The sequence below is a fragment of the Micromonospora andamanensis genome (genome assembly GCF_016863495.1).
Classification (GTDB): Bacteria; Actinomycetota; Actinomycetes; order Mycobacteriales; family Micromonosporaceae; genus Micromonospora; species Micromonospora andamanensis.
Map to the genome: position 1 here is coordinate 1 of NZ_BOOZ01000035.1, position 57671 is coordinate 57671.

The following is a 57671-nucleotide window of genomic DNA, read 5'->3' on the forward strand; positions in this document are numbered from 1 at the left end:
CTCCCTCGGCCTACGACCAGGAGCGCAACCCTCACCGTAACGGTCGTGCCTGGGCGAAGAGCGCCGTCCGCGTGATCCTCACGAACCCCCGCTACACCGGCAGGCAGGTCTGGAACAAGCAGCGCACCGACGAGGTGCTCGTAGACGTGGATGATGTGGCACTGGGGCACATGCCGGTCATGCGGTGGAACCCGCGAGACAAGTGGATCACCTCACAGGAGGTCGTCCACGAACCTCTCGTCACTGACGAGGTCTTCAACGCCGCTCGCGAACTACTCGGGTCTCGAGCGCACAAGCCCGCCACCCACAAGCCACACCGCACACGGCATCCGTATGTCTTGAAGAGCCTCATCTACTGCTCGGTGTGCCAGCGCCGCATGCAGGGCCAGCACTCCCACGGCGTCGCCTACTACCGGTGCCGCTACCCCTCCGACTACGCCCTGGCCAACCGTGTCGATCACCCCAAGAACGTGATCATGCGCGAAGACCGGGTGATCGGCCCGATCGACCACTGGATCGCCTCCGCTTTCGACCCCTCACGACGCGATCAGACGATCGAGCTGCTGGCTCGCCAACTCGGCGCAGAGGTCCGGCCGGCGATTCCACGGCAACCGGCCGCTGGCGACATCACCGCGGAGTTCGACAAGAAGATCGCCCGCTACAGACAGGCTCTCGACGAGGGAGCCAGCCCGGCGGTCGTGGCGGGCTGGATCGCCGAAGCTGAACAGCAGCGCGACAAGGCGCTGACAAGCCGCCCCGCTGCACGCGAGTCCGACGCCATCGACTCGATGACCGCCGAGGACATCGCCTCGCTGATCGCCAAGCTGGGCAACATCGCTGCGGCGCTGAAGGAGGCAGACCCCGAAGACAACCTCGACCTGTACCGAAGCCTACGGCTGAGGCTGACATACTCCGCAGAAACACAAACGGTGCACGCTGAGATTGATCTCGGCGAACACCGTTGGGATTTGGATCGTGTCCGAGGGCTGATCGATACCGCGGCCCCACCGTCGGCGCCCGCGGACATTGATGTGATGGTCGATTAACGTCGGAAGCTGCCCGGCCTCACCGAGGTTGCTGGGTGCCGTATTCGATCGCGAATATGGCACCCGGCGGGACGCCCGATGCGTTCACTTGAACCATCGGTTGTGCTGGTAGGCGTAAGCCTCGGGCCCAGCGACCTCCTGCGTCGTGTTGTTGAGGCGTACGAGGAAGACCGCCCCCTTCATCCCGGTCTTCGTGCGAAGTGTGTACACCGGCTCCGAGGCGGGCGCGACATCGATCCGGGCGACCGTCCGGTCCTCGATGGTGCCGAACCTGACGGTCACGTTGGCCGTCGGGGCCTTGCCGAAGTCTTGGATGAGCAGATGAGTGAGCCACTGCTCCCAGGCGTCAGTGTTCTTCTTCGCGAAGATCGTCAGGTCTTCCTCCAAACCGATGACCTTTCCGTCGTCCTCAACGCCGACCAGCAGCGTCCCGCCGTGACCGTTCATGAAGCCGGCGATCGTCTTGGTGACCGCCCACTCGATCTCGCGGTCCTTCTGGCCGGTGGACAGGTTCTTCCGCCCGGTCGACTTGAACTCGACGATCTTGCTCTCGCCGGCCCTGATGAGCGCCTGGATGCTACGGGCCAGCGCGGCTCCGCCCTGATGCGTGGCGAAGGGACTGCCGTGACTGTCTCCTCGGTTCACCGGCCGGCCCGTCGCGTCCTCGATCTGTCGGATCAAGCGCTCGTAGCGGGCGTCGAAGACGGCACGGAAGTCGTCCTGCCGCAGTGCGACGGGGTCGATGTCGTGACTGGCGATGATCGCGTCCAGGTCCTGCGAGCTCACCGGCAGGTCACTTTCGATCGCGGCCAGGTACTGGCTTGGCGCGTTGTTGCTGATGTATCCCCCGGTCTGCCCGTCGATGGCTGTCTTGTTCACGATGCAGTTGGCGTAGTTGCTGTCGATGCCGTGCGCCGCGCACCATTTCTGCGGGAAGACGTGGCGGATGTCGATGGAGTCGGCCGCGTAGGCCTTGGCGTCGATTGTGTCGCCGGTTCGGAAATCTCGACCGCCACGCTTCATGGCGAGCGCGTACAGGCCCTTGTAGGCGGCACTGTTCCGGGTCCGGAGACCCAGCAGGCGTTCGGCCTGGAACTGAGACTCCCGGACGGTGCGGGGTTCCTCGCCGTCGTTCAGGATCCAGGCGAGCACGTCTTGCAGGTCGTTGGCGAACCGGGTGTCGGTGGTGCCGCCATACAGCTCTCCGAACACCCCGCACCAGTACCACCGACGCAGCTTCGCACGGGGCCCTGGCGTGAAGGCGTCCTCCCCGAGCAGCGTGAGAATCGCGGTCAACGGAACCAGTTGCGTGCTGTACGGGAGATCACGGCCTCGGAAGATCCGCTCGCCGTGCAGGAAACGCACCGCACGCTGCAGCGTGTCGGTAACAGCATCCGCCCAGCTCCGGTATCCGCTCAATGGCAGCGACAGCATCTCCCGCCGTTTGGCGGAGACCGCCGGGACACGGTCACCACGTACGCGTTCCCGCGTACGTTCCTCCCAGCGGCTTCGTGTCCAGAGCAGTGTCACGATCTGCTGGAAGGTCGTGGCGTCCAGCTCGGCGAGCAACGGCTCATCAGACCAGGTCGCCTTCCGACGTTCCCAGTCGTCACGCAATCGGAAGTTCTCCGCCGCGAACGTCGCCGTCAGCAGCTCGAAGACTGTCAGCTCGACGCCACCGGTGTTCACCTTCTCGAAGACCTGACAAACGGCCTCCTTGGAAGTCTTCTGGTCGAGGGCGATCCGAGGAACGCTGTAGTGCAGGAAGGGCGAGATCAGCGTCTCCTGAAACTGCTTCCAGATCTGGAGCTGCTGATCCATCGACGGGCCCGCCTGCAGGTAGGCGTATTGCCAGTCAAGGGTGGCATTCTGATCGAGGACGATGTCGAGCGGGAAGAGACCTGCCTTGCCGGCTCGCACCTGCGCCTCGGTCGTGGAGGCGTCGAGCAGCACCTCGCCTCGGGAGCTCAGCCGCCGCTTGTCAGCCGGGAGCGACAGGATGGCCTCGGTCCGGTCGGCGTCCGGGTCGATGCAGGCGTCGATGTCGGCGAAGTACCAACGCTCCACCTCCTTCTTCCTGGTGTCCCGGGTACGGACCGGTGCCCCAGAGCGGAGCGCCAGGTAGAGCGAGGTGGTCCGTTGCTGGCCATCGAGCAGCAGGTACTTCGGGTTGGTAGCCGCTGTGCCGCTCGGGACTCCCTCCAACGGTCGGGGCCGAAAGCGGACCTCAGCGTTGCCGGTCTCCAGCGTCATCACCGCACCGATGGGAAACGAACGGGAGACCGAGGCGAGCAGGCTCACGATGTGGTCGTCGTCCCACACCCATCCCCGTTGGAAGTCAGGAAGCTGCAGCACACCCTGGCGTGCCTGATTCAGCAGGTCTGCGAGCGGAACATCGCCGCTCTCAAACGTCTTTGCCATTCCAGTCCTCCAGACACGCCTTCGCGCCACAATTATGGGCGCTGGACTACCAAGAGCTCGTCGCGAGCACGGGTTGCGGCGACGTACACCAACGACCGGGCCCGCAGCTCAGCGTCGTGCCGCTCGACGGCATCCAGGTCGTTGAGTCTGGACCTCTCGGCGGCCGTTCGGAACCCGACGTCGGCGAGAACGACGTTGGCGAACTCCATGCCCTTCGCCCTGTGCATGGTCATCACCAGCACCCGGCCTTCCCCCGGGCGGTCACGGTCGACTGCACGCGCCGGTACGCCGCGCTCATTGAGCGCGTTGACGACCCGTTCGCGCTGGAACTTGTCGGGCACGAGGACGGCGATCGTCTCGGGGGTAGCCCCGGCCTCGCGCCAGGAGCGGATGCGGTCGGCGATCGTGTCGAGCTCAGACACGAGCGATTGCACCGTCTCCACCACTGGTGTCGGCCCGGACCGCGCCGATCGGTAGCCGGTGAACTCCGTCTGCTCTTCGAGGTCGACGTAGTCGCCGCCGTCGAGCACCGTCATCGCGTAGCGAAGATTCTGCGCGGTGGTGCGGTAGTTGAGGCTGAGTCGCTGCGACCGGCCGACAATCTTGATGCCGTACCGGCCCAAAACGATCCGGCTGCCGTAGATGCGTTGGTGGGAGTCCTCCGCGATGAACAGGTCGTCCTCGCCCTCGGCGACCAGGGCACGCAGCATCTGCCAGTGCGTCGGCGACAGATCCTGACCTTCGTCGACGAGTACGTGGTCGGCTTGGTCACCGCTGGCCGTCAGGTGGGCGGCGGCGACAGCGGCTGCCTCGACGAAGTCGAGCGTGCCATCGATGCGACACTGCGCCCGGTAGGCGGCGATCAGCGCCCAGACGCTGTCCCGCTTGGCGCGGTCGAGGGCTACCCCGCGGCCGGGCCGGCGTACTCGGCGGTACTCGTGTTCGTTCTTGACCTTGTTGGGCAGGACGATAAGCGCGTACTCCGCACTAAGGAAGGTCTCGTTGGCGATCTCCGGTGGCAGCGAGGTCGCCGACGCTTCGATGACGTCCCGCCAGCGGCCGGTCGGGGTCCGGCCGGTCGGGGTCGATCGGGCTTCGCCCAGGACGGTTTGGACGGCGTCGGCGACGCTGGCGCCGGCGGAGCGAATGACAGTGGCGGCCAGCGCGTCGACGCCCGTGACGTGCACGCCGGGCACGTTGAGCGCGGTGGCCTGCGGAACCGTCGGGTCGAGTTGCCCGAGACCGTCACGCAAAGCGTCTGCCAGGTTTGTGGTGAAGGTCGTCAGTACGATCCGCGCGTCGGGCCGTTCGCGAGCCAGCGCGCGAGCCCGGTGAAGAAGAACGACCGTCTTGCCGGTGCCGGCGCCCCCGGAGAGCCGGAAGGGACCCCGGTAACGGCGCACGGCGTAGTGACGCTGCTCGGGGTGCAGGAACACCCGCCACGAACCAAAGTCGCCGTTCTCGATGACCCGGCGGAGTTCCTCCTGGCCGTCGATGAAGGCGAATTGCGCCTGAGCGGCGGGTCGCTGCAGCGACCGCAGCAGGTCGACGTCGTCGTCACCTGTCTGTTCGGGCGCTTCGAGGTGTAGCCGACCGGCGATGATGTCGATCGAGTCCTGGGTGGCAAGGTCCACCAGGAGCAGTCCCAGCCAGCCTTCGTGGCGTTGGGCGAGTTCCAGGACGGCGTCCACGTCCGATGCGGCCAGCGCCCGGTCGGCGACGTCGGCGGGAACGCCGAGCCGGTCGACAAGATCCTCGCGGGTCCGTCCGAGCTGGACCAGGAGCGGCTCCGCCGGCACAGGATCAGATTCCGCTGGCCGGGACGGAGTGGGAGGGCCGCTGGGCGGCGGTGCGACGGGTTCGGCCTCCTCGATTTGGGGCAGGCCGTTGATCGGGTTGACCTTCAGGCGGACTCGGGCGGCGACGGCGATGGCGTCGTCATGGGGCCAGACGCCGTGGATGACGTAGTGGCACTCCCCCGCGCCGTCGAGCCGGAACATCACGGCCCGCCAGAACTGGTCGACGCGGCCGGTGCGGACGCGGGAGTCCGCCGCTCCGGCGATCGGTTCGACGTGCAGGCCGGGGTTGGTGTCATCGGCGGAGAGCTTCTGCAGGAAGGTCATGGCCTTGGCCTTGACCGAGCCGTCGATCTTGACGGGCCACTTGGTCATGATGATTGTCGGCATCAGCGCTCCCCGCGGTCAGTGGTATCGGTCAGTGCCGCGACGATGACTTCCGGGTCCGGTTGCACGACTCGCCAGCCGGCAGAGCTGAGGTCGGCGCGGTCCTCGTCGGGCATGTCATAGAGGTCCACGGCGAGGTGCCGATGCGGCCAGCTGATGTCCATGGGGATGCCCTGCGGGCCTTCCGCCCCGATCAGTGGGGCTTCGAGGCCGCCGCGGACGGCGAGAAGTCGGATCAGGTCGCGTTCGGCGCCCGGTGCGGCCGACTCGTACGCGGTCACCCAGCTCTCGTCCACGCCGTCGGGAAGCCGGTCGGAGCTGGCCGGTTCGGGCTTGGCAGTCGCGGTGGTGGGGCGGCTTACCCGGCTGGTGGTCGTGATGACGGTGGGCCAGTCGCGCAGGGACATCGCGTTGGACAGTTGCAGCCACAGCCGCCAGGCGTCGGCGTGTGCGGCATCGAGGGCCTGCTCCCGGTCGTCGAGCACGAGCGCGGCGTGCACTGCCGACTTCGTCGGTTCGACGACGACGGCCAGCGCCCCGAACTGCTGTACCAGGATGGTCCGCTCGCCGGGTGGCAGCTCCTCGGCGAGCAACGCGGCCCGTCCGACCGAGGCGAGGCTGACGCCGTCGCCGCAGGTGCGGCGGGACCGACCGTCGACGAGGAACATCGGTACGGCCCGCGCGACGATCCCCAGGTCCGCGGGTTTGGGCGCGGACACCCAGGCGAGCAGCCAGGAGATCGGGCCGGAACGCAGTCCTTCGTACGCGCTCGGCGCCGCCTGGAACGGGGCCTGCTTGATCAGTTTGGCCACCGTCGCCTCGGCGAACCAGGCAGGCGTGGTGCTGGTTTCCTGCTCGGCGGCGGCGAGGTCAGCTGCGGTGACGGCGAGGACGATCCGGCCGGTGTCGCGCAGGATCTGTCGTTTCTCGGCGTCCTCGGCGAGCCGGTTGCGGGACGCGACGGCGTGGTAGGCGTGGCCGTCGGTGAAGACGGCGACCGCCGGTACGGAGGTGTCGTTGGATTCCAGCAGGAAGTCGGGGCGGGAGTTCTCGACGTTGACCTGTGGGGTGAGGGTCCACTGCCGGTGGTCACCGGGCAGGGTGAAGCGCAGGGCGTTGCCCCAGGGTTTCGGCACCTCGGTGGTAGCGGCCCCGATCGCCTTCAACCGCCGCACGATCAGTTGGCGGAAGCGTTGTTCCAGGTGCGACTCGGGGCTGTCCTGCGGCGGGGTTTGCACGATCGTCCACGGCGGGCCGTCGGCGGTGTCGGCGTGCTCGCGCAGGCCCAGCAGGTGGGCGAGATGCCGTTCGGCGGCGGCACGGGACGTACGGCGCAGCGCGGCGGGCGGGGTGAACGGCAGCAGACAGCGATGGCAGGCGAGGCGTTCCTCGTGGCGGCATTCGCAGTCGTGGACTCGCTGCCAGGCTCGTGCCAGCAGGTCGCGCAGCTGCTGCGGATCGGCCAGGTCGGCCAGATATCCGGTGCCGCCGGGAACCACGTCGTGCAGTAGCAGCGCGTCGTGGTTGTCGGTGCCGTCGCTGAGGGTCGGATCGACGACGTGCTCGACCCGCAGGTGGTCGGGGTGCCCGCCGATCTGTTCGCGCAGCCCGAGCAGGACCGCCGCTGCCAAGCTCGGCACGGCGAAGTCGTCGCCGAGGGTGACCGCGTACGGCAGGCGCAGCAGTAGCCCCTGGGTACGCAGGGTGCGGGAGAGGGCAACAGCTGTAGTGTTCTCCACCGCTGATCTCCGGTACGGGCACCAGGCGCGGTGCTCGTGCGGGCGGTTGCGGCCGGAGTCGGTGTCGAGCTTGCCGCATCCGCTGCACACCCGGAACAACGCTCCCGTGCGTTCGTCGGCCGAGATGATCCGCGATGTGCCGTGACCAGGGACGCCGACGTTCAACCAGCGCAGGTCCATGGTGCGCAGGTAGGTGCAGCCCAACCCGGTGTTCTCGGCGAACCACTTCGCCGCGATACCGGCCGGGTCGATGTCGGCGGCCGTGATGAGCTGGAAGGGGATGCGCTCGCGCTGGTCGCGCCGGTCGGAGATCTTCACTTCATCCCGGCGCACCTCCGCGGAGACGTGGGACAGTTCGACGACGTCGAGGCGCTGGCCGGTGTCCGCGATGCCCGTGCTGCCGCACCTCGGACACTTCGCGACCTGCTGTTCCTGTCCGGTGGCGGCGATGTCGGCGGCGTAGCCGCAGGCCGGGCAGAACACCCAGGGGCGGATGGATTCGCCGTCGATGCCGAGGTCGATGGCGTCGACGGCGATCTCCCAGCCGCGGGCGTAGAAGGTGGCGCCGGGTGCGAACTCGCGGATCGCCTGTGCCGAACCGCGCTGGAACTGGGCGCTGTCACTTTCGAACTCGCCGGAGTCGGGGTTGGTCCAGCTGATCCCGACAGCGAGGGTGACAGTGTCGTCGAGCAGCGTGTAGTTGGGCAGCAGGCCGTGTTCCTCCAGCACGCTGATCCAGTATTCGCCGCGCAGGTGTCCGAGTTGCCCGCCGATCAGCTTGCGGGTGGTCCGGGCCGACCGTAGGGCACGCTTGTCGTCGTCGGTGACGGCTGGGGACGCGGCCTTCGCCTCAAGTTCCGGCAACACCTTGTTGATCTCGGCCTGGCGCCGTTTGAGGGTCTCCACGGTCTGCTGCCAACGCCGGCTGGCCGCGTGCACGTGCCCGGCGAACAGACTGGTGCCGACCCCGGCCACCGGGTTGACCCAGTCGGTGAGCGCAGCGACCGTGGCATCGGGCAGTGACCCGACGGTGTCGGTGAAACGACGCACTGCGTCGGCGCCGCCCGTCTCGGCCACGGCGATGAGTTCGCCGAGGAACGAGCCCGGATCGGTGGATCCGATGGCCTGCTGTGCGCTGTTCGGGTGGGTGTGCCGGTCGTCGCGGGCCATGCCGTCGACGAGGCAGGCGGTGAACTGCCGGCGCAGAATCTCCTCGGCGCTCAGGTAGGTGGCGGGCGGTCGGACCTCGCCGTTGATGACCGACAGCGGGTCACCCAGCTTGGGCAGTTGGTCGCCGCGCCCGGTCAGATAGGCCAGGTTGAGGGCGTTGCCGGTGACGCGCCCGGCTCGCCCGATCCGCTGCAGATAGGACGCCACGGTACGGGGCAGCGACGAGAGCAGAACCGTCGACAGGTCGCCGATGTCGATGCCCATTTCCAGGGTGGGAGTGGCGACCAGCACGTTTGGCGCGTTCGGCTCGGTCGAGGAGTTCTTGAAGCCGTCCTCGTAGCTCAACCGGGTGGCGTCGTCGAGCAGGCTGGTGTGTTCCCGGGCAACAATCCGGCGCATGTCCGGCGAGGCGTACAGCCGGCGATAGAAGTTGTCGGCCAGGGCCTCCCTGGCCAGCCGACCGTGACAGCGCACCAGCATGCACGGTGCCCCGTCGAGCTGATCGACGGTGGTGCGGCTGCCCGGCACCAGAGCCCGACAGGTGTCGCAGGCCAGCAGGTGACGTCCGGCGGTGAGGTCGTCGAGCCGGGCCGGTCCGACCGCCACGCCGGCTGGTGGGATCGCATAGACGGTGGCACCGCTCTTACTGGTGACGGTGGTGAGGACACCATCGCGGGCGAGCCGGTCGAGCAGCAGGCGAACGAGTCGCCCCCCGTCGGCAGGGCTGACCGACAATGCCCGCGAGGTCCAGCGTGCGTACCAGGACTGCGCCGCCGTGACGGCGTCCAGTTCACTGTCACGAACTGGGTTGGCGGAGCCACCGACACGGGGATAGCTCGGCGCCGGCCGGGTGTTGGGAAAGGCCGGCATTCCCTCACCCCGGGGCCGCCCGCCCCAGATGGACCAGCGGTTCCCGTCCTCCTGACGGAAGGTGACGAACCACGGATGGTCGATGGCGCCCTGCACCCGCATCCGGTCCAGGACGCCGCGCACCCACCGCACGAGCGTCTCGTCGGTCGGCTCGGCGTCGTCCGCGCCGAGTGGACTCTGGGCGGCGAACCCGGTCAGGACGGTTCGGGCGGCGGCGGCCATCCTGTTCGGTGGGCCGGCGTCCACCTCGACGGTGGTGGCACCGGTCAGTTCGAGGGTCCGGCCGGTGCGCGAGTTCAGCCCGAACTCCATGGCCACGTCGAGGGCGAGCCGTTTCCGGATTCGGGACATCACCCGGGCGGGTACACCGCGCAGCGTCTTCGACGTCCAGAACGGGGCGAACGACTCCCGGTCGACGCAGTCGGGGCCGAGCAGGCGGTAGCGCTGGAAGTTATCCTCGCCGGTGCGGCGGATCGCATCCTCGACGAGTGCGTCCAGGGTGAGGGTGCCGGGGGCGATCGCGGCGTTGAGCGCGGCCCGCAGGGTCAAGGTGTGCGAGCGGGCCTCCACGAAGCCCGCCCGGTGCGCGGCGTCCTGCACCGAGTCGGTGAAGACGAGGGCTTTCTTCTCCTGTACGTCCAGGGCCGCCGACCCGAACAGGGTGGACAGGGACACCGACAACAGGGTGGCGATGGCGCTGCCGAGGAACCGGATACCGTCCGGCTGGGCGCAGGAGGGGCAGGTGTCGTCGCGTGCGTGCTCGTCGGCGTCCCGGCCGGCGGTGGTGAGCACCGGCAGGATCCACCCGTCACGCAGGTCGGAGTCATCGTCGGGCGGGGGTGTGGCGAGCAGTTCCCGGCCGCGTACCGAGAACCAGGCCAACCCCTCGGGCTGCGGGGCCCCGTCGTAGGCGGCGTTGGCTTCGACCGGCGCGTACAACAGGGCCCGGAAGCGCCCTTCACGGGTGGCGTGGTCACGCCGGATGGCCTCGTCGTCGGCGGCGAGGCCGGTGCCGACCGGGGCGAGCGCGACACCCCAGCCGGACCTGCCGCAGAACCGGCAGTACACCGCCGGGAACGACGGCCGGGCGTCCTCGGAGTCGCCGCCGGCCATGGGCGGTCCGTCGTCGCCCCAGTGGAACCGGGCGCTGGTGTCGGCGGCCCGGTCGATGCGGGTGAGTTCACGCACCCACAGGTGCACGTCGACGGCGAGCGCGTCCCGTCCGGCGACCGCCCGGATGTGCCCGAGGGCCGCCACCACCGCCGATATCGCCTGGGACCAGTCGGTGTCGTAGCCGCCCGCCGCGAGGCGGGAGGTGCGCCGGTCGGCCTGTCCCGCGATTCGGCGTACCAGGTCGTCGACGCTGACCGCGTCGACGGTCTCATAGGTGAGTTCCTGCACCAGCGGGTGCGCCTTCGCCAGGGCGAGCAGCAACTCCGGCCCGGCCGCAGCGAGCCGGTCACGGTCGCCGGACCAGAGCAGACCCAGGATGGTACGGGCGAGAGCGGCGCCATCCGGGTCGGCGCCGAGCGCTTCGACGGCCGCGCGTACCTCATCGGCTCGGAACGCATCCGCGACGCCGAACCCGGCCTCGGCGACGACGGTCTCCGCGCCATCGACCCATTCGGCGAGGGCCTTGCGGGACTCGGTCACCACCGCGTCGGCGGGGAACGGCTCACCGAACACGGTCTCGGCGAAGCCGAGCATGGTGCCCGGATCTCCCTTGTCGCCCAGGGTCGCCGACGTCGCCACCGGGGTGATCAGCCCCAGCGGGCGGGACCGGGCGGCCTCGGTGACGGCCGGATCGTCGGCCCGCCAATGACTCTTCAGTGCCAGGCCGAGACGGCGCAGCAGCATGGCGACGTCGGTGCCCTGCGCGCCGTCGTAGGTGTGGAACTCGTCGAGCACCAGGTAGCGCAGGCTGGTCGCGGACTGCCGCCACAGGCTCTGGTCCTCGTGGCGCAGCAGCAACTGGTCGAGCATCTTGTAGTTGGTGAGCAGAATGTCGGGCGCGGTGTCCCGGATGATCCCCCGATCGGTGATCAGCCCGTCGGCGGTGACCATCGTCCGCGGGCGGCCCTTCTCGCCGGTGTAGAGCGCCGCCGTGATCGACGCCAGCTCCGGGTGGCCGGTCAGCAGCCCGGCGAGGCGGCCGGCCTGGTCGTTGGCGAGCGCGTTCATCGGGTACAAGATCAGCGCCTTGATCCCGGTGACGCCCTCCAGCCGAGCCCGGCGCGCATGATTCAGGATGGGGTACAGGAACGCCTCGGTCTTGCCCGAGCCGGTGCCGGTGGTGACAAGTGTCGGCTGCGGGCGCCGCCCACCCAGAGAACTCAGCCGGGCGAACGCGGCGGCCTGATGACCGTACGGGTCGGGGCCCGCGTACCAGTCGAGGTGCTGCCGCCAGCCCTGCTCCGCCGGCCGGAACGGCAACCGCAGGCGCACGTACGGACCCTTGAACATGCCGGTGACCGGGTCGGACAGGAACGTGTCGAGGCCATCGCGGGCATCCTCGTCGGTCAGTGCGAACGTCGTGGTCAGATAGTCGACGAGGCTGTCCCGGACGTTTGCCGCCTGGACGGTGGGCAGCAGCTCGGTCACGAACGCTCCCGCAGGCGCTGCTCGAAGACCGCGTACGCCTGGCGCATGTCCGCCTCCCGGTCCAGGGTGACGAACGGCAGCTCATAGGTGTAGGTGTTGCCGGCCTGGTTGGTGGCGGTGCGCTCCTCGGCGGTGATCCGGTCGTCGCCCTTCCGGCGCCAGACCGTGAGCACCGAGTTGGGCACCAGCCGACCGTTCGCGTCGTAGAAGTAGATGTTGCGGTCGTAGCCGCGCAGCACCGCGAACTGTGTCCGGTAGATCGAACACAACTCGTCGGCGGTCAGCCCGAGCGCCAGCGCGACAAGCGCGTCGATCTCCACAAGCGCCTGCCGCCGATCCGCGGCGATCCGCAACGGCGTCTCCGGCGTCCACTCCGCCCCGACGTCGCCGATAGGAGACCTTCGGTGACGGGTCCCGATCCCAACCGCCCAGGCGTCTTCGGCGAACTCATCCTGATAGCACTCCCGCCATACGTCGGCGTAGACCTCCACCACAGCATTGAGCCGCAACGTCCGCAATATCAGCTCCGAGCTCAGGGGTGAGTCGGCAAATGCTAAGCGTCGAAATGTCGATGACGAAATAGTCGACTTAGGAGCAACGCGAACGGAATAGTCGTGTGTGAGCGAGGATGCGAACCCCAGCAACTGAACCAGCTTATTGAGCCCATCCCCCGGCAGTCCGGCCGACGAGACGCCATGAATGTGTGCGCACCCAGGGGGAATCAACGCTGGGATGAATGTCCGCTCTCCCTGATTCGCGGCCATGTTTCGCCAGGCGATGCGGTAGTGGTCGCGGGCGGGGTCGGGGTGGTCCTCGTCGCCCCAGTCGGTGTAGGCACAGTCGTAGTCATAGCGGTCACCGCGGGGTTGGTAGGCAATGGCCGGGATCGCGTCGGCCGCCAACGCCTCGAAGTCCGTACCCGACCAGTCCTGGTTGTTGCGCAGCGACTCGTTCGGTTCCTTGTAGAGCGGCGTCGACACGAACAGGTGCGGTCCTTGAAGGATCACGTCGTCCCAGGAGTCCGGCACGCTCCACTCCGACTCGAAATACCCCTTGGTCCGGTCGTTCTTCTCATGCCAACCCGCCGAGAAGCGCAGGCCGAGGTCGCCGATTCGGCCGGCGCGGGACAGCTTTTCCAGTACCCCCGCGCTGGACTGGTTCACCGCGTACACCATCCGGGTCTGCCGGATGGGCACGTCGTTGCTCTCCATGGTGGCGTGCCAGGCGCGCAGCGTCTCCTCGGTGACCGTGGTGATCCGCGAGCGGTGCGGGCGCACGTCCCAGCGACCCTCGTCGTCCTTGAGCCCGGGTTCCGGGCCGGAGCCGTCGTGCACCAGGGAGCGGATCGCCGTGTCGGGGTGGTAGAGCCAACTCGCCTGGATGAAGGCCGGCAGGCTCTGCCGTGACCCGTGCACCGTGATGCCGTAGTGCTTGTGGTCCTCAATCTCGAAGAGCAGCAACTCGTTGACAAAGTGCCAGTGGCGGCGGAGGCGTAGGTACAGCTCGGAGCGGAGGATGCCTGCTTTCTCGTCGGTGAAGTGTGAGTTCAGGTGGATCATGCCGATGGTGCCGCGGGCCGACCCGTGCCGCCACATCACCTCCATGAAGCAGCGGTACAAATCTGGCTGAAGGCCCTGCAGATGTGGATACTGGCCGACCGAGCCGACGAACGCCGCGATCGAGAGCATTTCCGCCGTGCCGTCGACGACCAGCTCGGTCATGCCCGGCAATGACAGGGTCGCCTCCCGCCTGGCAGCGACCTGTGCCTGGGTCGGCTTCAGCGCCAACTGCCACCACGGATCGCCCTCGGCCAGCAGGGCGTCCACGTCCGAGCGGGGTCGCACCCAGGGCGGGTTGCCGACCTGGAGGTCGAAGCCGCCCCGGGCGAACACGGTGGCGAAGTCCAGTTGCCAGTGGAAAAAGCCCTGCCGCCCGGCGATACGCTCGCACACCACCAGCCACGGGTGCTCCCGCAACACCGTCCCGATGGGCTTCGCGCCAGCAAAGCCGATCTCCACCTGTTCGGCCTCGTTGAGTTCGCTCCAGCTCATCCCAGCGGTCAGGGTCGGCCCGGACGCCCTGCGTTTGCGCAACTCCGGGTTGCGACCCAGCAACGCCTGCAACCCGGCCACCCACTGCGCGACGCTCGGCGGGGCGATCACCTCGCCATCCACGGTGGCGGGCTCGTCGGTGAGCGGCCAGAACCACAGCGCCGTCCAGGCGTCCATCGCCCGGCGTAACCGCCGGTAGGCGCCGTCCTCGTCGTTGAGCGCCTTCTCGATCTCCTCGCGCTGCACCGCCCCACCGGCGGGCAGCTCACCCGCCTCCCACACCGGGATGCGTCGGCGGATCTGCTGCTCGGCGAGGTCCAGGCGGCGGTAGGCGATCTGCCACAGTGACTCGACCCGGTGCGCCAGTTCGGCGTACGCGTCGATGGTTTGTCTGGTGGGTTTGGTCTTGGTGCTTCCCCGCCAGGTCTTGAGCTGCTTCGCAGCGTCGGGGGCGAGCGCGGCGGCCTCCTTGGCGTCGGCGGCCGAACCCCAGCCGTCGGCGGGCAGCAGGAAGTGGTGGATACCGTCGGTGCCGACCCGGCCGGCGGCCATGTCGTCGACAAGCGAGGTCAGCGGCATCTCCGTCGGTACCGCGCCCAGCCACGACTTGTCGGCGACCTGGCTGCGGCGGTAGACGGCCCGGCGGGCACCGATCAAAGAGTTTCCGCGCTTGAGGTGCAGGCCGAACCAGGGCGCCGGCAGGCCCGGGACCATCGTGTCCAGCCACAGGGTGATCTCGGCGAGCTCGACGGCGGTGGCGTTCAGGTCGACGCCGTAGACGTTGTGCAGGGCGAGGTACGCCTTCACCTCTTGCAGGCGTTTCGGGTAGTCGTCCGGGTCGATGGTCTTGCCCTCGTCGGCCAGCTCCTCCTTGCGGCGCTTGAGATACTGCTCGGCGAGCTGCCGCACCGCCTCGATGGCGAACGCTCCCGAGCCGAGCGCCGGTTCGCAGATCGTCATGCCGAGGATGTCGGCGGCCGGTGTGCGTTCGCCGTTCTGGTCGAGCAGTTCCTCCAGGGCCTGCCCGACTGTGAACTTCGTCAGCACCTCGCGGGTGTAGTAGGACGCCGACTGCTGGCGTTCCCGACCGGCCAGCCGGAACACGAACGAGCCCTGGTGGTGCAGCACCGGTTGCAGCTCGCCGGTCGTCTGGTGGGCCTGCTTGACGAAGTCTCCGGCCGCGATGCCACCCGCCCGGTTCACCGGCACCACCCAGGAGCCCTTGCTGCCGTCACCACCCTTCGCGACCTCGTACAGGTCGGTGTCGGCGAAGAAACCGGTGTACGACATCAGCCCCTCGTAGACCGCGCCGAGCTGGTTGATGCCCAGCTCCGCGTACGAGATGAAGCCTCGGTCCCGGCCGCGCCGCTCCTTGCTCAGCAGCAGATGGGTGAGGACCTCCTGAAGTGCGGCGTTGCCGAGCCCTACCGCGTCGATGTGCGCGGTGGCGCTCGGCCGGAACAGGTCGGCGCGCAGCGGGTTGAACGTGAGCCCCGGCGCGGACAGCGATTCCTCGTCGTCCGGCTCGATGCTCTGGTGGCCCTTGTCGACGAGCCGGAACAGCACGCCCAGCGACTCGTAGAGGTGGGTGCCGGTTCGGGCGCGGGGGGTGGCCAGTTCGACCTGGACGAGTTCCCGCAGCCGGTCCAGGCTGTAACCCCGGTCGTACTCGGGGGCGCCGACCGGCAGGACGCCCAGCTCGGGCGACGCCTCCGCGTAGAGCAGGAAGAGGATGCGGTAGAGGAAGCGCAGCGCCTGCTTGGCCAGCGGCTGCGCCTCCGCCGCGGGCAGCGGGTCGAGGCCCTGGTCGCGGCGGCGGGCCACCACCTCGTTGGCGATGATCTCGATGGAGAGGCGTACGCCCTCGCGGAGGTCCTTGGAGACGCCGACGGTGTGTTTGATCGACTCGTCGAGGACGCCGCTCCACCACAGGTTGCCGTCCGCGTCCGGAGCGATCGAGGCGGCAGCCAGGCAGGTCAGGGCGCGGTCGATCTCACCGCCGCGTCTGGTGTCGTTGCGTTCGCAGATCAGCTGCAGGTCGACGGCGAGATAACGGCCTTCGGCCCAGCGTTCCCGCTCGGCCAGCACCGCCCAGCGACCCGCCAGGATGAGGATCAGATCCGGGGCGTCGTCCTCGCCGAACAGGGCGGAGGCAAGCCGCGCGGCCGAGGTGAGTTCGTCGCTGTCGTCGTGCAGGCGCACCGGCTCGGCCAGCGTCCGGCCGTCCTTGGCCAGCACATCCTCGACCGTGGCTACCGGCTGGGCGAACACGACGACCAGTGGTGCCCGTTCAGTGATGCCGGGTGCCGAGACGCGCAGGAACGGCCCGTCGCCGCCGACGACGAGACCGTGCTCGCGTAATTCCAGGATGCCGACGAGGCGCTGCTGGATCGACGCGACCGCGTCGGCGATGGTCTGCGGATCGGTGGCACCGAGGTCTGCCTCCACATCGGTCAGCTCGGCGAGCTTGGCAAGGTCGGCTTCCAGCTCCTGCCGGGCCTCGATGAACCGGCTGCGCGGGGTGGGCCGGCGCTCGTCGGCCTCTGCGTCCCATTCCTTGCGACGCTCCAGCACCCGGGCGCGGAACGACTCCTTTGTCGCGTCGGTGGTGAAGTAGTGCTCCGAGATCCAGCCCTCACCGACCAGGATCGCGTCCGACACGCTCATGCGGTGGCTCCGATCTCCGGCACGACGACCAGCAGTGGGCGGACCAGTTGCCGATCCGGGTTCATGTCGGCCACCAGCCGCTGCTCCTGCGCGATGCTGACCCGGCGCTGCTTCAGATCGCGGCGCTGGATGAGCGCGTCCGCCTCGTCCTGCCATTGGGCCAGCCGGTGCGACCACTGCTCGACCCGGTGCGCGACGTCTTTCTCGGCCGCCGCGAACAGGTCGCGCATCTGCGCGCGGGCGTGCTGAACGGCTGGGGCGATGAACCGGTCCAAGGCCTCGGCGTCCGGCACCGGACCGGGGTTGGCCCGCGCGGTGTCGAAGCCCAGCGCAGCCAGTGCCGCGGCGGCCGACGGGTGCGGGGTCACCGGGGCGAACGACAGGGTGTCGGGCATCGGGAACTCGACGGTCAACCACGCCGCCGAGACGACCTGCCCGCGCCGGTTGGTGAGCGTGCCCAGCAGCAGCACGGTCGGGTCGTGGACACCACCGCGGACCGCGAAGACCTGGTTGCGGCCGAGCCCGGCCAGAGCGCGGTCCGAGGCCCAGTCCAGCACCGGATGCAGTGGACCCAGATAGTGCGCGTCCGGCCAACTGGAGCCGGTCTCATCGCACAGCGCCTGCTCCATACGGTCCTTGCCCCGGGCGAGGGTGGTGGCCAGGACGAGCCGGTCGGTGACCCGCCGGTCGGCGAGATAGCTCTGCGGCAGGACCTCAAGGCGTTGCACCAGGTCCGGCGGCGGGGTCAGCTCGGCGGTGCCGAAGGCGGCGTCGCGGCGCCAGGCGACGCCGTTGTTGCTCGGCGGGCCGGTCGGGTCGACGAAGGCGGCGTGCAACGCCTCTTCGAGGTAGGAGACCTCGTCGGGGTAGAGCCCGGAGCCCGGGGTTACGGTCGTCTCGGGCAGCGGCGCAGTTTCCGCGTCGTCGTCGGCATCGACGATGCCGAAGAACATCGCCGACAGGTCATCACCGGCCAGCACCTCTTCCGGCGTACGCACCACGTCGTCCAGGTCGCGCTGCCCGGACAGGACGGCACGGATGGTGTCCTCCTCGCCCTTGACGTCGTACTGGCCCATCAGCGAGGCGACGTCGCCGAGCGCACGGTGCGCCTCGTTCTCCTTGTCGACGAGTTTCGCCAGGATGCGGATGTCGCCAGCGAACCGGCCACTGGCCGGGTCCAGCAGCAGGGCGATGATCCGGGGCGGGTGTCGCTGGCGGTAGCGGTCGATGCGGCCGTTGCGTTGCTCGATCCGGATGAGGCTCCATGGGATGTCGTAGTGGATCAGGTGGTGGCACTGGGCGTGCAGGTTGACTCCTTCGGAGGCGACGTCGCCGGTGACCAGGACGCGAATCGCGGCGTGTTCCTGCTTGAAGGCGTCGACGATCTGCTGCTGCTCGTCGTCGGGCAGACCACCGTGCATGATGGCGACGGCTCCGGCGGGCAGGCCGAGGTCGGCCGGCAGGTTCTTGTGCAGCCAGGTGAGGGTGGCTACCCGTTCGGCGAACACCACCGCCCGCGTCGGTGAGCCTGCCGCGACGCCGATCTCCTGGAGGCGGCGGACCAGCTCGGCGTACTTGGCCGAGCCCTGCGCCAGCGTTGCCGCGTTGAGGTCGGCCATCCGATCCAGCGCCGCGCGTTCCCTGTTCGCGGCGGCGTCGTGCCCGAGGCGACCCAGCCGCTGCCGGATGGTTTCCGCCAGCGCAGCCGGCGACGACAGGAATGCCTTGGCCAGCGTCCACGGGAACAGCGACGCGTTCTGCCCGGAGTAGGGGGTGCGTCGGTCCGGCGGCCACAACCAGACGTCCTCAAGTTCCCGGGCGACCGCATTCTCCGCCCGGCTCGCGGCGACGAGCACGTTCTCCGGCTCCTGTCGTTCCGCCCAGTCGGCGCCGACGGCGCTAGCCACCTCGTCGCTGTGCCGGTGGCGGCGGATCACCAGCCGTTCGATCTCGGCGGCCACCAGGTCGCCACCGGGTGGGATCGCGGACGGGTCGAGCAGCCGGACCAACTCGGCGAAGGACTCCTTGCGCCCGTTGTGCGGGGTCGCCGACGCCAGGATCAGGGTTTCGGTATTGCGGGCCAGCGTGCGGGCCAGCCGGTTGTTCTGCGTGGCCGCGTTGGCGAGGTTGTGCGACTCGTCAATGACCACCGCGTCCCAACGCTGCTTCTTCAGGCTGGCCGCGTACCGCTCCGACTTGAGGGTGTCTATCGAGATGATCGCCCGCCGGAAATACGTGAACGGGTTACGGTTCGCCGGGAGCTTCTGGCGGACCCGTTGGATGCCGGCCGAGTCGAGGCGGACGAACGGCAGCGCGAAGCGCGACCACAATTCCTGCTGCGTCTGTTCGAGCACGTGGCGCGGGGTCACGATGAGGATCCGCTCGCCACGGCCCCGGCGTACCAACTCCGACAGGATCATGCCGATTTCCAGGGTCTTGCCGAGCCCGACAGCGTCGGCCAGGAGGATCCGGGGACGCAGGTTGTCCGGGTCGAGCGCCTTGCGCACGGCGGTCTGTTGGTATCTCAGGGGTGTCGCGAGGGCCTGGGTGGCAACGGTGAGCGAGCGATCGGCGAGCGGAACGGCGGTCTTTCGGTAGGTGGATTCCAGCCAGAGGCGGGCCTTGCGGTAGCGCGGGCTGTCGTCCGCCACGACGCTCGCGGCCGCCGGGTCGAGCGGTGCGATGTGGTCGAGGGAGGCGTAGAAGCTGGCGGTCACGTCACGAACCAGTTCACCCAGTCCGCGGACGTGCACGAGGAGCCCGTCCGCGGTTTCTTCCGCGGTCTGCACCAGCCATTCCTCGTCGCGGATGACCACCACCGACCCTGGCGCCACGTCGAGTGCCGACTCAGAACGGACATCGTTCACTGTCGTCTCCCCTCCCCCATCGAGCCGCTGCGGTCCGAAGATCCTATGTAGAAACGCGGTGGCCGGAGACCCGTCATCCGTTCCTGCTAGCCGGATCAAAAGTGCTGGCGGTCGTACGAGCGGCGGATTTGCCGCAGGTGTATCGGTCAGGATGCGGTGGTGTTGCCGAGAACCTCGACGCGGGAAACCCGCTCGATTCGCCCACGTATCGCGATTCCCACGACCCGTACGTGTTGCCGGCGCCCGTGCGCGTCGACGAGCCGCTGGTAGAGCACATCCGGCAGGAACACCCGGACGGACCGTTCCGACGAGCCGTACACAGTGGAAATCGGGCCCCGCACAGTCGCCTGGCCGCCCTCGCCGATGTCCCGCCGCAGCCTGCTGACCTGGCCCTCGACCGTGACCTCGCCGTCCGGAACGGCCACCTTGAGCTGTTCCGCCGCCGTGTGCAGCACCTCGATTCGGCGGGTGCTGAAACGGAACGATCGAGCCGGCACGGAGGACGGGCGTTGCACAGCCCAGTTGAACCTGACGTCGTAGGGAACACCGTCGCGGCCGAGCTTGGCCAGTGCGTCACAGACGTTCGCCGACACGCCCTCACCGGTACGGCGGAGAAAGAGCTCAAGACTGAAGTCGCGCTGCGCCTCGCCCGAGGCGGCGAAGCATGCCCTCACCGCGCGGTGCATCTGTAGGGATACCTGCCGGGCGAGTGGTGGAGCGGCGTTAGCGTCGGCGCGTGGAATGGCGAGCTGCGCCGCGATCGCCCAGCTTCCGGCACGTGGCGTGCCCAGTCGAACGGTGCGCGCGAAGTCGAACACACTTTCCGGTCGCCGGCCTTGCACCAGCATCGGCTGCTCATTCATCAGGGCGTAGGTCGAGGAGACGACCAGCTCCCGTACTCCCGCCAACGCATCCACCGCGTTGAACAGGGGGATCGTCCCGGAGGGGCCGCTGGGTAGGAGCCGGAAGGAGAGCGTGTCCGCGCCGGTGGTGGCCAGATCGTCGAGGAGGAGCCGGATCGGGCGCTCCTCGACGGCCGCCACGGTGGTGAGGAGGTCGGTGACGCGACTCGGGTAGTCGCGCAGGTCCTGGTCACCGGGGACGAGCACCTGGAAGTCCCCGTCGGCCTCGTGCCGCGACCACAGGGTCGCCCGTTCGAGGCGCTGCTCTGGCGCCCAACCGGTCGACGACAGATAGCGGCTCAATGTTTCGGGTGTCAGGCTCGACGCGGTGTGCAGCTCGTCAGCGCTCAGGGCGACAGAGGGCATCATGACGCAGGCACCCGTTGCGCCGGACGGGGTTCGAGAAGCGATTGCAGGCCCTTGACGGTCAGCAGGTTGCGCTTCGGCACCGGCACCGTGACGTGGCGCTGCGCGGCGTGGTCGAGCAACGGCGACTTCCGCAGCGACGCCCAGTATCCGCAGTGACTGAGTCGTAGGGATGTCTCGTCCGCCTGGGCATACTGACCGACGTCCGAAGGAACGATGATCAGGAAGAGGTAGCGCGACACGGCGAACCCCTCACCTGCAAGATTGTTGTAGTGGCGCACATCCATGGGGTAGAGCCAGTCACTGTCTGTCCCTTTGGGACTGGACCAGGACTTGACCTGCGCCTCGATCTTCGGAAAGCGGACCGTGCCACGCGTGCCCGGGAAGTCGATGGAGAAGTCCACCCCGGTGTGGTCGACGTCCTGCTGACCGGCGATCAGGCCGGCGGCGCTGGCCAGGACACGCACGAAGCTCTCGCCAAAATAACCTTGATGGTTGTACTTCCCGTAACTCATCCACCTTGCCCCAGGCCCACACTGGACGCGCTCCGTGGGCGTAAACATACTTGCGGTCACCGTTGCTGAAAACCCCTCAGCTCGCCGAGATCGATCATCGTCCTCGCGGGTGACGTCACCACGCCGGGGTTTTGTCTTGCCGTTGTCGCCGGTCATTTGGGATGCTCGCTGCCGTAGGCATCGACACCTGGCGACGACAGGGACGTGATGGCGCGGTGACGCGGGCGGCATCGGGGGAACCGCCGATCCACTTCTTCGCGCATCAGGCACGGGCAGGAGCGACAGGTGCCCGCGAGGACTTCGAACAGATGATCGCGCTCCTGGTCGAGGCGGTACGCGGTGACGCCCGGCTCGTGTTCGCCAACGGTGGCGACTGGGGCATCGACGCGTTGGTCGGCGACCTCAACGGTCAGATCACGATCTGGCAGGCGAAGTACTTCCCGCACGGGGTCACACGGAACCATCGCCGGCAGATCGAGGATTCGTTCGCTTCGGCGGTACGCAACGCGCGTCAGCATGGTTACCAGATTCAGGAGTGGGTGCTCTGCGTACCGTCGAGCTTCGATCCGCAGATGGCCCAGTGGTGGGACAGCTGGGGCCCGACACGGACGCGGCTCACCGGAGTGCGGCTGTTCCTGTGGGACGAGACGGCCTTGCGGAGTCAGCTCATGCAGCCCGCCGCACGATATGTTCGGCGCGCCTATTACCACCCCTATCAGGACAGTGGCGATACAGACGAGCCGGAGCGCTCGCAGCCTGTCATGATCAGGACCGAGAGGCCCCGGCAGTACCGGGACCACGCTCAGGACTCCTGGCGTGGTGGTGACGAGCGCAGGATCGGCACGCACAGTTACCTACTGCACGGCGACGCCGTCGAACAGATCAGCAACGACCACTCGTGGAGTTGGCGGGAGGCGACCGCCGACCGGGTCCAGCACGACCCGCTCCGAGTCCGGATCCGCCAACTCCGCCTCATCCGGGACACTCCGGTGGCCCAGCGGCGCCGTGAGGAGATGCGCGCGCAGGGCCGCCTCCTACGCAAGCTGAACGGTGCAGCAGGGCTACCGTCGTTCGACAACCTGACCGAGGATGCTGCCTCCACCACGCTGGTCACGGTGCTGCCGTCCGGGCCCACCTGGCGGCAGGCATTCGGCCCCACAGGTGCGCCGCTGGCCCGGTTCGCCGCTGCCGGCGTGCTCGGTGCCGCCGCCGATGTCTGTGCCGCCTTGACGGTGCTGCACGGGGAAGGGGCAAGTCACCGGGCGCTCGGTCCCGACAGCATCGTGCTCTGCGGGCGTACGAGGCGCGCGACGCTGGTTGACGGCGGTCTGGCCGCTCTCACGCCCCAGCCAGGCGAGGGCGTTCCCGGCTACCGCGCACCGGAGCAGCACCGGGGCAACGGATCCGCCGCTCCAGTCGACGTCTACCAGCTGGCGGCGCTGGTCTATCACACGATGACCGGCCATCCGCCATCGCCGCACGCAACGCCGCCGATCCGGACCACTCTGCCCGAGCTGCCCGATCACATCGACGATCTGCTATTGCGCTGCCTAGATCCGGACCCGTCCCGCCGTTCCACCGAGACACGTGCCCTCGCGGGTGCCTTCCGCGAGGGACGTCGGCTGCTGTCCCAGGGAGGCACGCCCTGACCGTCGCGTCCCTGATCCTGCCTGGCCCGGTCGCGGTCGTACCATCCGGCAAGGCCATCGATCAACTGGCCCAGGGTGGCTTGCGGGACCCCTCGGTGCTGATCAACGAGTTCGGCAGGTTGGCGTCGTCGAACGCGCTGCCGGCCCGGGTCGAGCCGGACCGCTCCCGACTGGTCGTCTACGGCGAGCGCTGGGCAGCCTGGCTCTACCCCACCAACCACGGTGACGCGTACCAGCTCGGACACGTCGCACCGCTCTCCTTCAAGGACCAGGAACGCCTTCTCAAGGCGGCGCTGGTCCTCAGCGGTACGAGGGGCTGGTGGGCCTACCACCACGTCCGGGACGTGCCGCAGCGGTCGTCGTCACACTGGCCGCTGCTCTGCCGGGCCTGGGCTGATCTCGCCGTCCCCCGTCCGGGCGTGACACCACCGATGCCAGCACATCATGTCGAGTATCTCGACCTGCTCACCGAGGTCATTGAGGCAACCCGGGATATCGAGATCGCGCGGCAACGCCGGGAGCCGGCCCTGCCGTACCGGAAGCTGGCCAGCACCCGTGAGGAGCGGTACTCCGCCCGCGGCGTCTACGCCTTCCACCTGCTCCGTGACGCCACCGTAGGCCGAGGTGCGCTGGTCTTCGTCACCGATCAACCCGACTTGCGCGGCCGGGTGCTGCGGATCAAGGACCGGGAGATCACCGTAAGATTCGACGACACCGTCGACTACGCCCGCATCCCCCAGCAAGGTGCGTTGCAGGTGCTGCCCAGCGACCGGGTCTACCGCGCGCAGCTCGACGCGGTGGAGACTCTCCGGGAACAACGTGGCACCCAGCCCCACCTGCTCACCCAGTTGGTCGACCAGCGTCTCGCGCCGTACCGGCCGGACTCCGATGCGCAGCCACGCGAGACGCTCGACCCGGCGCAGCTGCATGCCTTCCGCACTGCCCTGACCGTGCCCGATCTGCTGTTGGTGCTTGGACCGCCCGGCACCGGGAAGACCCGCACCATCACCGAAATCGCCGCCGGGTGCGCCGAACGTGGGCAGCGGGTATTGGTCACCTCCCACACCAACCGCGCCGTCGACAACGTGCTCGAACGACTACCGCCGGATGTCCGGGCGGTCCGGGTCGGTAACGAGGACACAATGACCGCGCAAGCACGCGGGTTCATGGTGGAGACGCAGGTCGAAGCATTACGGCAGGAGATTCTCGCGGCAACCGCAGGTACGGCTTCCCGCCTGGCTACCTTCACCGGCACCGATGACCAGGCTGGGCGGTGGCTCGGGTACCTGGCCGCGCGGCTAGCGGAGGCCCAGGGCGCGAACCGGGACGTCCAGTTCCGCACCGCCGAGCTGGCAGCCGCGGTCGAGCGGGCGATCGCACCCTTCGCCGCACAGCTCGCTGCCGCCGACCAGCGAGCACGGGAGTCACGTGAGAGTGTGGTACCGCTCGCCGAAAGGCACCGCCACCATGAACGGCAGGCCGAGACGGCACGGCGGCGAGCCGCCTCAGGAGTGCCGGCCTTCTTCTTCCGCTGGCTCGCCGACCGCCGAGAACGGCATCTCGCCGCGATCTCCGAGCAGCTCAACGCCGCGCGGACGGCAATGCGACTGGCCGAGGAGTCGTATGCTGCGGTTCGTGCCCGAGCCGACGCGCTGGTCGCCGCCGACCCGGGAGTTCGGGCAATCACCAGTGCCCGCGACGGTGCTTCCAAGATGTATGAGAAGGCGCTCGGCGAGGCCACTCGGGCAGTGGAAGCAGCGCGCGAGGTGCTGCGCCCAGCGGTCGCAGTGCCCGGTGGGGTGCCTGACGATCTGGCCGGCTGGACGCGGTTATACGAGGAGCTGATGTCGGCGGCAGCCCTGGCCCGCAATCGGGCCGGGCTACTCGCGCAGTGGCGTGAGCAGGTGGCCGTCGCCGAGCAGGACCTGCATCGAGAGCTGGTCCGGTACGCGGATGTGGTGGCGGCCACCTGCATTGGCACCGCCACCACCACCCTGCTGGCCGAGTTGGAATTCGATGTGGCGATCGTCGACGAGGCCGGGCAGATCTCGACGCCGAACCTGTTGGTGCCGCTGGTACGGGCCCGCCGAGCGGTGCTGGTCGGCGACCACAATCAACTGCCACCCTTCCTCGACGACGAGGTACGCAGCTGGGCCGACAGCATCGCCTCCGATAGGCCCCCTGAGGTCGCGACACTGGTCGCTGACGTGCTGCGGCGCAGCGCCTTCGAACGGCTGTATCCCCGGTTGGCAGACACCAACCGGGTCATGTTGCGGGTGCAGCGACGCATGCCGGCGGAGCTGGCCCAGTTCGTGTCGAACACCTTCTACCGCGGACTATTGGAGACCGATCATCCCGGCGGTCCGCCCGACCCTGTGTTCAGCGCGCCACTGGCGATGATCGACACGTCGGACCAGCCAGCGACGCGGCGGAGGGAGCAGCCCGACCGCTCGGTGGATGGGCTGGGACGGCCCGGCTACGTCAACGAGCTGGAGGCCCGGCTGATCGTCCAGCTGTTGGGCCGGAACGCCACACGATACGCCGACTGGGCGGTCATCGTCCCGTATCGGGCACAGGCGGAGCTGATCACTCAGCTACTCAGAAGGGAGCTTGGTGACGCCGGGGTGGCCGACAACGTGGGCACCGTCGACTCGTTCCAAGGCGGTGAACGGGATCTGATCGTCTACGGGTTCACCCGCAGCAACCACGGAGGCCAGATCGGCTTTCTCACCGAACTCCGACGCCTCAACGTGGCAATCACCCGACCCCGGCGTCAACTCGTCCTGGTGGGCGATACGACTACCTTGCGTGCCGCACGGGACCCGGGATTCGCCGCGTTGATCCAATCGTTGATCGCCCATCTCGACGCGGTGGGTGACCGCCGACCCTCCCGGGAGATCGAGGGGGTGCTCAATGACTGACGGAGCAGCATCCACGCTGACGATCAGCACGGTAAGCGGGACGTTCTCGTGACCCGGGTCATTTACCCCGCCCAACGAGCCATCGAGCACGCAGTCACCGTGCCAGGGGTGCGCCCGGCGCGGCTCTTCCCCGTGCTCTGGCCGCTCTGGCAGGTCGAGACAGCTGCACAGGTATACGACGAGCAGGCATACGAGGTGATCGATCGCTTCCTGGTGCGGGGCATCCTGGAAGCCGGGCTGCACCGATCGGCGGACCTGGCAGCCTTCTACGGTCTACCCACCTCACTCGTGGAACGCTGCCTGGCATTCCTCACTCTCATCGGCCACGTCCGCAACACCGAGGGGCTGGTAACGCTTACCCCGCTCGGGGAAAGCTCCGCCCGGGCCGACGTCCGCTACGTTCCGAAGGAAAGCCGCCAGCAGCTTCTCGTCGAACGCTTCACCGCCCGCCCGCTCCCCCGCAGCCACTACCAAGGTTCGCTGAGCCTGCTGCCCACACCCCACGTGCCCGCTGAACGGGTCAGCGACGGATCACGTTTCGCTCCGCTCTTCTCGTCCTCGACCTTCCGGCCTGAGATCGTCACGCAGCTCGGAGAGCGACCGGACCGATTCGACTTCAACCTGCCGAAGCAACTGCGGAATCTGCGCGTGCTCGGGCACCAGGACGCCTACCTGCCGGCCTACCTCATCGAGGACGCCGACGGTCGGCTGCTGGCCTACAGCGGGGTGCACGGCGAACGAGACACCTTCCTGGAGTCACTGTGTGACCGGGTCCCGCTAATCAGGACGCTGATCGCAGCCGAGCCGTCGCAGGACCCGCGAGAGATCTGGACCAATTGGCTCGCGGACGGCAAACGAAAGGGCACCCTACGGCAGCTGCCCAGCGGTGTCTGGCGCGCAACCCTCGTTGCGGACAGCTTCGGTGGCACACCAAAGATGCCACTCAGTCGAATCGGGTCGTACCAGCTACGCAAGCGGCACTTCGTGCAGATCTGGACCGACGACGCAAAGCTACGACGGCAGGCAGCACTGCGACGGGCTCTGGCCATGACGCAACTCCGCGATGTCCGTACCAGAGCCGACCTCACCGGCCGGCTGAGGACGGTGGCCGAACAACTCGAGGTGACCACACCCACCCTCGACGAGCTGCACCGGTACGCAAAGAAGGAGCAGTTGCACCGGTACCTCGTCCACTTCGATGCACTGGAGTAGCTGCGGCTCTGGTTGGCGCATGTGCGACGAAGATGCCGCAGTCCCCCGCTCCCGTGTGGCGAAGCCTGCCAGGCTCCGGTTCACGCCGGTTTGGCTCCGACAGGCCGATCAATGCCGCTGCCACCCAACCGGCCGGAAGTTGGGGCCTGGTGGAGACGGACCTCCTGTGCGGCTCCACCACGAGGAATCTTCGGTATGAAGGGCGACGTGTCAGATGACCAAGGTGTAAAGGATCCCCTGGCCCAATGGCTGAACGAGCAGTCGGAGGCGCGTACAAAGCCACGGGTCCGTCGGCGGGGCAATCTGCGCTTCGCGTTCTACGGTCGGATGTCGACGGTTGAGCACCAGGACCGAGCGACGTCCCGAAACTGGCAGCTGGATTGCGCGACCGACCTCGTGTCCGGTCACGGGGCGATCGTCACCGAGTACTTTGACGTCGGCTGCTCCCGTCGCCGCAGCTGGCGGCACCGCCCGCAATCGACAGCTCTGTTGGCCAGGCTCGGCGACCCTCTTCGCGGGTTCGACGCGATCGTGGTCGGCGAGTACGAGAGAGCCTTCTCCGGAAACCAACTGCTGAACCTGATGCCGCTGCTCGAACAGCACGATGTGCAACTGTGGCTACCCGAAACGGATGGGCCCGTCGACTGTCGCAAACCAACCCACCAGGCGCTGATCATGTTGCTGGGTGTCCAGTCCAAGCGCGAGGTGCAGCGTTCCCGGCACCGAGTCATCACCGCGATGCGCACTCAGGCGCGGGAGCAGGGCCGCTACCTCGGCGGCAGGCCACCCTACGGATACCAACTTGTCGACGCGGGTCCCCACCCCAATGCCGCACACGCTCGATGGGGTCGTCGACTTCAGCGACTCGAACCCGACCCGGCCACGGCCGCACACGTGCGGCGAATGTTCGCCCAACGACTCGCCGGTCACAGCCTCGCCAGCATCGCTCGCGCCTTGAACGACGACGCCGTCGCCTGCCCCTCAACCGTCGACCCCGGCCGCAACCACCACCGCACCAACGATAGATGGACCCTCCGAACAGTCTCGGCGATCCTCGCCAACCCCCGCTACACCGGCCGGCAGGTATGGAACCGGCAACGCACCGACATCGACACCGCCGACGGCACCCGCGACGCACACGGAACCGTCCGATGGAACAACACCAAGGACTGGGTGATCTCCAAACAACAAGCCCACACCGCCCTTGTCACCGAGCAGGAGTTCATCGCCACCCAGGCCATCCGCTCCCGCCGAAGCGCCCACGACGGCACCACCCGCAGCTACCTACTCACCGGCCTGCTGCGATGCGGATCATGCGGCCGGAGGATGGACGCCCACTGGGTCAACCAACGCCCCGGCTACCGATGCCGCCACGGGCACACCAGCACCCAACACCCCGCCAACCAACGCCGCAAGATCCTCTACCTGCGGGAGGACCACGTCATCGCCAGACTGGCCGGCCATCCCAGCATCGCCAGAGACACTCACAGCCCGCACACGCTGGCCGCCTTCCTACGCGTGAATAAGATCCACGTCGTGTGCGATCAGACGCACTGCACACCAATCACGGCCAGATTCGTGCAGGTAGACCCAGCACAATCATGATCGGCATGTGGTAATGATGTGTCCGAGGGGGGACTTGAACCCCCACGCCCTATACGGGCACTAGCACCTCAAGCTAGCGCGTCTGCCATTCCGCCACCCGGACCTACTTGCCCAGCCTACCGTGTCAGCCTCGGTGACCTCATCACCGGTGGGCCGCCCGGTGGGCTGCACGGGGAGTTACTGTACACGCCGCAGATGGATCATGCACATCGGCATCGGGCTTGTCCGGCTGTCGTTGCGAGGGGGTCGCGGCGGGCCGTCGCCGGGTAGCGTCGAGGTGCCCGTACCCGGCAGCATGGGCCTCGTGCCCCATGCCTCTCCCCTGGCCGTCGCTCAACAACGGGCCCTCGCGCTGCGTGGTGCCGGTAACCTCGCCGCTGCCCGTGACCTGTTGATCGATGCGGTCGAGTCCACCCGGCCGCCGTTCAGCAAGGATCATCCGGACGTGCTCAGCACCGCTCACCTGCTGGCCAGGCTGCATCGGGAGGCGGACGATCCGAGCGCGGCCCGGCGGGTGTTGGAGGAGGCGTTCGCCGCCGGGGAGCGCCGTTGGCCGCATGCCGATCCGCTGATGCTGGCGTTGGCCTTCGAGCTGGGGTCCGTCGCGGACGAACTGGGCAACCGCCACGAGGCGCGCCGGAACTACACCCGTGTGGCCGCCGCCGGCCCCGCCGTGCTCGGCGCCGACCATCCGGCGGTACGCACGGCACGGGAGTACCTCGGCGACGCCGCTCCCGCTCCCCAGCCCGTGGTCCTGGCCGCCCCTCATTCCGGCCCGGCCAGCCGGACCGGCCACGGGGCGCTTGACGCACCTACGGTGTCCCTGGCTGCCCTCTCCACGCTGTGGAAGCCGCACGACGCGTCAACCGCAGCACCGGTACGTTCCACCTCTTCGTCGGCATCCGCGCCGGCCGTCGATCGACCCGTTACCGGCGGCCCTGCCTCGGCGACGGCCCCTCCCCAGCACGGCTCACCACAGGGGTCCGCCGCACCGCCGCCACCTGTCGTGCCGCTGGCGCCGCCGACCTCGGTCGAGTCGGGACCACCCGCCCCGTCACAGGTTGCGCCGCCGCCCACCGTGCCGCCAGCGGCGCCGCCGCAGATCCCGCCACCGCCCGTCGTGCCAGCTTCCGTGGTGCCGCAGATCCCGCGTCAGGTCTCCTCCGCACCCGCAACGCCGCCCGGGCCTCGGCTACCGCCGCCATCAGTTTCGGTGCCGCCGCCGCCCACGGTGCCGCCGCCGGTCGTGCCACAGACGCGGGCGGCACCTCATGATCGGTCGACCCGCCCGGTCGTGCCTCCTGTCGACCAGGCCCGCTCGGCTGCGGTGCCACCCGCGCCGGTGGTACCGCCGGTTTCGGGTGCTGCCGTGTCCAGGTCTGCCGGCGAGGTGCCGGCTCCGTCGTACACCGCCCCGTCGCCCACCGCGGCGTCGCGCACGACACCGGGCCCGCCGTCGTCCGGAACGGCTCCCCGTCAGCGGATCGAGGACGACGAGCAGACGGGCGTGCTGGGGCCCTTGCCGACCGCCGACGGGTCGACGTCGGCGGGCAGCGAGGCCGCCTCGATCGGGCATCCGGAGTGGGCCCGGCCCACGATCCGCGTCCAGCAGATCGGGCCGCTGCTGGAAGAGGAAGCCGCCCGGGCCGGCGGTACGCCCCAACCGCCCGAACCGGATGGCGTGCCCTCGCCGGTGAGCACGTCACCGGCCTGGTCATCGGCGGTCACCGGGCCGCCGGCCGGGGGGCAGCCGGTAAGCGGACCGCCCGTCAGCGCATCGCCGGTCAGCGCACCGCCCGGCTGGGCACCGTCGGTAAGTGCGCCACCCGTAAGCGGACCACCAGTCAGCGCGCCACCGGGCTCGTCCGTGCCGCCGCACAGCACCTCGCTGGTCAGCCCGACGGCCGGCCCGCACGAGATGACCGCACCACTGCCCCAGCCCGGCCCGACCAGCGGACCGCCGGGTCATGCAGCGACTCCCGGAGCGCCCGGCCACCCACAACCGACAAGCGGACCATCCGGGTATGCACCACCTACCAGCGGAGCACCCGTCAGCGGGCCGACCAACTACCCACCTACCGGCGGAGCCGCCCAACCTGCGCCGTACGGACCGGTCAGCGGTGCCTCGCACGGACAGGGCGGCGGACCCAGCCCGTACGGGCCGGTGAGCGGGGCCGGAGCCTACGGGCCGGGGGGCGGGGCGCAGCAGGGTGATCCCCGGTTGCCGGGCCTTGGTGGCCAGCCGCACGGCTCTCCGACCTATCCGCAGCCCGCCGTTCACGGCGCGCCGCCGCCCTATCCGGGACCTGTTGCGCCGCCGGCCTGGAATCAGTCCGGTGCTCAGCTTCCGGGGATCGCCGCGTCGTACCAGGGGCCGCTGGCGATGCCGACCGCGGAGCCGGCGCCGGGTCGCAACCGGGTGGCGATCGTGGTGGCGGTGGTGGCGGTGCTGGTGGCCCTGGCCGCGGTGATCGGGGTGGGGCTGTTGGTCCTGGACCGGCGGGCCGAACCTCCGGTGGAACCTTCATCGGCGCCGACGTCACCGCCGGGTTCGGTCGGGCCGCCGCCCGGGAACCTGACGATGCGCGATGACACCACCACGATCACGTTGACCTGGACGGACCCGTCGGACGGACTGGTGCCGTTCATGGTGGCCGGTGGGCGGAACGGGCAGTCGCTGGGCATGATGGCCACGGTGGACCCGGGTCGGACCAGCTACACCGTCAACGGGTTGAGCACCCGGGTGAACTACTGCTTCGCGGTGCTGGCCGTCTATGACACCGACCAGTTCGCCACCTCCGACCAGGTGTGCACGTCGCGGCAGGTCGACACGACCGACTGATCGGCGGTGGGACGGGTCCCGGTCGGACTGTCGTGGCGGGACACGCCGACGACACGCCACGCTGGGTGTCCACAGCCGGACGGTGCGGGTTCCCGGGGTCCGCAGCGTGACCATATGATGGCTCCCGGCTCAGGGGAGGGGTCGCCGTAACGGGGGCGCCACCTGCCGAGACGACACGGGAGGCTGCCGGCTGTGGCGAGCATCGACGAGGCCGTTGCGACCCGAACCCCACGATCCCGGTCCCGGGTACGCGGTGGTCTCGTCACCGTGGGTACGGTGCTGGCGTTGCTGGCGGCGATGGGGCTGACCGTGCTCGGCCTGGGTTCGGCGGACAACGCGGTGGCCAACTACGACGCGAGTTCGTGGTTGTGGAGCGCGGCGCGCAGTGAGTTGGCGCGGGTCAACGGGGTCACCGCGCGGGTGGACACGCGCATGGAGGTGCCGGCGGCGCGGCAGCATCCGATGCAGGTGACGCAGACCGATCGGCTGCTGGTGCTGCGGGATCTGAACACGGGTCAGATCAGCGCGCTGGACCTGGCGACGTTGCAGATCACCGCGACCACGCCCACCACTCCCGGGCTCGGGGTGAGTGTGGCGTTGCATGAGGACGCGGCGTTCGTGGTGGACGCGGTTCAGGGTGTGGTGCGGCAGTTGAATCCGCGGTCGCTGGCCCCGGTGGGCGAGCCGGTGCGCTATCCGCCGGGGATCACCGGTGGCGCGTTCGACGGTGAGGGTCGCCTGTGGGTGGCGGTGCCGGCGGAGGGCACGGTCTCGGCGATCACTCCGGCGGTGCTGCCGTCGGAGGCGGCGGACTCGGCTGTGGGTTCGCCTCGGGTGGAGTCGTACGACGTGGCGGAGGCGAGCCACGAGTTGGTGGTCTCCACGTTGGACGACGGGGTGGCGGTGCTGGACCGCACGGCCGGGGCGTTGGTGACAGTCGTGGGCGGTACGACCCGACGCACGGCGTTGGCGTCGACGTTGACCGGGCCCGGCATCCTGCCGGTACGGACCAGCGGGCCGGTGGTGCCGGTGACGGTGCCCGGGCAGCGGCAGGTGCACGCGATCGGTGACGGTGGCGAGGTGCGGTCGTTCACGGTGCCGGGTGACGGTGACCGGCTCGGTCCGGCGGTGGCCTGGGCGGGCCGGTTCTACTGCGCGGACGAGGCGGTGGGCGCGGTGTACGCGTTCGACGCGACGGGTCAGCTGACCGACACGATCCGGGGCCGCTGGGGTGGCCCGCTGGAGCTGGAGGTACGGGAGAACTACCTGTTCATCAACGCGCCGGACGCGGCGACCGCGCGGGTGGTCGACGACTCGCACCAGGTGCGGGAGGTCGACAAGTACGCAAACGACGTGCTCGGTGGCGATCCGCCGCCGGAGCCCCCGCCACCGCCTCCGCCGCCGAAGAAGCCTCAGGTGAGCAAGCCGGGTGCGCCGCGCAACGTGACGGCGGCGGCTGGTGACGCGCAGGCCCGGGTGAGTTGGCGGCCGGCGGCGGCCAACGGCGCGGAGATCATCCGGTATGTGGTGGAGGGTGCCGGGCAGCGCCTGGAGGTGGGCGCGAACCAGCGGTCGGTGGAGGTCAACGAGCTGACAAACGGTGAGACGTACCGGTTCTCGGTGCACGCGGTGAACGCGAAGGGCGCCGGGCCGACCCGGACCAGCAACCCGGTGACGCCCACCGCTGACGTGCCGGACGCGCCGACCGAGGTGACCGCCGAGGCGCGGGCGGACGGCACGGTGGTGGTGACGTGGCCGGAGGCGAATGGTCAGGGCAACACGATCGCCAGGTACGCGGTGTCGGCGACCTCGGCGGGCACGAACGCCCCGGTGGGTGAGGCAACCGGCACCGAGCTGGTGGTGAAGGCCGGTGAGCTGGAGTACGGCACGCAGTACGCGTTCACGGTGGTCTCGGTCAACGACAAGGGCGCGGCGTCGGAGGCGTCGCCGGTGAGCAACACGGTGGTGCCGTTCACGGTTCCCGGTGAGCCTGTGGAGTTGCGGGCGAGCACGGTGGCCGACCAGCCGGGAACGGTGGCGGTGCAGTGGTCGCCGGCGGTGGCCAACGGCCGGCCGGTGACCGGGTACGTGGTGCAGGTGGGTGACAAGCGCAGCGAGGTCACCGACACCCGGGCGACGGTGGGCGGTCTCGGTGACGGGCAGAATGTCACGGTGCGGGTCCGGGCGGTGAACGAGGCCGGCGAGGGTGCTGAGGCGACGACGACGGCGCGTACGGTGGCCGCGCCCCGGGTGACGGTGACCGGGTCGTCGGCGACCGCGACGGCGGCGACCGTGACGTTCACCGTGGACGCCGGTGGCGGTCAGGCCAGTTGTACGCTGTCCCGGTCGGGTCAGCCGGCGAAGAGTGGCCCGTGTTCCAGCATCACGATGAGCGGGTTGGCCCCCGGCACCAGTTACACGTTCACGGTGACGGCGACGAATGCCGCCGGCAGTGGCACCGCCACCAGGGCTCAGCAGACCGACGCCCTGTTCGGCGTCGCGACCTGCAACAACGGTGACTCCGGCGCGGAGGCCACCTACTGCGACCGGGACCGTGACGGCCGCAACGGCAACGAGATCTTCTCGGTCGCCCGGCAGGACAACGATCGACAGGTCGGCTGGGCGAAGCCGGGCACCCGGTTGAAGGCGTACTGCAAGCAGCGGGGCGAAGAGGTGTACGCGTACATCTACAACAGTGAGAAGCGCAGCACCTGGTGGGTGCAGGTCGAGTACAGCGGACGTAACTACATCCCCTGGGCCTGGCTCAACCTGGAGGGCGGCGACGACATAAACGTCCTGCCCACCTGCTGATCCAGCCCAGGCGAGGAGCACCACCGTGAACAGCCAGGAACCGCTCACCCAGCAGGAGGTGCAGGGCTTCGCCGCCCTGGCCGCCCGGCTGGCCGAGAACGTCAACACGGTGGTGCTCGGCAAACCGCAGGTGGTGCGGCTGGCGTTGACCGCGTTGTTCGCCCAGGGGCACGTGCTGCTGGAGGACGTGCCCGGGGTGGGCAAGACGACCCTGGCCCGGGCGATCGCGGCGACGGTGAAGGGGCAGTGGCGGCGCATCCAGTTCACACCGGACCTGCTGCCCTCCGACGTGTCCGGGGTGACCATCTTCAACCAGGCCACCCGGGGCTTCGAGTTCCACCCCGGCCCGGTGTTCGCCAACATCGTGATCGCCGACGAGATCAACCGGGCGTCGCCGAAGACGCAGTCGGCGCTGCTGGAGGTGATGGAGGAGCGGACGGTCACGGTGGACGGGGTGCGGCATCCGGTGCCGCAGCCGTTCCTCGTGGTGGCCACCCAGAACCCGGTGGAGATGGACGGTACGTACCGGCTGCCCGAGGCGCAGTTGGACCGGTTCCTGGTGAAGTTGTCGGTGGGGTATCCGGACGAGTCGGTGGAGGTGGAGGTGCTGCGCGGGGCGACGGTCCGCTCCCCCGAGGCGCTCGCGGCGGTGACCGACACCGCCACCGTCGGCGAGATGGTGCGGATGGCCCGGCGGGTGCACATCGCCGAGCCGTTGTACGCGTACGCGGTGCGGCTGGCGGCGGCCACGCGTACCCATCCGCAGGTCCGCGTCGGGGTCAGTCCTCGTGGGGTGATCGCGTTGACCAGGGCGGCGTGCGCGTACGCGTTGATCGACGGCCGGGGCTGGATCATGCCGGAGGATCTGAAGGTGCTCACCGAGCCGGTCTTCGCGCACCGGCTGCTGCTCACGCCGGACGCCCAGGTGCGTGGGGTGACCGCCGCGGACGTGTTGCGGCAGGCGGTCGCCTCGGTGCCGGTGCCGCTGCCGTCGGGCCAGCCGGCCCCGGCGCACCACTGACCGGCGGTCTGGCGTGGGGATCACCGCCCGGGGCATCGGTCTGCTCGTCGCGGCTGTGCTGCTGCTGGCGGCGGGTTTCCGGTTCGGGTACCCGGAGTTGACGCTGCTCGGGGCGGCGGCCGGCACCGCCCTGGCGGTCGCCCTGGTCGCTGCGGCCCGCCGTCCCCGGCTGCTGGTGTCCCGGCAGGCCGACCCGGACCGGGTGGCCCGGGGCGAGCCGGCGGCCATGACGTTGACCGTCCGCAACGCGGGCCGGGTAGGTGCGGCGAGCATGCTGGCCACCGACCGCTGCGGTGACCGGTTGGTGCCGGTGCCGGTGCTGCGGCTGCGGGCCGGCTCGGACACCACTGTCAGCTACCCGGTGCCGACGAGTCGGCGCGGCGTGGTTCCGGTCGGGCCGCTGCGGGTGACCCGCCGCGACCCGCTCGGCCTGGTGGTGCTGGCCCGCTCCTACGGAGACGTCGTGCCGGTGTGGGTGCATCCGCGGATCCATCCGTTGCGGGCGGTGCCCACCGGGGCGGGGCGCAGTCTCGACGGACGGGTCGACGCGGTGCCGCACGGCTCGATCACCTTCGACTCGCTGCGGGAGTACGTCGTCGGTGACGAGTTGCGGCGGGTGCACTGGCGTACCAGCGCCCGGGTGGGTGAGCTGATGGTGCGGGAGAACGTGGACACCAGCCTGCCCCGGATCGTGGTGCTGCTGGACAACCGGTCGGTCGCGCATCCGGACCGGGTCGGCGGGGTGGCGGAGTCGTTCGAGTCGGCCTGTGAGGCGGCGGCGTCGGTGGTCACCGCCGCGGTCCATGAGGACCTGCCGGTGGTGCTGCTCTTCGTCACCGCCGACGACGCCTCCGTCGATTCGATAGGTACCGGTCCGAGTGGGCCACTGGACCGGTTGGCGGCGGTGACGCTGACCAACGAGGGCACGCTGGAGGCTGCGACGGCGCGGCTGCGCCGCGACCGGCTCGGTGACACCCTTGTCGTCCTCACCGGGCCGGGGGCGACCGAGGATCTGGGGCACGTCGGCGCGCTGCGCGGCGCGTACCCGTCGGTGGTTGCCGGGATCTTCGGGGCGGCGGAGCCGACGCCGCCGGGCGCGGCCGGCCTGGTCGTCGTCGACGCGGCCGACGGGGCGGCCTTCGCCGCCGAGTGGGACGGGGTACGCCGGTGGTGAGGCTGCTGCGGGCGGCGGCGGTGCCGGTGACGCTCGTCGTGCTGGTCACGCTGGCCGGTGTGGTGCTCGGCCGGGTGTATGCGGGGTCGCTGCTGACGATGCTGGTGGCCGGCTCGGCTGTCGGGTCGGTGCTGGTCAGCATGGTGACCCGGCGGTTGGCGTCCTGGCTGGTCGCGCCGGTGTCGGTGCTGGCCATGCTCGGGTGGACGGCGGTCTGCCTGCGGTTGGCCGCCGCCGACGCGCAGCTGCCGGGTGGGTTCGTCGAGGTGGCCGGCGACGCCGCCCGTAACGCGATTCCCCGGCTGCTGACCGCGATGATCCCGGTGGAGGCGACGCCGGACACGATCCTGCTGCCGGTGGTGGCCGCCTGGCTGGCCGGGCTGGCCGGCGCGGAGGTGGCGCTGCGGGCCGGGCGGGTGCTGCTGGGCTACCTGCCGCCGGTGCTGCTGCACGCCGGCGCGGTGTACGTGGTCGGGCCGAACGCGGAGCCGGCGATCGGCGCGACTGCGGCGTTTGTGGTGGCGGCGGCGCTCGGGTTGGCGGTGTCGTCCCGGAGGCCCGACGAGGATCCGCTCGACGGGCTCGCCCCGACGGTGCGGTCCGGGGTACAGGTACGGCTGGCGGTGGCCTCGGCCGCCGGAACGGCGGTGGTGGTGGCGCTGGCGGCGCTGCTCGGCCCGGCGGTGGCCGCCCTGGTGGACGCCCGACCTGTCGATCCCCGCCGCTATGTGGAGCCGCCGCAGGTGGAGACGCTTGACGAGAATCCGCTGATCCGGATCTCGGGTTGGGCATTGAACCCGGAGCAGGAACTGTTCCAGGTGGCGACCGACTCCCCCGGCCCGACAGACCCGACCGAGGGTGCGGCGACGGGCGGTGCCGCGGTGCGGATCCGGCTGGCCGTGCTCAGCGACTACGACGGGGTCACCTGGCGGGTTGGCGCGACCTACCGCAACGCCGGCCGCATCCTGCCGACCACGGAACCGGCCCCGCACGCCACAGTCGACACCGTGCGGCAGGAGATCACCGTGGGTGACCTCAGTGGACGGCTGCTGCCTGCGGTACCAACCCCGCGCGAGGTCAGTGGTGCCCGGGTCGCCTACGACCCGGGCACCGGCACGCTGATCCGTCCCGACGGTCTCGCCCCCGGCCTGCGCTACACGGTGACCTCCGCCCGGGAACGCCCCGATGCCAACCTGCTGGCCACCGCGAACACCCCGGCCGGCGACGGGGTGGCCCGGGTGCTGCACGTCCCCGACGGCGCGCCTGAGCAGTTGCGGCGGCTGGCCACCCAGCTGGCCGAGGAGAACGGCGCGCCGTACGCGCGGGCGGCGGCGATCGAGCAGTGGCTGTCCGAGCACTACCGGCTGGTCGCCGACGCACCGAGCGGCCACGCCTACCCGAATCTGGCGTTCTTCCTGTTCGGGCCGCGCAACGGTGGCGGGCAGCGCGGCACGTCCGAACAGTTCGCGGCGTCGTTCGCGGTGCTGGGACGGCTCGCCGGGCTGCCGACCCGGGTGGTGGTCGGGTTCGCCGCCCCCGGGTCCGGTCCGGTGCGGGCCGCCGACGCGTACGCCTGGCCGGAGGTGCTCTTCGACGGTCTCGGCTGGGTGGCGTTCGATCCGCTGCCCCGACCGGACGAGGAACCCCGGCCGGTGGAGGAGGACTTCCGCCCCCAGCCGGAGGACCCGCCACCGTCGGAGCAGCCGGAACCCACCCTGGAGCCGACCGCCTCGCCACCGGCGGCTGCCGCCCCCGGTGGCCCCACGGACAGCGGCGTACCGACGCCGGTGCTTGTCGGTGGCACCGGCGGTGGTCTGCTGCTCGTCGTCGTGGCGCTGCTGGTCACCCTGGCAGGGCTGCGCCGGGCCCAGACCCGGGCCCGACTGCACCGGGGCGACCCCCAGCACCGCATAGCCGGCGCCTGGCGGGAGCTGACCGACACGCTGCGGCTGGCCGGGCAGCCGGTCGCCGCCGACCTCTCCGCCACCGAGGTCGCCGCGCAGGCCCGACAGGCCTTTGCCGACGTTCGGCCGCCGGCAGCGGCGTACGGGGCCGCCGAGGAGCTGGCCCGGCTGGTCAATCAGGTCAGCTTCGCGCCCGGCACGGCCGACGAGGAGCAGGCCGGTGCCGCCGCCGCGGCGGTCACCGTCTACACCGCGGCGGTGCGGGCGGCGCGTCCCCGCTGGCGGCGACTGCTCTGGTCGGTGCACCCGGGCCCGCTGCGCTGGCGCCGCTGAGCTTGCCCTGGGTGCCTACCGTCGAACCGTGACCACGTGGCTGGCTCTCCTCATTGCGCTTGTCGCGGTGGTGTCCGTCACCGCCGCGACGCTCCTCGTCGTCCGTCGCCGACGTGTCCCCCGGCCGATGACTCGTCAGCAGCGACTTGCCGCTGCCGCTAAGGCCACCCGGGAGCTGCGTCGCTCCGCACCCCGCCGACGCCGTGGTTCCGGCGTCGGACCGAGCGGCGTGCCCGACCGCCACTCGGCCGCCATCGCCGAGAACGCCACCTACGGTGATGCTGCCGGCTTCGGTGGTGGCGGCGCGCCCTGATCGGCGGCACCCAACCGGCGGACGAGTTTACGCAGGCCGGACTGCCAGCCGTCGGGGTCCTCGGCGCGGCGGCGGGCGTAGTCGGCGACATCGGGGTGCGGCAGGATCAGGAACCGTTCCTCAGCCATCCCGGCCACCGCCGCCGCAGCCACGTCGTCCGGGCTGAGCACCGCACCGGAGGCCGCGATGACCCGGGCACCCAGATGTCCGGCGGCCAGTCCGTCGGCCAGCATCGCCGTGTCGACGCCCTGCGGGCACAGTGCGCTGACCCGGATGCCCTGGTCGCGGTAGGTCACCGACAGCCATTCGGCGAACCCCACGGCGGCGTGCTTGGTGGTGGTGTACGCGGCGTCGCCGACGGCGGTCAGCACCCCCGCCGCCGAGCAGGTGTGCAGCAGGTAGCCGCTGCCCCGGGCGAGCATCGCCGGCAGAGCCGCCCGGGCGGCGTAGACGTGGGCGAGGACGTTGACCCGCCAGGACCGTTCCCAGCCGGCGTCGTCGACCTCCACTCCCCCGCCGGTGCTCACCCCGGCGTTGGCGCAGAACACGTCGATGCGGCCGTAGCGGCGTTCGGTGTCGGCGACCAGGGCGCGTACCTGCTCCTCGTCGGTGACGTCGACCGCAACGCCCCGGGCCAGCGGGCCCACGGCGTCGGCGACCGCCTCGACGGCGGCGCCGTCCAGGTCGGCCAGGACCAGCGCGGCGGCTCCCTCGGCGGCGAACCGCCGGGCCAGCGCCGCCCCGATTCCCCCGGCCCCGCCGGTGATCACCGCTACCCGGTCGGTGAGGTTCACGCCGACTCCTTCGCGTCGAGCCCGAGCCGGGCGACAAGCGTGGCCAGCGCCACCGGGTCGGTGGCGGTGACCTCCGGGGTGGGCAGCAACGCCAGCACCGGTACGTCCACCCCGGCGGCCACGTACCTGTTGACCTGTGCCCGGCACTGCTCGGGTGAGCCGTGCAGGATCAGCGCGTCGACCACCTCGTCCGGGATCGCGGCCAGGGCGCCGCGCCGGTCGCCGGCCGCCCACGCCGCCCACATGCCGGCAAGCGCCTCCTGCCGGCCGAGCCACCTGTGGAACTCCGCGTACGCGGGCACGGTCAGGTAGCTGGTGATCATCCGCCGGCCGAGGGTGCGGGCGTACCCGGCGTCCTCGGTGGGACAGACGAAGATCCGGGCGGCCACCTCGAACTGCGGACGCCGCTGCCCCAGCTCGGCCACCGCGCGGGGCACGTCGGTGGCGGCGAGCCAGTTGAGGATGACTCCGTCGGCCTCGGCGGCGGCCAGCCGCAGCATGCCGGGACGCAACGCGGCCAGCAGCAGCGGCGGCGGCACCATCGGCGCCCGGTCCAGGGTGAACCGGCGTACGGCGAAGGTGTCGAACGCGCCGTCGACGGTCTCCCCGCGCAGTGCCGCCCGCAGGAAGCGCAGCACGTCACGGGTACGCCGGAACGGTTCGGTGAACTCCACGGCGTTCCAGTCGGAGACCACCACAGGCGACGACGCGCCGATGCCGAGGGCGAACCGGCCGGGTGCGGCGTCGGCGAGCGCGGCGGCGCTCATCGCCAGCAGGCCGGGGCCACGGGTGAACGCCGGCGTGATCGCGGTGCCCAGCCGCAGCCCGGGCTGCCAGGCGGCGGCCAGCGCCAACGGGGTGAACGCGTCGGCCCCGTTGACCTCCGAGGACCACACGTCGGTGTAGCCGGCGTCGGCCAGCGCCGCGTACACCGCGGCGTGGTCGGCGAGCGGGATTCCGCCCAACGGCACCGTCATTGCCCATCGCGTCGTCATCGGTCGATGGTGCCCGTCCCGGCGTCGTCGGGCAAGGTCGTCGCGGCGCGGCCGTAGCACGCCAGCAGCGCTAACCTTCCCAGCGTGACATTCTCCCTCGTGGCCCGCTCGGACGACGGCCGGCTGCACGGCATCGTCGTGGCCAGTCGTTTCCTGGCTGCCGGGGCCCTCGTGCCGGGCGCCGCGGCCGAGGTCGGCGCGATCGCCACCCAGGCGCACGTGAACCTGGCCTACCGGCCGCAGGGCCTGGCGCTGCTGCGTACCGGTGTGTCGGCCGCCGGGGTGGTCGCCGGCCTGGTCGCCGCCGACCCGGAACGTGACCACCGGCAGCTCGGTGTGGTCGCCGCCACCGGGCCGGGTGCCACCTGGACCGGTCCGCACTGCCGGGGCTGGGCCGGTGGGCAGGCCGGCGACGGCTGGGCGGCGCAGGGGAACATCCTCACCGGCCCGCAGGTCGTCGACGCGCTACGGGACACCTGGCTGGCCGGTGCCGAACTGCCGTTCCCGCAGCGGCTGCTCGCGGCGCTGCGGGCCGGCGAGGCGGCCGGCGGCGACCGGCGCGGTCGGCAGAGCGCGGGGCTGCTGGTGGTGCGCCGTTGCGGCGGGTACGGCGGCACCGGCGACGTCATGATCGACCTGCGGGTCGACGACCACCCCGACCCGGTCACCGAACTCGACAGGCTGCTCGGGGTGCACATGCTGCTGTTCAGCCGGCCCGACCCGGCCACCCTGCTGGACCTGACAGGCGCGCTGGCCGTCGAGGTCGCCGGTCTGCTGACTGCGCTCGGGTATCCGGCCGACCCGGCGGAGCCCGAGGACGCGCTTGTCGACTGGGCCGGGCTGGAAAACCTGGAGGAGCGGTTGGCGCCCGGCCGGATCGACCCGGTGGTCCTGGCGCACCTGCGCGCCGCCGCCCCGCACGTGCCGGCACCCCGGACCGCCGCCTGACCCACCACCCGCCGGCCGCGTTCCGGCTACCGCGCCGGTGGCGACTCGCGCGGGCGGGTGCGCGGCGGTCGGGCGCCGGTCAGCCGCCGAAGGCGAGCAGTCGGATGCCGGCGGCGTCGAGGGCGTCCTGCTCGGCTCGGCTGCGCGGGCTGCGGCCGGTGGCTTTGAAGATCAGGGTCAGCCGGTCCCAGCCGAGGTCCGCCGGCAGGGGCTGCCCGCCGGTGAGCAGGTCGGCGATGACCCGGGCGGCCGTCGGGGTCAGCCACGGCGGCCGGTCCAGCGCCTCGGCCAGATCGAGGCCGTGCACGCCGACCTCCACCACCCGGGTACGCAGAAACTCGGTAACGGTCATCGGGTCGCCGTGCCGGGTGCGTACCACCCGGTCGGCGGGGTGGGCGTCGACGGCGGCGAGGGTGGCCCGCCAGGCCCTGTCGAAGCCGGTGCCGGGCCCGGCCGCCAGTTCCTGGCTGCGGTGTCGGGTCGCTTCGGACCGCGCGGACTCGACCCGGTCGGCGTCCACCTGCGGGAGGAACTTCGCCGCTCCGAAGTAGCCGGCGGCGTCGACCCGGGCGGGGCCGGGCACCGTGGTGGCCAGCATGTCGGCCAGCCGGCCGGCTCCGGTGCGTACGTGGGCCAGCAGATCGGCCACCGTCCACGGCGTGCAGCGGGTCGGGCGGTCGAGGTCCGACCGGTCGAGGGTACGCAGTACCGCGCCGAGCCGGTCGCACTCGTCGTGGAACGCCGACCTGACCGGGTGCACCCGGTCAGCCCTTGTAGCGGGGAACGAGACGGTGCACGGCGGTCAGCACCAGCGCCATCACCACCGCCATGGAGCCGGCGATGCCGGCGGCGCTGCCCGCGTAGCCGACGAACAGGGGACGACGGGACAGTTCCACAGCGGGGGTGGACCGCAGACCCACCAGCCACCACAGGGCCAGCACGCACCCGGTGATCGCGAGCACCCCGGCCACGCCCAGCAGCAGGGCGGTGAGCCGGTGTGCGTCACCTGGGGCCACCTCGGCCCGTTCCCGCTGGGTGATCAGCAGCAGCAGCCCGGCCAGCGCCGCCCAGACCCCGACGACCAGGAACGCGGCGACCGCGTCGCTGGGTCGGTGCCAGCCCGCCGACAGGGTCGCCACCCCGGCGGTCGCGGCGTAGCCGGCACCGATCACGGCACCGACGGCCCGCACCTTCGGCGGCAGCACGAGCACCAGGGCCACCGCCACCGAGCCGGCGACCGTGGTGTGCCCGCTGGGCAGGCTGTTACCGACGTACGCCCGTTCCAGGTCGATGCCGTAGTCGGGGCGGCTCAGTCCGTACTTGAGCAGTTGGGTGGTGACGTTGGCGCCGGCGATCAGCAGGGTCGCCGCGACGGCCAGGGCGACCCGACCTCGGATCAGCGCGATGAACCCGATCATCACGGTGACCGCCAGCAGCGACACCACGGACATGGCGTTGAGGATCCGGTCGACAGGTTCCTCGATGTGGTCGCGGCCGATCCGGTTACCGGTGAGGGCCACCGTGTCGATCCACTGGCCGATCTCCGTGTGGAGGGCGAATCGCCAGACGGCGATGAAGGCCGCCGCCTGGATCAGGGCCAGCACGACCAGCCATACCGCAGTACCACCCCTGGGCGTCACGCGCACCCGCACAACTTAGCGGCACGCCCCCGGCGTCCGGCCGGTGGCCCGCCCGTGGCGTGGAGATAGGTTGGGCCGCGGGTGAAGGAGGGCACGTGACCGATACCTCGGAGCGGGACGCCGCCGCGGTCGGGCGACCCGAGTCACTTGCCGATCTGCTCGGCGGGCGTCGGGGGGCCGTGGACGCCACAGTGCCGCCTGTGGCGTTCACGGTGGGCTGGCTGGCCGGCGGCCGTTCGGTGCTGGTCGGGGTGGTGGCGGCCCTGGTCGCCGGGGCGGTGGTGGCCGGCTGGCGGCTCCGCCGCGGTGACCGGCCCCGGTCGGTGCTCGTCGGGTTGCTCGCGGTCTGCGTGGCCGCACTGGTGGTGGTACGCACCGGGCGGGCCGAGGACTTCTTCCTCGTGCAACTGCTGGCCAACGCCGCCAGCGCGCTGGCGTGGGCGGCCAGCATCGTGGTGCGCTGGCCGCTGCTCGGGGTGGTCGTCGGCACGGCGCTTGGACAGCGCGGGCGCTGGCGGCGTGATCCGGCGCTGCTTCGGGCGTACGGCCGGGCCAGTTGGGTGTGGACGGGGACCTACCTGCTGCGGGTGGCGGTGTTCCTGCCGCTGTATCTCGGTGGTCACGTCCTCGCCCTGACCGCGGCCCGGGTGACGCTGACCTGGCCGCTTGTCGCGGCGGCGCTGGCGCTCAGTTGGGCGGTGCTGCGCCGGTCGTTGCCGGCCGGTCATCCGGGGCTGCGGCACCCGGTGACGCCGCAGTCCGAGCCGGCCGCGAAGGTGCGGAACGACGGCGGGCCGGAGACACCCGGGCCGGCACAATAAGGGAGAGGCCGCCACGGGGGGAGCGGCCTCTCCGGTGATGTACGTTACTCCGTCCCGGGCCGGGTTGTGATCCCGGGGCGGTCACTTTTTTTCGCGATGTGCGCGCCGTGCCCGGCGGGTCGGGGTGGTGGGGTGGGCCGACCGCTCCGCTGCGTCGGCCAGAGGGCCGACCCACCCCGGCCTGACCGTGGGTGTCAGGCCGTCAACCGGACCTGCCTCTACCCCCGAGGCCCGGCCGGTGCCTCCGGGTGGGTCACCGCCCACCCGGAGGAGTCCGTTCAGCCGTTGGGGAACAACTTCCCGTAGTCGGCGTAGGCCATGGCGACGTCCGCCTGGGCCCAGAAGCGGTGGTAACGGAACTCGGGCTCCGGCCCACCGTCGAGGTACGCCTGCACCTTCGGCCACGCCGGGTCGTTCTTGTAGAACGACCGGATGTCGAGGAAGCTCTTCCCCGGCGCGATGGCGTCACCGTTGGGCATCTCGCCGCTCCAGCCCGGCGGGATGTACAGGCCCTGCCCCGTGGAGGCGTCGTAGACGTCGTCGAAGCGCCGGTAGTCGCCACGCTTCTCCACAGTCGAGACACCCTGGGCGTCGCTGTGGCTGTGCAGCGCGTCCAGCAGACCCTTGGCGGTGGTCTTCGCCGCCTCGTTGCCCGACTTCGCCGCGTACGCGATGAGCGTGCGGGCGTAGGCGGCGGCGACGCCGACGTCCTGGCCCTTGACCGTCACCTCGACGTGCAGGTTGGTGTTGGGCTGCGGGTTGGTCGGGTTCCAGTTGGCGGGCTGACCGGTCCACTTCATGTCCGACGGGATGGACCAGTTCTCGCCAAGCGTGGTGTTGGCGATCGCCCACGGCACCCACTTGTCGAGCAGCGCCTTGGCCCGAGCGTTGCCGGAGACCAGGTACAGCTCGGCGATGCGCTGCATCGACCAGGCCTGCATGCCGAACCACTGGTTCGACGGCGGGTCGTTGTAGACCGGGTCCTCGTCGTAGAACATGCCGTAGAAGGTGGCCGTGCCGGCCGGCGGCGTGCCGTAGTGCCCGCCCCAGCTGTTTGTCGCGCCACCGGCGATGCCGCCCTCGGCCGACTGGAGCCAGGTGTAGAGCTCCAGCTGCCGGTTGAGGCTGTTGGTCCAGTCCGCCGCCGCGGTCGGCGAGCGCGGCTTGAGCTCGTCGACGTTCGTCAGCGCCCAGGCCGCGAACGGGTTCTGGTAGCCGAAGTGGCTGTGGCTGGAACCGATCCGCCAGGACCAGTTCTGGCTGGTGTCGGTCGCGCCGCCCCAGGCGTAGTACCAGGACAGCAGGTAGTGGGCGGCCTCTCGGTTGTTGCCCGCCGGGCAGGCGCTGGCCCCGACGCAGTTGCCGACCCGCTTGAAGTACTTGTCGAACAGGGCGTACCGCAGGTAGTCACCCATCTTGGCGGCCTTGGCCACGGTGGCCGACACGTCGGCCGCCTTGTTCTGCTCCTTGGCCCAGGTCAGCGCCCAGTACGCGGCCTGCACTGCGCGGGCGTCGGCGTCCGGAGCGTTCGTGTACTTCCACTGCTTGGCGGGAGCCTGCGACTCCTTGATGAACAGGTCCAGGAAGCCGTACTGGCCGCCGTGGGCGAAGGTGTCGCAGGACGGGTGTGGCACGGTCTCCCACACCGACTCCTGGGTGCCCCGCTGGAAGGTGTTGATGTAGGCGGGGCGGGTGGTGCCGTCGCCGCAGCGGCCGTAGCCGTAGACGTTGTCGACGTCCAGCAGCCAGTGCATGCCGTAGATGGAGCCGGTGTTGTATGTCGACTGCAGCTCCGAGCGCAGCGGGTCCCGGCCGACCGGCACGTTCGAGTCCAGCTGGGACGGGTACTGGCTGGGCAGGTCGTGCTCGGCGGCGTAGGTGGCGTCACCTGCGGCGCCGGCGGTCGGCTGGTCGGCGTTGGACGGGATGATGTACTTCTCCATCACCGTCCAGGCGTTGTTGAACGGCGCCCAGTTCTGGGTCACCCGACCGTAGTAGGCCTCCAGCCACAGCCAGAAGCTGAACGCCTCGGAGGTGGTCTCGTGGCCGTGGTCCGGCGCCTCGACGATGAGCGTCTCGATGGAGTGGTACGGCACGCCCTCGGGGCTGAAGTAGCCCGAGTTCTTGATCTTGTTGTACTGGGTGAGGAAGCGCTGCACGTACTCGCCGTCGCCGCCGGGCACATCGTTGTCGATCTCGGTGACGGTGACCGTCGCCGGGGTGTGGCCGGTGGCCGAGGCGGTGATGGTGGCGGTGCCGCTTGTGGTGTCGGCGTCCTCCGCCGCCCGGACGGTGACGTCGACGCCGGTGTTCCAGTTCGACGTGGTGAGCGTCGCCGAGGTCGGGCTGACTGTGACGTCGGTGTCGCCGGTGCGCGCCAGGCTCACCGCGACGTTGGCGGTGGGCGCCCGGTTCAACTTGAGGTTGAACGTCGAGCTGCCGCCCTCGGGGACGGTCAACGCGGTGGGAGCGGCGACGAGCGCCGGCGAGGTGGTGCCGCCGACGGTGAACGAGCGCTCGGCGATCGCGGACAGACCGCTGTTGTCGTACGCCCTGGCCTGCACCGTGTAGTCACCGGCCGGCAGGCTCTCCAGGGTGTACGCGTACGGCGCGGTGGTGTCGGTGTTGACCAGCAGGCCGTTGCGGTAGAACTCGACCCGGGCGACGGTGCCGTCCGGGTCGCTGGCGGTGGCGGTCAGCGGCACCGTCGCCGGGGCCGTGAACGGGCCGGCGGGCACCGACAGGCTGACCGTCGGGGGCTGCTGCGCGGTACCACCGCAGGTAACCCCGTTCACCGAGAACGAGGTCGGCTTCGCGTTGGTGCCGGAGTATGAGCCGTTGAAGCCGATGCTGGTGCTGCCGCCGGCCGCGATGTTGCCGTTCCAGGATTCGTTGACGGCGGTGACCTCGTTGCCGCTCTGGCTCCACCGGGCCGACCAGCCCTGGGTGACCCGCTGGTTGCCGGGGAAGGCGAACCGCAGGGTCCAGCCGTTGATCGCGTCGCCGGTGTTCCTGATGGTGACGTTGGCGGTGAAGCCGTTGCTCCAGTCGTTAGTCGTATAGACCACGTCGCAGGCCGGTGCGGCCTGTGCGGCGGCGGCGGGAACTGTCGCCCCACCGATCGCCAGCGCCGCGGCGGCGAGCCACGCCAGGCGCCGACGTCTAGCCAGGTTTCTCATCTGCGCGGTGTCTCCTCGGACCAGGCCGGTGGCGGTGGCGCCCCGGCGGTGACGCCTCGGGACGACGGGGTCCATCGAGGTGCCAGTGGATGGTGGTCGCTGCGGCCCGGGTAGGGCCGGCGCGGCGGGGCGCCGTATGGGACGGCAGCTGCTCCCGCTGCTGGCAGGACGCCGTACCGGACGAGCCGGAAGCCCTCGGCGACCCACGCTCACGCGTACCTTGGCTCCGCGCGGTCGATCGACAGTGTGCCATGGAAGCGCTCCCAATGCCAGCAAGGGAACTTCCGGAAACACTGAGTTGTTTCGATCTCGTTTTGGGGCTTTCACAAAGCCGTGACGGGCGTTACAGTCGCAGCAACGTCGATGGGAGCGCTTCCATCGACAGAGTTCCACCCGGAATATCGCCCGGTGTCGTGCCCACGGCTCCGGGGAACAGACCACAGGCCGACGGCGGGCCAGCCCGGACACCGCCGTCAGCCATCACCCCACCACAGTGGAGGGAGGTGGATCCTCAGCCACTCGCGTGGCCCGGCTCCCGCGCGACACGCACAACTGGGACGCCAATCCGAACGTGCGTGTACCGCAACACGGTGGGGACGGGGGTTGCCCTCCCCCGTCCCCACACTAAACCCCCGTTCACGATGGGAAAAGAGGCCGACGGGTCAGACGCGCATCACCCGCGCGCCCCGCACGGCAGTCGACCCGCCCGCCGACCGCCATCCGCGACGCCCCGCCGACCGCCCGGGCGCGCACCGCCGGTCCGCCCGCGGTACTCGGCGCACCCGGTCCCGCCGCACCGCTGCCCGACCGGCACAGCGCCCTTCCCCACCCCACGTCACCCCGCCACCGAGGCCGTCCGCCCCACCCCTCGCGACGACTCGGCCCTGCGGGACCGCCTACCCTCTACCCTTTGTTGGGAGCGCTCCCGGGCTCAGGCGGTCATCCCCATCCACGAGGAGAACCCATGTCGATACTCACCAGGCGGCACCTGCTGCGCCGCGCGGCGCTCTCGGCCACCGCCGCCACCCCGGTCAGCGCCGTCCTCGGCACCGCTGCTGTGGCCACCACGGCCACCGGTCTGGCCGGCTGCCGGCCCGGCGACCCGGTCGAGAACACAGCCACCGCGTCGAACCCGGCCGCCCGACGGTCCTTCCCGCCCGACTTCGGGTGGGGCGCCGCGACCTCCGCCTACCAGATCGAGGGCGCCGCCAAGGAGGACGGCCGCGGCGAATCGATCTGGGACACGTTCAGCCGCACACCCGGGCGCACCCGCAACGGCGACACCGGGGACGTGGCGGCCGACCACTACCACCGCTATGCCGAAGACCTCGATCTGATGCGTGACCTGGGGCTGCGCAGCTACCGGTTCTCCATCTCCTGGCCGCGCATCCAGCCCGACGGAACCGGCGCCGCAAACCAACGCGGCCTCGACTTCTACCGCCGCCTCGTCGACGGCCTGCACGAACGCGGGATCGCCCCGATGGCCACGCTGTTCCACTGGGATCTGCCTCAGGCCCTGCAGGACACCGGCGGCTGGGAGTCCCGTGACGTCGCCCACCGCTTCGCCGACTACGCCGACATCGTCTTCGAGGCGCTCGGCGACCGGGTGCCGGTCTGGCTGACCATCAACGAGCCGAAGACCGTGGTGCAGAACGGCTACCTGATCGGCCACCACGCCCCCGGCCGGCGAGACCCCGACGCGGCGTACCTGGTCGCCCACCATCTCCAGCTCGCCCACGGCCTCGCCGTACGCGCCCTGCGCGCCCGAGGCGGCAGCAGCCGTATCGGCCCCGCCTTCAACCTGCACCCCTGCTACCCGGCCGACGACTCCACCGCCGCCGCCGAGGCCACCCGCCTCTACGACGGCTACGAGAACCGCCTCTACCTCGACTCCGCGTTGACCGGCAGCTATCCCGAGGACGTCCTGGCCGACCTCGGCCCGGACAGCCGGATGGTCCGTGGCATCCGTGACGGCGACCTGAAGATCATCTCCAGCCCGGTCGACCTGGTCGCCGTGCAGTACTACACCCCGATCTACGTCACCGCCTCCGGCGGCATGGAACGCCGCTGGCCCACCTCGGAGGCGGAGTGGCAGCAGATCTACCCGGACGGGATGTACGACATCCTGACCCGGGTCACCCGCGACTACGGGCCGATACCGATCACGGTCACCGAGAACGGCCTGCCCACTCCCGACGAGCTCAACGCGGACGGCACCGTCGAGGACGACGGCCGCGTCACGTTCCTGCGCGACCACCTGGCCGCCGCCCAGCGGGCCATCGCCGATGGCGTGCCGCTGGAGAGCTTCCACGTCTGGTCCCTGCTCGACAACTTCGAGTGGGCCGAGGGCTACGAGCAGCGCTGGGGGTTGATCTACGTCGACTACCCGACCCAGCGCCGGGTGCTCAAGCGCAGCGCCCACTGGTACCGCCAGGTCATCGCGGACAACGCGGTCTGACCGGCAGCTCGGCGGCGGCCCGGTCCCGGGTCGCCGCCGAGGCACGTACGATCCCCGCATGCGTGATCGCAACAGCCTGGGCCGGCCGTTCTGGACCTTCTGGAGCGCTGCCGCGCTGGCCAACCTCGGCGACGGCATCAGGGTGGCCGCCTTCCCCCTGCTGGCCGCCGCACTCACCGACGATCCGTTGGCGGTCGGTGCCGTCGCCGCCGCCCAGTTCCTGCCGTGGCTCGTCGCCGGGCTGCTCGCCGGCGCCCTGGCCGACCGCCGAGGTGCCCGTACGCTGCTCGCCGCCGCCGACACCTGCCGCGTCGTCGTGCTGGCCGCGCTGGCCACCACTGTCGCCCTGGGCTGGGCCACCATCGCGCTCGTCGTCGCCGCCGCGTTCCTGCTCGGCGTCGGCGAGACCATCCGGGACACCGCCGCACAGACCGCCGTGCCCCGGCTCGTCCACGACGACCAACTGGAGAAGGCGAACGGGCGCCTCGTGGCCGGCGAGATCGTCGGCAACGAGTTCGTCGGACCACCCGTCGGTGCACTGCTGTTCGTGATGGGTGCCGCCATCCCGTTCGCCGTCAACGGGGCCACCCTGGCGCTGGCGGTGATGCTCGTTCTCTCCCTGCCACTGACCCTGGCCCACCGGGCGGTCCCGGACACCAGCGACGCCCCGCCGGTCACCGACGGCGACGGCGCGCTGGCCGGCCTGCGCTGGCTCATCCGCCAGCCGATGCTGCGCACCCTGGTGCTCGTCACCGCCGCGGTGGCCGCCGCCGACACCGCCTGGTTCGCGATCTTCGTGCTCTACGCCCGCGACGCACTCGGACTCGGCGCGTTCGGTTTCGGCCTGCTGCTGGCCACCGGCGCGGCCGGTGGACTTGTCGGCTCGTTCGCCGCCGACCGTCTGGTCGCCCGCTTCCACCACCGGACCGTGCTGACCTGGTCCATGGCCGTCACCGCGGGCGTACCGGCCCTGCTGGCCGTCGCCGGGCACCGTGCCGTAGCGGTGGTCGTGGTGGTCACCACAAGTGCGGCGTTCGCCGTACTCAACGTCGCCGCGTTGTCGGTACGCCAACGACTCGTGCCGGGCGGGCTGCTCGGTCGGGTCGTGGCCGCCGCCCGCCTGGTCACCTACAGCTGCACCGCGCTGGGCGCGCTGGCCGGCGGCGCCCTGGCCGCCGGAGCCGGCATCGAGGCACCGTTCGTGTTCAGCGGCATCGTCGCCGTGACCGCCGCGGTCGCCTGGTGGATCGCCTCCCGCCCGACCAACCCCGGCAGCGCACTCGCCCTTCAGTAGGCCGACGCCGGCCGGGCACCTCCGTCGGGGCGTAACCCGGCCGGCAGGCGGGCGGCCACCTTCTCCCGCAGCCGGGGACAGACGGTGATGTCGTCGGCGTCGCACGCCGCCGCGTGCTCGATGATGGCCAACGACTCCTGAGCTGCTGCGATCCGCCCGCGCAGCAGCTCACCGTGTTGCTGGTACAGAGCCGCCCGGGCCTGCTTGTCGGCCGCCTCGGTGAGCAGGTAACGGGTCTGCTCCAGGGTCAGCCCCGCCTCCTTCGCCAGCAGGATGAGCGCGATCCGGGTCGCGTCGACCGCGCCGTACACCCGCCGACCACCGGGGGCCCTGGCCGGGGCCAACAGACCCATCTGTTCCCAGTGCCGCAACACGTGTGGCGCCAACCCGTACAACGCCGCCAGCTCACCGATGGCCATCTGCCGCCTTGACTTCATGTGGACATGAAGATGCACCGTCACCGGTGATGTCAAGCATCCGGGATCCGACCGGACCGAACCTGCCGCAGGAGAGACCATGTCACTCGCCAAACGGCTGCACGCCGTCGTACACCCCGCCCACGACACCGGTTTCGACAGGCGTCGCAGCGTCTCCTACGACCGGATGTCCCGCTGGGCGCTACGCGGCCTCTACCGGCGGGTCGCCGAAGATGTCGCGGCTGTCGCACCGGAGTCGGCGACGATCCTGGACGTCGGCACCGGCCCGGGGCGGCTGCTGCACGAACTCGCCGACCGCCGCCCCGACGTCACGCTGACCGGTGTCGACCCGTCCCCGCACATGATCCAGGTTGCCGAACGGACCGCGACGAGCCGCTCGCTGGGCCACCGCGTACGGTTCCAGATCGCCGACGTGGCGAACCTGCCCCATCCCGACGGCAGCGTCGATGTGCTCGTCTCGACGCTGAGCCTGCACCACTGGCCGGATCTTCCGGCGGCAGCCACGCAACTGGCCCGGGTCCTCCGACCCGGCGGCCATCTCATGATCTACGACTTCCGGTTGGCGCCCCTCGGCGCGGCGCTCGTCGCCCTGCGGTCCCAGGACGTCTTCGCGGCCACGGAGGTCACCAGGACACCGGTACGCGCCGGCTGGTATCCGGTGACGCCGTTCGCCAGAGTGAGCGCGTCGAGCGCGCAGGCGTGACGGGCACCGGCGACCGGCAGTCCCCGCCCCGCCTGTTCAGCGGGGCAGCGCCTGCTGGAGTTCGGCGCGCAGGGCGGGGGTGAGCATCTCGCCCGCCTGCTTGGCCAGCCGGGCCATCTCGTAGCCCACCACGCCGATGTCGGCGTCCGCCGCCGCCAGGGTGGCCAGGATCGAGCCGTCGCGTACCTGCATCACCAGGAAGTAGCCGCGACCCATCTCGACCACCGTCTGCTTGACCACGTCACCGTCGAACATCTGGGCGGCACCGGCGGTGATGCTCATCAGCCCCGAGGTCACCGCCGCGAGCTTGTCGGCGTGGTCCCGGGGCAGGTGGTCGGATATCGCCACCAGCAGCCCGTCGGAGGAGACCACCACCGCGTGCGCCACCCCGGGCACCCGCTCCGCGAACGCGCTGACCAGCCAGCTCAGGTCGCGAGCCTCCTGCGACAACGTCGTCACCTACGTCCTCCTTCGCTCCACGCCCCGAGCGGCGGCACGGGTATCTCGGTGGTCTCCTCAGCCTCGGCCCGCCGCACACCGCTGTACAACCTGGACAACATCCCGCCGACGGCGTCCGGGTCCGGATCGTTGCGACTCGCCGGCTGATCCGGGCGGGCCGGCTGGGTCACCGCACTGAGCTGCGCCATCGGCACCCGCACCGGGAGACCCCGCTCGTTCGTCCCGGCGGTCACCGGCACGGCCGGCGGTGCCGGCGCGCCGGCACCGACAGTGGGTACGGCCGTCGAGGGCCCCTCCCGCGACCACCAGCCGCTGCCCCCGGTCGCCGGTGCCGCCGCCGGGGCGAGCACGTCCTCGGCGCGTACCGGCACCGGGTGGGCCTGGCGGGGCACGGTGGTCGGGCGCCGCCCGGCCACCGGCAGATCCGCTGGTCCCGGGTTGGCCGGTGCGACCGGCCGGGGCGTCGCGGCGGGCAGCCCGCGCGGCGACGGCACCGGGTCCAGGCTCGGCGGCGGCGCCGGGGCGAGCAGCGGATGCGGCAGCCGTACCCGGGCCACCAGCCCTCCGGCGCCGCCATGCAACCGCACCTCGATGCCGTGCCGGGCGGCGAGGTGACTGACCACGAACAGACCCATCCGCTCGACCGTCGCCACGTCCGCGGCCGGCGGCGCGGCCAGCACCGCGTTCGCCTCGGCCAGCGCCGTCGGGCTCATCCCGAGACCCTGGTCGGCGATCTCGATCACCGCACCGGGCCCCTCGACCCGGGCCATCACCTGCACGATGGTGTCCGGTCGGGAGAAGGCTGTCGCATTTTCCAGCAGCTCGGCCAGCAGGTGCACCAGCTCGCCCACCGCGTGCCCGACCACGTGCAGGTCCGCCACCGCCTCGTGCCGGATCCGCTGGTACTGCTCGATCTCGGCGCTGGCCGCCAGCAGCACCGCGCTCAACCCGATCGGTCGGTTCCACCGGCGGGTCGACTCGGTACCGGCCAGCACCAGCAGGCTCTCGTCGTTACGGCGCATCCGGGCGGCGAGGTGATCCAGCTTGAACAGGTTCTCCAGCTGCTCGGGGTCGCCCTCCTCGCGCTCCAGGTCGTCGAGCAGCTCCAACTGCCGCTCCACGAGCACCTGGCTCCGCCGGGCGAGATTGACGAACATCGCGTTGACGTTGCGGCGCATGGTCGCCTGCTCGACCGCCACCCCGACGGCGCTGCGGTGCACCGCGACGAACGCCTCGGCCAGTTCACCGATCTCGTCGAGCGAACGCACGACCGCCGGTGAGACCTCGATCGGTGGGACGCCACCGGAGACCGACCGCAGCCGGGCCAGCGCCTCGGGCAGCTCGATCTGCGCGATCCGCAGCGCCTGTGACCGCAGCAGCCGGATCGACCTGGCCAACGACCTACCGATCAGTACCGAGATCAGCACCGCCACCAGCAGGACCGTGATGATCACGCCGACGACCAGCAGCGTCTCCCGCAGCTGGGTTTCGCTCGCGTCGTCGGCCTGAGCCGAGGAGTCCGCCAGCACGTCCGCCTCGAAACCCCGCAACAGCTCGTGCCGGGCTTCGCTGGCGGTCCACCACTGCTCCCCGTCCAGCACCGTCGCCCCGGACGTGCCCTGCGACAGCGCCTGCTCCTCCATCCGGGAGGCGGCGACGAAAGCCGGATCCAGGCTCATCTCGTCGTAGCGGGTCACCTGTGCGTTCGTCGCGGCGACCCGGAACGCGCCGAGCGCGGTCAGCTGCCGGGCCCGCAGGTCGGGCAGTTGGGCCGCGTCCTCGGAGTCATAGCTGCCGAAGCGAGCCGCAGCGTACAGCTCCGCCCGGACCCGCGAGGACAGCTCCTTCGCCCGGGCGAACTGCACGTACCGCAGGACCGCGTCGGCCAACTCCGGGCGGTCGGCGCCCGGCGTCGGCTGGGCGAGCAGGTTCAGCAACGCGTCGATCGCGCGGTGGTAGTTGCCGATGATGGTGTCGTCGCTGAGCACCACTGTGGTAAGCGTGTTACGGATGTAGCCGACCTGCTGGTACGCCTGGGAGGCCACCACGTAGACGTCCCGCCACGAGGCGTCCGCCTCGGCCAGCGGTTCGGCCGCCGCGCGCAGTTGCGCCGCCGCCTGGTCGGCGGCGTCGCGGTAGGGCTGCAACACGGCCAGCCGCTCCTCGCTGGCCTCCTCGTCGACGGCGCTGCGCAGGGCCGGCAGCTCGCCGGCCGTCCGGTCGCGTTCCAACTGCAACCTGTGGGTCAGCGCGGTGATCTCGCGCCCGATGCCGACCTGCGCGGCGAAGTCACCAAGGGTGTCGGCCCGGGTGACCAGGCTCTGGGTCTGCACCCCCGCCAGGACCAGGAAGGCGACCGACGGGATGACGAGCACCGTGGCCAGCTTCGTCCGCATCCGCCAGTCCTGCAGCCGCAGGGGGGAGCGACGCCTGTGGGGTACGACCCGGACGTCGAACCGACGCCGGCGGTGCTGCGACACCCCGTGCGCCTGCTCCGGTCCTACACCCACCCGCTCCTCCTCCCCCCACGCGTCCGCCGCGATCCGGGGAGCGCCGTCCATCCAACCAGGCCCGAGAGCAGTGTCAACGCCCTGCCCTTATGAATGGTTAAGGAAGGGTACTGCTGGTCGCCAGCCTATGCCGAGGTCGCCGACTCTTGATCATCCGTCCGGCCGATGTCGGCCACCACCACGGCGTCGGCGAGCCGGCCGGTGGCCACCAGCGCCGCCCCGGTGGCCCCGATCTCCGGGTGCCGCCCGAAGCCGACCGTCCGGGGTGCCAGCACCGCCGCGAACGCCTGCCGCCACCAGGCCGAGGCGGCAATCGCCCCGCCGCCGAGGACCACCTCCACCGGCCGACCCACGGTGGACTCCAGCTCCACCAGGTCGTCGACGACCTGCTCACAGACCCCGTACATCAGGTCGGCCAGCATCTCCACAGCCGTGGTGTTGAAGCCCAGCCCCCGCAGCTCACCCAACCCGGCCGGTCGCCGACCCGGCGGACGGTCCCCGCCGAACCGGACGTTCGCCGGCCGACCCCCGCCGGGCGGCAGCAGCGCCAGCGCCTCCTCCAACGCCCGGCCGGTCGGCAGCCGCAGCTCCCGCTCGGCCCAGGCGAACAGGTTCCCGCCGGAGGAGTACGCGGCCCCGGTCACCACGTGGTCGTGGTCGACGCGGTAGCGCCACAGCCGGTGCGGCAGAACTGTCGCCTCGGCCGACGTCGACATCCGCTGCAACAACCGCACCGCCGACGACGTACCCACCGTCACCGCCGCCCGGGTCGGGTCCACGCAGCCGGAGCCGACGTTGGACGCGGCACCGTCGCCCAGCGGCGGTGCCCACCGCGCCGCGGCCAGGGCCGGCCACCGCCGGCCGAACTCGGCGCGCAGCCCACCGCGCCAGTCCCGGGCGACCAGGTCAGGCAGGTCCGAACCGTCGCTGCCGGCCAGGGCGCAGGCCTCCGGATCCCAGTCCAGGGTGTGCAGGTCCAGCAGGCCGGTGCCGGAAGCCTGCGACATCGACATCGGCGCTTCGCGCAGCAACCGGCCGAGCACGTACTCCACCAGGCCGGTGAAACGGGCCACCCGGCCACCGGTGTGGGCCCGCAGCCAAGGCAGCCGCACCGACCAGTAGCAACGGTGCCACCAGGTGCCGGTGCGTTGGTGGAAGGCGTCGGGGTCGGCCGGGCCGACCGCCGTGGCCGGTGGCTCGGGCCGGGTGTCCAACCAGGTCAGGACCGGGCCGAGCGGCTCACCGTCGGCGCCCAGCGGCAGCACCGAGTGCCACTGGCCACTGATCGCCACCAGCTCCACCCCGTCCAACCAGCCCTGGCCGTGCAGCTCGTCGAGGCACTCGATCAGGCAGGCCAGGTAGTGGCGGGCGTCGAGGGTCCCGGCGCCCTCGTCGTCGACGCTGAGCACCACGCGGCGACGGGCCAACGCCCCCGGCAGCGGTTGGGCGTCGTCCAGCACGAGCCCACGCACCGACGAGGTGCCCAGGTCCAGCGCGAGAATCTTCATCGCGGGTCAACGTACCCGGTGATCGCGACGCCACCACGTTTCCGCGCGCCAGGTCCGCCGATCGGCTTCCGCACCGACCACCCCGACGCGTAGAGTGTCCGCATGCTCGCGCGATTGACCTGCTGGTGGCCCGCCGACCCGGCGGCCCTCCCCCGCGCGTAGCTTCATCCACGCGGCCGCCCGACGAGGCGGCCGCCGGTCATGTCTCCGGCCCCGGGCCGCCCCCGACGGCGGTCGCCCGGCCCGAGGAGACCCGATGCACCAGCTCACCGACCTGCTCACCACGCTCGCCGCCGGCCTCGACCCCGGCCCGTTCGCCCTGTTACGCCGCGACGACGCCGACCATCTCGACCTGTTCACCGGTACCGTGACGACAGTCGACCGGCTCGCCGACGTGCCCCTGCCCGCCGCCCCGGCCGGCCCCGCGACGCTGGCCCTGGTGCCGTACCGGCAGGTCGTCGAGCGAGGCTTCGAGTGTGTCGACGACGGGGCGCCCCTGGAATGCCTGCGCATCGACAGCCGCCACCGGCTGCCGCTGGACGGCGTGCTCGACGCGCTGCCCAGCGCTGCGGTCCGCACCACCGGTGCCGCCTTCGACATCAGCGACGACGAGTACGCCGCAATCGTGGCCCGGGTGCTGGCCGACGAGATCGGTCACGGTGAGGGCGCCAACTTCGTCATCCACCGCACCCTGCGCGCCCAGGTGCAGGGTGCCCCGCTGACCGCCGCGCTGGCCGCGCTG

33 protein-coding genes and 1 tRNA gene (1 of these 34 running past the window's edge) are annotated in these 57671 nt (G+C 70.6%); 17 read left to right on the top strand and 17 right to left on the bottom strand.

All coding sequences use genetic code 11. From position 1 onward, the window contains the following. On the top strand, positions 1–1046 hold a 1046-nt coding region (locus tag Van01_RS24070; RefSeq protein ID WP_204011906.1), incomplete at its 5' end, for a recombinase family protein. A gap of 84 nt (positions 1047–1130) precedes the next feature. Here the strand turns inward: Van01_RS24070 and Van01_RS24075 are convergent. The 7 genes from Van01_RS24075 to Van01_RS24105 form a co-directional block, all read right to left on the bottom strand. Further along, positions 1131–3467 (bottom strand): GmrSD restriction endonuclease domain-containing protein, encoded by a 2337-nt coding sequence (locus tag Van01_RS24075; RefSeq protein ID WP_204011909.1) that lies wholly within the window; start codon positions 3465–3467, stop codon positions 1131–1133. Between the two features lie 32 nt (positions 3468–3499). After that, positions 3500–5653, bottom strand: coding sequence for a UvrD-helicase domain-containing protein (locus Van01_RS24080; RefSeq protein ID WP_204011912.1), 2154 nt, complete (start codon positions 5651–5653; stop codon positions 3500–3502). Further along, positions 5653–12030, bottom strand: coding sequence for a DEAD/DEAH box helicase (locus Van01_RS24085; RefSeq protein ID WP_204011920.1), 6378 nt, complete (start codon positions 12028–12030; stop codon positions 5653–5655). Before Van01_RS24085 ends, Van01_RS24080 begins: the two co-directional genes overlap by 1 nt. Next, on the bottom strand, positions 12027–16748 hold the full coding sequence (locus tag Van01_RS24090) for a class I SAM-dependent DNA methyltransferase (RefSeq protein ID WP_204011921.1): 4722 nt from the start codon (positions 16746–16748) through the stop codon (positions 12027–12029). Before Van01_RS24090 ends, Van01_RS24085 begins: the two co-directional genes overlap by 4 nt. Continuing rightward, on the bottom strand, positions 16745–19615 hold the full coding sequence (locus Van01_RS24095; RefSeq protein ID WP_204011922.1) for a helicase-related protein: 2871 nt from the start codon (positions 19613–19615) through the stop codon (positions 16745–16747). The genes Van01_RS24090 and Van01_RS24095 overlap by 4 nt, the downstream gene beginning before the upstream one ends. A gap of 146 nt (positions 19616–19761) precedes the next feature. Next, complete coding sequence (locus tag Van01_RS24100) at positions 19762–20883, bottom strand: hypothetical protein (protein ID WP_204012084.1); 1122 nt, start codon at positions 20881–20883, stop codon at positions 19762–19764. Further along, the gene (locus tag Van01_RS24105) at positions 20883–21398 is read right to left on the bottom strand and encodes a DUF4365 domain-containing protein (protein WP_204011923.1); all 516 of its coding nucleotides are present in this window, start codon (positions 21396–21398) and stop codon (positions 20883–20885) included. Before Van01_RS24105 ends, Van01_RS24100 begins: the two co-directional genes overlap by 1 nt. Positions 21399–21559: 161 nt before the next feature. On the opposite strand from Van01_RS24105, the gene Van01_RS24110 reads away from it, so the two are divergent. The 4 genes from Van01_RS24110 to Van01_RS24125 all read left to right on the top strand — a co-directional run bounded on the left by Van01_RS24110 (position 21560) and on the right by Van01_RS24125 (position 28785). Further along, entirely contained in the window at positions 21560–23047 is a 1488-nt protein-coding gene (locus Van01_RS24110; RefSeq protein WP_204011924.1) for a protein kinase domain-containing protein, read from the top strand. Between the two features lie 95 nt (positions 23048–23142). Beyond that, positions 23143–25968 (top strand): AAA domain-containing protein, encoded by a 2826-nt coding sequence (locus tag Van01_RS24115; protein WP_204011926.1) that lies wholly within the window; start codon positions 23143–23145, stop codon positions 25966–25968. 48 nt (positions 25969–26016) lie between these two features. Then, positions 26017–27180 carry a hypothetical protein gene (locus Van01_RS24120; RefSeq protein WP_204011928.1) on the top strand — a complete coding sequence of 388 codons (1164 nt, stop codon included), beginning with the start codon at positions 26017–26019 and terminating at the stop codon, positions 27178–27180. A gap of 327 nt (positions 27181–27507) precedes the next feature. Then, positions 27508–28785 carry a recombinase family protein gene (locus Van01_RS24125; protein WP_204011930.1) on the top strand — a complete coding sequence of 426 codons (1278 nt, stop codon included), beginning with the start codon at positions 27508–27510 and terminating at the stop codon, positions 28783–28785. Positions 28786–28804: 19 nt separating this feature from the next. On the opposite strand, the gene Van01_RS24130 is transcribed toward Van01_RS24125, so the two are convergent. Next, positions 28805–28888: transfer RNA gene (locus tag Van01_RS24130), tRNA-Leu, on the bottom strand. Between the two features lie 201 nt (positions 28889–29089). On the opposite strand from Van01_RS24130, the gene Van01_RS33235 reads away from it, so the two are divergent. The 6 genes from Van01_RS33235 (at position 29090) to Van01_RS24165 (ending at position 39183) form a co-directional block, all read left to right on the top strand. Further along, positions 29090–31627, top strand: a complete 2538-nt coding sequence (locus Van01_RS33235) for a tetratricopeptide repeat protein (RefSeq protein WP_239099261.1) — start codon at positions 29090–29092, stop codon at positions 31625–31627. 201 nt (positions 31628–31828) lie between these two features. Then, a complete protein-coding gene (locus tag Van01_RS24145; protein ID WP_373306289.1) occupies positions 31829–34438 on the top strand; it encodes a fibronectin type III domain-containing protein in 2610 nt (869 codons plus the stop codon). A gap of 25 nt (positions 34439–34463) precedes the next feature. Continuing rightward, a complete protein-coding gene (locus Van01_RS24150) occupies positions 34464–35459 on the top strand; it encodes an AAA family ATPase (RefSeq protein WP_099844998.1) in 996 nt (331 codons plus the stop codon). Between the two features lie 13 nt (positions 35460–35472). Further along, entirely contained in the window at positions 35473–36633 is a 1161-nt protein-coding gene (locus Van01_RS24155; protein ID WP_204011934.1) for a DUF58 domain-containing protein, read from the top strand. Beyond that, the gene (locus tag Van01_RS24160; protein WP_204011935.1) at positions 36609–38870 is read left to right on the top strand and encodes a transglutaminaseTgpA domain-containing protein; all 2262 of its coding nucleotides are present in this window, start codon (positions 36609–36611) and stop codon (positions 38868–38870) included. Before Van01_RS24155 ends, Van01_RS24160 begins: the two co-directional genes overlap by 25 nt. Before the next feature lie 28 nt (positions 38871–38898). Beyond that, positions 38899–39183 carry a hypothetical protein gene (locus Van01_RS24165; RefSeq protein ID WP_204011936.1) on the top strand — a complete coding sequence of 95 codons (285 nt, stop codon included), beginning with the start codon at positions 38899–38901 and terminating at the stop codon, positions 39181–39183. Here Van01_RS24165 and Van01_RS24170 read toward each other — a convergent pair. Continuing rightward, positions 39141–39977, bottom strand: coding sequence for an SDR family oxidoreductase (locus tag Van01_RS24170; RefSeq protein ID WP_204011937.1), 837 nt, complete (start codon positions 39975–39977; stop codon positions 39141–39143). The two genes, Van01_RS24165 and Van01_RS24170, sit on opposite strands and share 43 nt — an antisense overlap. Next, entirely contained in the window at positions 39974–40954 is a 981-nt protein-coding gene (locus Van01_RS24175; protein ID WP_204012099.1) for an LLM class F420-dependent oxidoreductase, read from the bottom strand. Before Van01_RS24175 ends, Van01_RS24170 begins: the two co-directional genes overlap by 4 nt. A 102-nt stretch (positions 40955–41056) precedes the next feature. Between Van01_RS24175 and Van01_RS24180 the strand changes: the two genes are divergently transcribed. Next, on the top strand, positions 41057–41920 hold the full coding sequence (locus Van01_RS24180; protein WP_204011938.1) for a DUF1028 domain-containing protein: 864 nt from the start codon (positions 41057–41059) through the stop codon (positions 41918–41920). 79 nt (positions 41921–41999) lie between these two features. On the opposite strand, the gene Van01_RS24185 is transcribed toward Van01_RS24180, so the two are convergent. Together Van01_RS24185 and Van01_RS24190 are read right to left on the bottom strand one after the other, a co-directional pair. Then, entirely contained in the window at positions 42000–42680 is a 681-nt protein-coding gene (locus Van01_RS24185; RefSeq protein WP_204011939.1) for a maleylpyruvate isomerase N-terminal domain-containing protein, read from the bottom strand. A 4-nt stretch (positions 42681–42684) separates the two neighbouring features. Beyond that, entirely contained in the window at positions 42685–43572 is an 888-nt protein-coding gene (locus Van01_RS24190) for a phosphatase PAP2 family protein (protein WP_204011945.1), read from the bottom strand. A gap of 83 nt (positions 43573–43655) precedes the next feature. On the opposite strand from Van01_RS24190, the gene Van01_RS24195 reads away from it, so the two are divergent. Next, the gene (locus tag Van01_RS24195) at positions 43656–44381 is read left to right on the top strand and encodes a DUF3159 domain-containing protein (protein WP_204011946.1); all 726 of its coding nucleotides are present in this window, start codon (positions 43656–43658) and stop codon (positions 44379–44381) included. Positions 44382–44659: 278 nt separating this feature from the next. On the opposite strand, the gene Van01_RS24200 is transcribed toward Van01_RS24195, so the two are convergent. Continuing rightward, positions 44660–47560, bottom strand: coding sequence for a glycoside hydrolase family 48 protein (locus Van01_RS24200; protein ID WP_204011954.1), 2901 nt, complete (start codon positions 47558–47560; stop codon positions 44660–44662). Positions 47561–48524: 964 nt separating this feature from the next. On the opposite strand from Van01_RS24200, the gene Van01_RS24205 reads away from it, so the two are divergent. Both Van01_RS24205 and Van01_RS24210 read left to right on the top strand, forming a co-directional pair. Beyond that, positions 48525–50018 (top strand): GH1 family beta-glucosidase, encoded by a 1494-nt coding sequence (locus tag Van01_RS24205; protein WP_239099263.1) that lies wholly within the window; start codon positions 48525–48527, stop codon positions 50016–50018. Positions 50019–50076: 58 nt separating this feature from the next. Further along, positions 50077–51312 (top strand): MFS transporter, encoded by a 1236-nt coding sequence (locus tag Van01_RS24210; protein ID WP_204011957.1) that lies wholly within the window; start codon positions 50077–50079, stop codon positions 51310–51312. Here Van01_RS24210 and Van01_RS24215 read toward each other — a convergent pair. Further along, complete coding sequence (locus Van01_RS24215; RefSeq protein WP_204011960.1) at positions 51306–51749, bottom strand: MerR family transcriptional regulator; 444 nt, start codon at positions 51747–51749, stop codon at positions 51306–51308. The two genes, Van01_RS24210 and Van01_RS24215, sit on opposite strands and share 7 nt — an antisense overlap. 79 nt (positions 51750–51828) lie before the next feature. On the opposite strand from Van01_RS24215, the gene Van01_RS24220 reads away from it, so the two are divergent. Then, a complete protein-coding gene (locus tag Van01_RS24220; RefSeq protein ID WP_204011962.1) occupies positions 51829–52452 on the top strand; it encodes a class I SAM-dependent methyltransferase in 624 nt (207 codons plus the stop codon). Positions 52453–52488: 36 nt separating this feature from the next. Here Van01_RS24220 and Van01_RS24225 read toward each other — a convergent pair whose 3' ends face one another. The 3 genes from Van01_RS24225 to Van01_RS24235 all read right to left on the bottom strand — a co-directional run bounded on the left by Van01_RS24225 (position 52489) and on the right by Van01_RS24235 (position 56929). Continuing rightward, entirely contained in the window at positions 52489–52911 is a 423-nt protein-coding gene (locus tag Van01_RS24225) for a roadblock/LC7 domain-containing protein (protein ID WP_093408063.1), read from the bottom strand. Then, positions 52908–55421, bottom strand: coding sequence for a sensor histidine kinase (locus tag Van01_RS24230; protein WP_204011964.1), 2514 nt, complete (start codon positions 55419–55421; stop codon positions 52908–52910). Before Van01_RS24230 ends, Van01_RS24225 begins: the two co-directional genes overlap by 4 nt. Before the next feature lie 125 nt (positions 55422–55546). Continuing rightward, positions 55547–56929: an FGGY family carbohydrate kinase gene (locus Van01_RS24235; RefSeq protein WP_204011966.1), complete on the bottom strand. Its 1383-nt coding sequence runs from the start codon at positions 56927–56929 to the stop codon at positions 55547–55549. A 256-nt stretch (positions 56930–57185) separates the two neighbouring features. On the opposite strand from Van01_RS24235, the gene Van01_RS24240 reads away from it, so the two are divergent. After that, positions 57186–57671, top strand: the beginning of a protein-coding gene (locus Van01_RS24240) for an anthranilate synthase family protein (protein ID WP_204011976.1). Its footprint extends 1425 nt past the window's final position; the window shows 486 of its 1911 coding nt (coding positions 1–486); its start codon is at positions 57186–57188; its stop codon lies off the right edge, out of view.

What these genes read in the sequence shown, in the direction of transcription:
- Van01_RS24080 (WP_204011912.1), bottom strand. Translation starts at nt 5,653, where the DNA reads ATGCCGACAATCATCATGACCAAGTGGCCCGTCAAGATCGACGGCTCG.
- Van01_RS24075 (WP_204011909.1), bottom strand. Translation starts at nt 3,467, where the DNA reads ATGGCAAAGACGTTTGAGAGCGGCGATGTTCCGCTCGCAGACCTGCTG.
- Van01_RS24110 (WP_204011924.1), top strand. Translation starts at nt 21,560, where the DNA reads ATGCTCGCTGCCGTAGGCATCGACACCTGGCGACGACAGGGACGTGAT.
- Van01_RS24210 (WP_204011957.1), top strand. Translation starts at nt 50,077, where the DNA reads ATGCGTGATCGCAACAGCCTGGGCCGGCCGTTCTGGACCTTCTGGAGC.
- Van01_RS24215 (WP_204011960.1), bottom strand. Translation starts at nt 51,749, where the DNA reads ATGAAGTCAAGGCGGCAGATGGCCATCGGTGAGCTGGCGGCGTTGTAC.
- Van01_RS24205 (WP_239099263.1), top strand. Translation starts at nt 48,525, where the DNA reads ATGTCGATACTCACCAGGCGGCACCTGCTGCGCCGCGCGGCGCTCTCG.
- Van01_RS24100 (WP_204012084.1), bottom strand. Translation starts at nt 20,883, where the DNA reads ATGCCCTCTGTCGCCCTGAGCGCTGACGAGCTGCACACCGCGTCGAGC.
- Van01_RS24235 (WP_204011966.1), bottom strand. Translation starts at nt 56,929, where the DNA reads ATGAAGATTCTCGCGCTGGACCTGGGCACCTCGTCGGTGCGTGGGCTC.
- Van01_RS24105 (WP_204011923.1), bottom strand. Translation starts at nt 21,398, where the DNA reads ATGAGTTACGGGAAGTACAACCATCAAGGTTATTTTGGCGAGAGCTTC.
- Van01_RS24090 (WP_204011921.1), bottom strand. Translation starts at nt 16,748, where the DNA reads ATGAGCGTGTCGGACGCGATCCTGGTCGGTGAGGGCTGGATCTCGGAG.
- Van01_RS24175 (WP_204012099.1), bottom strand. Translation starts at nt 40,954, where the DNA reads ATGACGGTGCCGTTGGGCGGAATCCCGCTCGCCGACCACGCCGCGGTG.
- Van01_RS24200 (WP_204011954.1), bottom strand. Translation starts at nt 47,560, where the DNA reads ATGAGAAACCTGGCTAGACGTCGGCGCCTGGCGTGGCTCGCCGCCGCG.
- Van01_RS24220 (WP_204011962.1), top strand. Translation starts at nt 51,829, where the DNA reads ATGTCACTCGCCAAACGGCTGCACGCCGTCGTACACCCCGCCCACGAC.
- Van01_RS24125 (WP_204011930.1), top strand. Translation starts at nt 27,508, where the DNA reads ATGTCGACGGTTGAGCACCAGGACCGAGCGACGTCCCGAAACTGGCAG.